General features: G+C 38.4%; 55 protein-coding genes and 3 tRNA genes (2 of these 58 running past the window's edge). 17 read left to right on the forward strand and 41 right to left on the reverse strand.

Annotated features, from left to right (window positions below; genetic code table 11):
• Window positions 1-862 carry the final stretch of a type I pullulanase gene (pulA, locus tag ACESR9_RS04765; protein ID WP_373105822.1) on the forward strand. 1,214 nt of this gene lie to the left of the window's left edge, so only the last 862 of its 2,076 coding nucleotides appear in the window; its start codon lies beyond the left edge, outside the window; it ends in the stop codon at window positions 860-862.
• Between the two features lie 27 nt (window positions 863-889).
• On the opposite strand, the gene ACESR9_RS04770 is transcribed toward pulA, so the two are convergent.
• From ACESR9_RS04770 to ACESR9_RS04820, 11 genes are all read right to left on the reverse strand, one after another.
• Window positions 890-1,831, reverse strand: coding sequence for a YitT family protein (locus tag ACESR9_RS04770; protein ID WP_003009152.1), 942 nt, complete (start codon window positions 1,829-1,831; stop codon window positions 890-892).
• A gap of 75 nt (window positions 1,832-1,906) precedes the next feature.
• Window positions 1,907-3,661, reverse strand: coding sequence for an aspartate--tRNA ligase (aspS, locus tag ACESR9_RS04775; RefSeq protein WP_373105823.1), 1,755 nt, complete (start codon window positions 3,659-3,661; stop codon window positions 1,907-1,909).
• Between the two features lie 97 nt (window positions 3,662-3,758).
• Window positions 3,759-3,983, reverse strand: coding sequence for a hypothetical protein (locus ACESR9_RS04780; protein ID WP_003012817.1), 225 nt, complete (start codon window positions 3,981-3,983; stop codon window positions 3,759-3,761).
• A 251-nt stretch (window positions 3,984-4,234) separates the two neighbouring features.
• Window positions 4,235-5,503: a D-alanyl-lipoteichoic acid biosynthesis protein DltD gene (gene dltD / locus ACESR9_RS04785; protein ID WP_049471789.1), complete on the reverse strand. Its 1,269-nt coding sequence runs from the start codon at window positions 5,501-5,503 to the stop codon at window positions 4,235-4,237.
• Window positions 5,496-5,735 carry a D-alanine--poly(phosphoribitol) ligase subunit DltC gene (gene dltC / locus ACESR9_RS04790; protein ID WP_003002265.1) on the reverse strand — a complete coding sequence of 80 codons (240 nt, stop codon included), beginning with the start codon at window positions 5,733-5,735 and terminating at the stop codon, window positions 5,496-5,498. Before dltC ends, dltD begins: the two co-directional genes overlap by 8 nt.
• A gap of 15 nt (window positions 5,736-5,750) precedes the next feature.
• Entirely contained in the window at window positions 5,751-7,004 is a 1,254-nt protein-coding gene (dltB, locus tag ACESR9_RS04795; protein WP_150906745.1) for a D-alanyl-lipoteichoic acid biosynthesis protein DltB, read from the reverse strand.
• A complete protein-coding gene (gene dltA, locus ACESR9_RS04800; protein ID WP_021154127.1) occupies window positions 7,001-8,551 on the reverse strand; it encodes a D-alanine--poly(phosphoribitol) ligase subunit DltA in 1,551 nt (516 codons plus the stop codon). Before dltA ends, dltB begins: the two co-directional genes overlap by 4 nt.
• An 18-nt stretch (window positions 8,552-8,569) precedes the next feature.
• On the reverse strand, window positions 8,570-8,698 hold the full coding sequence (locus ACESR9_RS04805) for a teichoic acid D-Ala incorporation-associated protein DltX (protein WP_003002102.1): 129 nt from the start codon (window positions 8,696-8,698) through the stop codon (window positions 8,570-8,572).
• Window positions 8,699-8,869: 171 nt separating this feature from the next.
• Window positions 8,870-10,129, reverse strand: a complete 1,260-nt coding sequence (locus ACESR9_RS04810; RefSeq protein ID WP_373105828.1) for a S41 family peptidase — start codon at window positions 10,127-10,129, stop codon at window positions 8,870-8,872.
• A 92-nt stretch (window positions 10,130-10,221) separates the two neighbouring features.
• Entirely contained in the window at window positions 10,222-10,905 is a 684-nt protein-coding gene (locus tag ACESR9_RS04815; protein WP_373105830.1) for a DUF4956 domain-containing protein, read from the reverse strand.
• A complete protein-coding gene (locus ACESR9_RS04820) occupies window positions 10,898-11,677 on the reverse strand; it encodes a polyphosphate polymerase domain-containing protein (protein WP_373105832.1) in 780 nt (259 codons plus the stop codon). Before ACESR9_RS04820 ends, ACESR9_RS04815 begins: the two co-directional genes overlap by 8 nt.
• A 217-nt stretch (window positions 11,678-11,894) precedes the next feature.
• Between ACESR9_RS04820 and ACESR9_RS04825 the strand changes: the two genes are divergently transcribed.
• Entirely contained in the window at window positions 11,895-13,142 is a 1,248-nt protein-coding gene (locus tag ACESR9_RS04825) for a carbohydrate-binding domain-containing protein (RefSeq protein WP_373105834.1), read from the forward strand.
• Window positions 13,143-13,231: 89 nt separating this feature from the next.
• Entirely contained in the window at window positions 13,232-13,915 is a 684-nt protein-coding gene (locus ACESR9_RS04830) for a DUF4947 domain-containing protein (RefSeq protein WP_049471783.1), read from the forward strand.
• Window positions 13,916-14,001: 86 nt separating this feature from the next.
• Here the strand turns inward: ACESR9_RS04830 and ACESR9_RS04835 are convergent, their stop codons facing one another.
• A complete protein-coding gene (locus ACESR9_RS04835; protein ID WP_049471782.1) occupies window positions 14,002-16,797 on the reverse strand; it encodes a YhgE/Pip domain-containing protein in 2,796 nt (931 codons plus the stop codon).
• 134 nt (window positions 16,798-16,931) lie between these two features.
• Between ACESR9_RS04835 and ACESR9_RS04840 the strand changes: the two genes are divergently transcribed.
• Window positions 16,932-17,465 (forward strand): TetR/AcrR family transcriptional regulator, encoded by a 534-nt coding sequence (locus tag ACESR9_RS04840; protein WP_003001962.1) that lies wholly within the window; start codon window positions 16,932-16,934, stop codon window positions 17,463-17,465.
• A gap of 151 nt (window positions 17,466-17,616) precedes the next feature.
• On the opposite strand, the gene rpsD is transcribed toward ACESR9_RS04840, so the two are convergent.
• The 12 genes from rpsD to apf all read right to left on the reverse strand — a co-directional run bounded on the left by rpsD (window position 17,617) and on the right by apf (window position 29,842).
• On the reverse strand, window positions 17,617-18,228 hold the full coding sequence (rpsD, locus tag ACESR9_RS04845; protein ID WP_003002210.1) for a 30S ribosomal protein S4: 612 nt from the start codon (window positions 18,226-18,228) through the stop codon (window positions 17,617-17,619).
• Between the two features lie 205 nt (window positions 18,229-18,433).
• Window positions 18,434-19,165 carry an ABC transporter ATP-binding protein gene (locus ACESR9_RS04850; RefSeq protein WP_003002172.1) on the reverse strand — a complete coding sequence of 244 codons (732 nt, stop codon included), beginning with the start codon at window positions 19,163-19,165 and terminating at the stop codon, window positions 18,434-18,436.
• Window positions 19,158-20,153: an ABC transporter substrate-binding protein gene (locus tag ACESR9_RS04855; protein WP_023919971.1), complete on the reverse strand. Its 996-nt coding sequence runs from the start codon at window positions 20,151-20,153 to the stop codon at window positions 19,158-19,160. Before ACESR9_RS04855 ends, ACESR9_RS04850 begins: the two co-directional genes overlap by 8 nt.
• 57 nt (window positions 20,154-20,210) lie before the next feature.
• Window positions 20,211-20,969: an ABC transporter permease gene (locus ACESR9_RS04860; RefSeq protein WP_155200082.1), complete on the reverse strand. Its 759-nt coding sequence runs from the start codon at window positions 20,967-20,969 to the stop codon at window positions 20,211-20,213.
• Between the two features lie 210 nt (window positions 20,970-21,179).
• Window positions 21,180-21,452 carry a Veg family protein gene (locus tag ACESR9_RS04865; RefSeq protein WP_003009183.1) on the reverse strand — a complete coding sequence of 91 codons (273 nt, stop codon included), beginning with the start codon at window positions 21,450-21,452 and terminating at the stop codon, window positions 21,180-21,182.
• A gap of 1 nt (window position 21,453) precedes the next feature.
• Window positions 21,454-22,812, reverse strand: a complete 1,359-nt coding sequence (gene dnaB, locus ACESR9_RS04870) for a replicative DNA helicase (RefSeq protein ID WP_070449606.1) — start codon at window positions 22,810-22,812, stop codon at window positions 21,454-21,456.
• Window positions 22,813-22,837: 25 nt separating this feature from the next.
• A complete protein-coding gene (rplI, locus tag ACESR9_RS04875) occupies window positions 22,838-23,290 on the reverse strand; it encodes a 50S ribosomal protein L9 (RefSeq protein ID WP_003002156.1) in 453 nt (150 codons plus the stop codon).
• The gene (locus ACESR9_RS04880; protein ID WP_473964355.1) at window positions 23,287-25,263 is read right to left on the reverse strand and encodes a GGDEF domain-containing protein; all 1,977 of its coding nucleotides are present in this window, start codon (window positions 25,261-25,263) and stop codon (window positions 23,287-23,289) included. The genes rplI and ACESR9_RS04880 overlap by 4 nt, the downstream gene beginning before the upstream one ends.
• Window positions 25,264-25,461: 198 nt before the next feature.
• Complete coding sequence (gene mnmG, locus ACESR9_RS04885) at window positions 25,462-27,372, reverse strand: tRNA uridine-5-carboxymethylaminomethyl(34) synthesis enzyme MnmG (RefSeq protein ID WP_061455868.1); 1,911 nt, start codon at window positions 27,370-27,372, stop codon at window positions 25,462-25,464.
• Window positions 27,373-27,380: 8 nt separating this feature from the next.
• Window positions 27,381-27,836, reverse strand: coding sequence for an NUDIX hydrolase (locus ACESR9_RS04890; protein WP_021154145.1), 456 nt, complete (start codon window positions 27,834-27,836; stop codon window positions 27,381-27,383).
• 137 nt (window positions 27,837-27,973) lie between these two features.
• On the reverse strand, window positions 27,974-29,095 hold the full coding sequence (mnmA, locus tag ACESR9_RS04895) for a tRNA 2-thiouridine(34) synthase MnmA (RefSeq protein WP_195327047.1): 1,122 nt from the start codon (window positions 29,093-29,095) through the stop codon (window positions 27,974-27,976).
• A 204-nt stretch (window positions 29,096-29,299) separates the two neighbouring features.
• Entirely contained in the window at window positions 29,300-29,842 is a 543-nt protein-coding gene (apf, locus tag ACESR9_RS04900) for an aggregation-promoting factor (RefSeq protein WP_070664944.1), read from the reverse strand.
• 228 nt (window positions 29,843-30,070) lie between these two features.
• Here apf and sdaAB point away from each other — a divergent pair, with 228 nt between their 5' ends.
• From sdaAB to ACESR9_RS04915, 3 genes are read left to right on the forward strand one after another with little or no spacing between them, the layout of a single operon-like run.
• Window positions 30,071-30,742, forward strand: coding sequence for an L-serine ammonia-lyase, iron-sulfur-dependent subunit beta (gene sdaAB / locus ACESR9_RS04905; protein WP_023919982.1), 672 nt, complete (start codon window positions 30,071-30,073; stop codon window positions 30,740-30,742).
• Between the two features lie 9 nt (window positions 30,743-30,751).
• Window positions 30,752-31,624, forward strand: coding sequence for an L-serine ammonia-lyase, iron-sulfur-dependent, subunit alpha (gene sdaAA, locus ACESR9_RS04910; RefSeq protein WP_373105841.1), 873 nt, complete (start codon window positions 30,752-30,754; stop codon window positions 31,622-31,624).
• Window position 31,625: 1 nt separating this feature from the next.
• Window positions 31,626-32,255 (forward strand): HAD hydrolase-like protein, encoded by a 630-nt coding sequence (locus tag ACESR9_RS04915; RefSeq protein WP_023919984.1) that lies wholly within the window; start codon window positions 31,626-31,628, stop codon window positions 32,253-32,255.
• Window positions 32,256-32,279: 24 nt separating this feature from the next.
• Here the strand turns inward: ACESR9_RS04915 and ACESR9_RS04920 are convergent, their stop codons facing one another.
• From ACESR9_RS04920 to yfmF, 8 genes are all read right to left on the reverse strand, one after another.
• Window positions 32,280-32,921: a LysM peptidoglycan-binding domain-containing protein gene (locus ACESR9_RS04920; RefSeq protein WP_023919985.1), complete on the reverse strand. Its 642-nt coding sequence runs from the start codon at window positions 32,919-32,921 to the stop codon at window positions 32,280-32,282.
• Window positions 32,922-33,078: 157 nt separating this feature from the next.
• Entirely contained in the window at window positions 33,079-33,876 is a 798-nt protein-coding gene (locus tag ACESR9_RS04925) for an energy-coupling factor transporter transmembrane component T family protein (RefSeq protein ID WP_195327049.1), read from the reverse strand.
• Complete coding sequence (locus ACESR9_RS04930; RefSeq protein ID WP_021154152.1) at window positions 33,869-34,711, reverse strand: energy-coupling factor transporter ATPase; 843 nt, start codon at window positions 34,709-34,711, stop codon at window positions 33,869-33,871. Before ACESR9_RS04930 ends, ACESR9_RS04925 begins: the two co-directional genes overlap by 8 nt.
• Window positions 34,696-35,520 carry an energy-coupling factor ABC transporter ATP-binding protein gene (locus ACESR9_RS04935; protein ID WP_195327050.1) on the reverse strand — a complete coding sequence of 275 codons (825 nt, stop codon included), beginning with the start codon at window positions 35,518-35,520 and terminating at the stop codon, window positions 34,696-34,698. The genes ACESR9_RS04930 and ACESR9_RS04935 overlap by 16 nt, the downstream gene beginning before the upstream one ends.
• Window positions 35,521-36,060 carry a CDP-diacylglycerol--glycerol-3-phosphate 3-phosphatidyltransferase gene (pgsA, locus tag ACESR9_RS04940; RefSeq protein ID WP_003009208.1) on the reverse strand — a complete coding sequence of 180 codons (540 nt, stop codon included), beginning with the start codon at window positions 36,058-36,060 and terminating at the stop codon, window positions 35,521-35,523. It abuts the gene before it with no gap.
• A gap of 31 nt (window positions 36,061-36,091) precedes the next feature.
• Window positions 36,092-36,499 (reverse strand): helix-turn-helix domain-containing protein, encoded by a 408-nt coding sequence (locus tag ACESR9_RS04945; RefSeq protein WP_195327051.1) that lies wholly within the window; start codon window positions 36,497-36,499, stop codon window positions 36,092-36,094.
• Between the two features lie 26 nt (window positions 36,500-36,525).
• The gene (gene yfmH, locus ACESR9_RS04950) at window positions 36,526-37,800 is read right to left on the reverse strand and encodes an EF-P 5-aminopentanol modification-associated protein YfmH (protein WP_373105846.1); all 1,275 of its coding nucleotides are present in this window, start codon (window positions 37,798-37,800) and stop codon (window positions 36,526-36,528) included.
• An 8-nt stretch (window positions 37,801-37,808) separates the two neighbouring features.
• Window positions 37,809-39,056: an EF-P 5-aminopentanol modification-associated protein YfmF gene (gene yfmF, locus ACESR9_RS04955; protein ID WP_195529273.1), complete on the reverse strand. Its 1,248-nt coding sequence runs from the start codon at window positions 39,054-39,056 to the stop codon at window positions 37,809-37,811.
• Between the two features lie 155 nt (window positions 39,057-39,211).
• Here yfmF and yaaA point away from each other — a divergent pair, with 155 nt between their 5' ends.
• Window positions 39,212-39,574 (forward strand): S4 domain-containing protein YaaA, encoded by a 363-nt coding sequence (gene yaaA, locus ACESR9_RS04960; RefSeq protein ID WP_024054765.1) that lies wholly within the window; start codon window positions 39,212-39,214, stop codon window positions 39,572-39,574.
• The gene (gene recF / locus ACESR9_RS04965) at window positions 39,574-40,668 is read left to right on the forward strand and encodes a DNA replication/repair protein RecF (RefSeq protein ID WP_023919997.1); all 1,095 of its coding nucleotides are present in this window, start codon (window positions 39,574-39,576) and stop codon (window positions 40,666-40,668) included. Before yaaA ends, recF begins: the two co-directional genes overlap by 1 nt.
• A 45-nt stretch (window positions 40,669-40,713) precedes the next feature.
• On the opposite strand, the gene guaB is transcribed toward recF, so the two are convergent.
• The gene (guaB, locus tag ACESR9_RS04970) at window positions 40,714-42,195 is read right to left on the reverse strand and encodes an IMP dehydrogenase (protein ID WP_023919998.1); all 1,482 of its coding nucleotides are present in this window, start codon (window positions 42,193-42,195) and stop codon (window positions 40,714-40,716) included.
• A gap of 142 nt (window positions 42,196-42,337) precedes the next feature.
• Complete coding sequence (trpS, locus tag ACESR9_RS04975) at window positions 42,338-43,366, reverse strand: tryptophan--tRNA ligase (protein ID WP_003002236.1); 1,029 nt, start codon at window positions 43,364-43,366, stop codon at window positions 42,338-42,340.
• Between the two features lie 205 nt (window positions 43,367-43,571).
• Here trpS and ACESR9_RS04980 point away from each other — a divergent pair, with 205 nt between their 5' ends.
• Complete coding sequence (locus ACESR9_RS04980; protein WP_049486042.1) at window positions 43,572-45,197, forward strand: ATP-binding cassette domain-containing protein; 1,626 nt, start codon at window positions 43,572-43,574, stop codon at window positions 45,195-45,197.
• Window positions 45,198-45,246: 49 nt separating this feature from the next.
• Window positions 45,247-47,814, forward strand: coding sequence for a YfhO family protein (locus tag ACESR9_RS04985; RefSeq protein WP_373105851.1), 2,568 nt, complete (start codon window positions 45,247-45,249; stop codon window positions 47,812-47,814).
• Between the two features lie 98 nt (window positions 47,815-47,912).
• On the opposite strand, the gene ACESR9_RS04990 is transcribed toward ACESR9_RS04985, so the two are convergent.
• The 6 genes from ACESR9_RS04990 to rlmH all read right to left on the reverse strand — a co-directional run bounded on the left by ACESR9_RS04990 (window position 47,913) and on the right by rlmH (window position 51,157).
• Window positions 47,913-47,986 (reverse strand) — tRNA-Asn (locus ACESR9_RS04990).
• An 8-nt stretch (window positions 47,987-47,994) separates the two neighbouring features.
• Window positions 47,995-48,066: transfer RNA gene (locus ACESR9_RS04995), tRNA-Glu, on the reverse strand.
• Between the two features lie 50 nt (window positions 48,067-48,116).
• On the reverse strand, window positions 48,117-48,875 hold the full coding sequence (locus ACESR9_RS05000) for a response regulator transcription factor (protein ID WP_003009229.1): 759 nt from the start codon (window positions 48,873-48,875) through the stop codon (window positions 48,117-48,119).
• On the reverse strand, window positions 48,872-50,212 hold the full coding sequence (locus tag ACESR9_RS05005) for a sensor histidine kinase (protein WP_049473259.1): 1,341 nt from the start codon (window positions 50,210-50,212) through the stop codon (window positions 48,872-48,874). Before ACESR9_RS05005 ends, ACESR9_RS05000 begins: the two co-directional genes overlap by 4 nt.
• A gap of 349 nt (window positions 50,213-50,561) precedes the next feature.
• Window positions 50,562-50,635 (reverse strand) — tRNA-Arg (locus tag ACESR9_RS05010).
• A 42-nt stretch (window positions 50,636-50,677) separates the two neighbouring features.
• On the reverse strand, window positions 50,678-51,157 hold the full coding sequence (rlmH, locus tag ACESR9_RS05015) for a 23S rRNA (pseudouridine(1915)-N(3))-methyltransferase RlmH (protein ID WP_373105853.1): 480 nt from the start codon (window positions 51,155-51,157) through the stop codon (window positions 50,678-50,680).
• 204 nt (window positions 51,158-51,361) lie between these two features.
• On the opposite strand from rlmH, the gene htrA reads away from it, so the two are divergent.
• From htrA to ACESR9_RS05040, 5 genes are all read left to right on the forward strand, one after another.
• Entirely contained in the window at window positions 51,362-52,543 is a 1,182-nt protein-coding gene (gene htrA, locus ACESR9_RS05020; RefSeq protein WP_254728708.1) for a serine protease HtrA, read from the forward strand.
• Between the two features lie 71 nt (window positions 52,544-52,614).
• Window positions 52,615-53,376 (forward strand): ParB/RepB/Spo0J family partition protein, encoded by a 762-nt coding sequence (locus tag ACESR9_RS05025; RefSeq protein WP_070464819.1) that lies wholly within the window; start codon window positions 52,615-52,617, stop codon window positions 53,374-53,376.
• A gap of 267 nt (window positions 53,377-53,643) precedes the next feature.
• Entirely contained in the window at window positions 53,644-55,002 is a 1,359-nt protein-coding gene (gene dnaA / locus ACESR9_RS05030; protein ID WP_031574821.1) for a chromosomal replication initiator protein DnaA, read from the forward strand.
• A 159-nt stretch (window positions 55,003-55,161) separates the two neighbouring features.
• Window positions 55,162-56,298, forward strand: coding sequence for a DNA polymerase III subunit beta (dnaN, locus tag ACESR9_RS05035; RefSeq protein ID WP_021154169.1), 1,137 nt, complete (start codon window positions 55,162-55,164; stop codon window positions 56,296-56,298).
• Window positions 56,299-56,310: 12 nt separating this feature from the next.
• Window positions 56,311-56,502 carry a DUF951 domain-containing protein gene (locus ACESR9_RS05040; RefSeq protein WP_003002008.1) on the forward strand — a complete coding sequence of 64 codons (192 nt, stop codon included), beginning with the start codon at window positions 56,311-56,313 and terminating at the stop codon, window positions 56,500-56,502.
• A gap of 35 nt (window positions 56,503-56,537) precedes the next feature.
• Here ACESR9_RS05040 and ACESR9_RS05045 read toward each other — a convergent pair whose 3' ends face one another.
• Window positions 56,538-57,035, reverse strand: coding sequence for a DUF1307 domain-containing protein (locus tag ACESR9_RS05045; protein ID WP_031574824.1), 498 nt, complete (start codon window positions 57,033-57,035; stop codon window positions 56,538-56,540).
• 178 nt (window positions 57,036-57,213) lie between these two features.
• On the opposite strand from ACESR9_RS05045, the gene ychF reads away from it, so the two are divergent.
• On the forward strand, window positions 57,214-57,671 hold the 5' portion of the coding sequence (ychF, locus tag ACESR9_RS05050; protein WP_373105857.1) for a redox-regulated ATPase YchF. It continues 658 nt past the right edge of the window; the window shows 458 of its 1,116 coding nt (coding positions 1-458); its start codon is at window positions 57,214-57,216; its stop codon lies off the right edge, out of view.

A 57,671-nucleotide genomic window follows, 5' to 3' on the forward strand; every position in this document is an offset into this window, starting at 1 on the left:
GATTGCAGAGGAGCTCCGTGAAATCTATCCTAACGTCTATCTCTATGGGGAAGGGTGGAAGATGGATACAGGCCTCTCTGAAGACCAGCTCGCTCACCAGTATAACGCTAAACGATTACCAGCCTTTGGCTTTTTCAGTGATAATTTCCGGGATACGGTCAAGAGAACACTCTTAGCCGGTCACCGTTGTGATAGTCAACATCCAGCCAATGATTTTTCTAATATCCTAACAGCAAATGTCGGGAAAGCAGGACCTGCTCATTTCATCCAACCTCAACAAGCCATTCAGTACGTCGAATGCCACGATAATGCAACTGTTTTTGATTATTTCCAACTTGAAAAAGAAGAGATTCGTCTAGAGGAGCGAAAAGCTCTCTCACGATTAGCTCTTCATTTAGTGTTACTAGCTCAAGGAGTGCCGTTTATCCATGCTGGTCAAGAATTTTATCGCACAAAAGGGCTCGAAGACAACACCTATAACTTACCAGATAGTCTCAACCAATTGGACTGGACATCCCTTCCAAAATGCCAAGAAGAAATTGCTTTTCTTGAAGAATTGATTGCTTATCGGAAATCACAGCCACTCCTTCGTTTGAAAAAAGGGCAAGAGATTCGCGACTACTGTGATGTCAAATGGTTGTCTGATCATCATTTGATCTACACGATTGAGAAAGATCGTGAAAAAATAACGATTCTTGTCAATATCGGTGATCAAGAACAGACCTATCAACATCCGAGTGATAGTCAGCTGTTATTTGCCTATCCTCATGCCAACCTAAAAACCCCTATTCCTAAAGGAAAGGAACTTTCTATTCCTGCCCATAGTTGGCTTCTTCTCCACGAAACGAAATCAGCAAAATAAGGTCACCACAATGTGGTGACCTTATTTTTATTCTTCTGTTTCCACAAAGCGTCCGATGATATGAACGTTTTCTGAAATGGTGATAAAAGCCTGAGGATCAGCTTTTTTCATAATATATTTGAATTCATTAAACTCTGCACGCGTAATAACTGTCAGCAGAACTGCTTTTTCCTGATGGTTATAGGTTCCTTCTGCATTGTGGATAATGGTCGCTCCACGATGCAATTTTTTATGAATCTTTTCAATAATGGCATCTGGCTGGCTCGTTACGATCATTGCCTGCATCCGTTTTTGCTTGGTAAAGACAGCATCCGTTACTCGACTCGATACAAAGATGGTAATCATAGAGTAAAGAGCATACTTCCAACCAAAAGTCAGACCAGCGATCAACATAATGGTCCCATTGACCAAAAAGGAGATACTGCCGACATTCTTTCCTGTCCGTTTTCGAATCGTCAAACTGACAATATCCGTTCCTCCACTGGAAATGTTGTTCCGAAGAGCAAAACCAATCCCTGTTCCCATGACAACCCCACCAAATAGGGCATTCATGATCGGATCGTTGGTCAACGTAATCACTGGCACGAACTGAATAAAGAGGGAACTCATCGAAACCGTAATAAAGGTAAAGATGGTAAATTTATGGCCAATTTGATACCAAGCCACAATCATCAAAGGGATATTGATGGCATAAAAGGTTAAGGAAACGGGAATCGTAAAGCCAATAAAGCGTTGGCTCAGAACAGATAAAATCTGAGCTAGACCTGTTGCACCGCTGGAGTATACATGTCCTGGTTGAAAGAAGAAGTTGACGGCAATCGCTGATAGAAAACCATACAGCAAGGAAGCTGACACTTTTTCATCGTATTTCTCACGGGAGATGCTCTTCAGCACGCGCAATAATTTAATGTTATAAGCTAGTCGCCGCACATGATAGCGAAATAGCTTATGAAAGCGAATTTTTTTCATTTTCAATCCATCGATTAGAAGAAAAGGAAAATCTTAGAGCAACTGATTCCTAGACTCTCCCTTTTCTCTCTTGTCCTATTCTTGCTCTGCTACTTCTACTTGAAGATTTAACTCATCCAATTGCTTTTCAGAAACGACAGAAGGAGCTTGTGTCATTGGATCTGTCGCCTTGTTATTCTTAGGAAAGGCAATGACTTCCCGAATATTATCTTCACCTGCAAGAAGCATCACGAAGCGGTCCAAACCAATCGCCAATCCTCCATGTGGTGGGAAACCATAATCCATTGCTTCCAACAAGAAACCAAATTGTTCATTGGCAGCTTCTTTTGTAAATCCAAGTGCCTTAAACATCCGTTCTTGTAAATCTTTATGATTAATCCGTAGGCTTCCTCCACCTAATTCATAGCCATTTAAGACGATATCATAGGCAATTGCTCGAACTTTTGAAAGATCTCCTTCCAATTCATGCTCTGTTTCAGCTTGTGGGAGTGTAAATGGATGGTGAGCAGACATATAACGGCCTTCTTCTTCAGACCATTCAAACATTGGCCAATCCACTACCCAAAGGAAGTTGTATTGATTGTTGTCAATCAAGTCAAGCTCTTTCGCAAGACGAACACGCAAAGCACCAAGCGTTGCATTGGCTACTTCAAGAGTATCTGCTACAAAGAGAACTAGATCCTTGTCTTCTAACTGTAAAGCAGCTGTCAAGTCACTTGTCAAGTCTGTCAAGAACTTCGCAACAGGACCATTCAAAGCACCCTCAGCATATTTCACCCAAGCAAGACCTTTTGCACCGTATTGCTTCGCAACTTCTGTCAATTTATCGATATCTTTACGAGAGTAATGATCCGCTGCACCTTTGACAACAATCGCCTTAACTGCTGGAGCTTCTGAGAAGACTTTGAAGTCTACACCCTTGACAAGCTCTGTCAAGTCTTGGAGCAACATTTCAAAACGTGTATCTGGTTTATCTGAACCGTACAAGGCCATAGCATCATCATAATTCATCCGTGGGAATGGGAGTGTTACTTCAATTCCCTTGGTTTCTTTCATGACACGTGCAATTAAGCCTTCTGTGATATCTTGGATTTCTTGATCACTCAAGAAAGAAGTTTCCAAGTCGACCTGTGTAAACTCAGGTTGACGGTCTCCCCGTAAATCCTCATCACGGAAACACTTCACGATTTGATAATAGCGATCAAATCCAGCATTCATCAACAATTGTTTTGTAATCTGAGGACTTTGTGGAAGGGCATAGAAATGCCCCTTATTGACACGGGAAGGAACCAAATAGTCACGCGCTCCTTCTGGAGTTGACTTAGAAAGAAACGGTGTTTCCACATCAATAAATTCTAATTCATCCAAGTAATTGCGGATTGAATGGGTTACTTTTGCACGAAGTTTGAGGTTTTCCAACATCTCAGGACGACGAAGGTCTAAGTAGCGGTAACGAAGACGAGTATCATCATTGGCTTCAATACCGTCCTTGATTTCAAATGGTGTTGTTTTTGCGGTATTGAGAACCGTAATAGTTTCTACCTTGAGTTCTACTGCTCCTGTAGGCAAGTTTGGATTAGCTTGTTCACGAGCTTCTACAAGACCTGTCACTTCTACAACATATTCACTACGGATGCTTTCGGCTGTAGCCATCACTTCTGCACTAACTGTTTCTGGATTGATCACCAATTGCATGATTCCTTCGCGGTCGCGTAGATCGATAAAGATCAAACCACCCAAGTCACGACGACGGCTAACCCATCCTTTCAAGGTAATACGAGTTCCAATGTGTTCTTCACGAACACGTCCAGCATACATTGAACGTTTCATTTCTAATTAATCTCCAAACTAATATTCTTCCTTCTATTTTACCATAAAGACCAGCAGAAAGTGGCCTTTAGCTCAACTTTTTCAGTCACCAACTTCTTTAGTTATCGTGGCTCTCTTCTTTCTTTTTGGGATCATCGTAGAGAGTGGGTGCTAGCACCTTCATTAAAGTCGCCGTCCCAAATCGCAAGACAGCTGCTGCTATTCCAAAAATAGGGGATAGGTAGCGGAAAAAGAAATCTCCCCTAAGCACATAGGTCATGCCACCCACAATAAAAAAGATCACAATTCCCTGAACGATTGCGTAAAACCAAATTTTTTTCACACTATTCTCCTTTTCACAAACCAGCTGACTTATCCACTGTTTTTTATCACTTATCCACAAAAATGTGGATAACTTTCACCTTTTGCCCCCTCAAAAGAGGAAGCGTCGTCAGCATCAGGACTTGCTTTCATCCATTTACAAGCAAGTTTCCCACAGCCTGTGGATAACTCTCTTGCTTATTTGTGACTTTCTCGTCACTTTCCTCACAAATCAAGGAGCCAGGATTTGATCCTGCCCCCTTTGATCAAGCATTATTTAAATTCGTCTGGTGTCCCTTTATATTGGGCCCAGTCTTTGCTGAAGAAGCGATCATTTAGATGGTAAGTTGGTGCTTTTTCAGCCTTTGTGACAAAGGGATTGACCGCTTTATCAAAGGCTAGCCAACCATTCCATCCCATATGAATCGTATCTTCCATAAAGTAGGGCTGATCACCATCTTTAGAAAAGTCTGCAATATTGGTGAATCCTTGACTTTCCAATTGGTAACGAATCTTTTGAACAGCCTGTTCATACTTTTCTTGGCTCAAGCCTGTGTATTTCATCCATTTGGCATTAACTGGAGGAATGACAAAGATAACATTGGTCCGAGATTTAGCAAACTGGTCTAGAACCAATTGCAAGTCATTGTACTCAGGAGATTGAACATAGGATTCGTTTTTTTGGAAACCTTTTAGTTTCTTCAACTTCATTTTTAAACGAGTATTGTAAAAATGATTGCTGATTCCAAGGTCGTTGTTATTAGTCTTGACTTTTGCTTCAGCCGTTGCAATTTCTTCCAATTTCTCATATGAGAATTGATCTGGTAAATCTTGTAGACGTTTTTTGACCTTCTTATCGTAATTCCCGTTTGTACGCGTTGCAAGATTACTAAACAAAGCATCTTCGCGTTGGACAAGGTGGGAAACAAACTGGTTCAAAGACTGATCAAATCTGGAAATTTTCTTTCCTTGAGAAATTTTCGTTACAACACTTTGAAAGGCGACATTTGGATACTGTTGTAACAGACGCTTTGCAGCATACTGGGATGCAGCATCCTGTTGGTGATTGGCAATAAAGCTATTCAACTGATCGCTATTAAAGAATTGTTGAAAGGCAGAGGAATCATAGCCCTTCTTGGTGAACCATTGCGGAGAAACCACATAAACAGCTGTATTGTCCTTGAGTTCTGGCAAAATCTGTTGCATCCCAAAATACTGGTTCAAAGAAGCCGCACCACGTTCTCCTAAAAAGTAGGGTCTGTAATTGCGGTCATATTTTTCAGCCAAAACTGCTGGATGCACCACATCAAAACGCAACCACTCACTGGAGCCGAAATAAGGAACAAAGCGATGCTGTGGATCAGAAAGTGCTTCTTGTTTCTTTGTACGACTCTTGAATCCTTCTGCATTCAAACTAACCGCAGCTTTTTTCTCTTCGGTATAGTTGTGCTTATGATTGATTGGATAAAAGAATAATAAAGCTGCTACCATGAGGAGCGCGCAAAATACGGGCCCTAAAATCAGCCACAAACGCTTAAGCATTCTGAAGCTCCGTTACACCTTCTACGATCTTGTTAGCAGTATTCCAATCATCGCGTCCAAATTCAGATACAGGAACACGGATGCCAAAGCGATTTTCCAATTCCACAATCAATTCGACTGTTCCCATACTATCAAGGACACCCGCATCAAAGAGATCCTCATCCATCATGTCTGAGACATCTTCCATAAACAATTCGTCAATAATTTCAATTACTTGTGATTTTACATCCATTTTTCTATTCTCCTTTTATTTCAATTTTGGAAACCATTGTTGATCCAAGAATCCTGAGAAAATCAGGAAGGACAGCATCACTGTGTTAAAGGTGATAAAGATCCCTAAAGCTTTGGTCCAACGATTGTCCGGTATAGGATCCAATCCTTTTGCTTTTCTTTCTTTATTGATGGTCTTTTTCTTGCGAATCCAAGCATCATTGATGACCAGTCCAAGCCCATGGAAGAGCCCATAAGCGATGTAGTACCAGGTCACCCCGTGCCAGAAGCCCATAACCAACATATTGATAATATAGGCAACATTTGAAGTGGTAATTCGGCTCTTGAATAATTTATTACGCATCAATACCATCACGAGACGCATAAAGACAAAATCACGGAACCAGAAAGATAAACTCATATGCCAACGATTCCAGAATTCCTTTAAGTCACGTGATTTAAAAGGACGATCAAAGTTGATGGGACTTTTAATCCCCATCAGATTAGAAGCTGCTAAAGCAAACATCGAATAACCCGCGAAGTCAAAGAAGAGGTCAAAGCCATAAACATACATGACTCCCAGCGTTCCGATATTGAAGAATCCACCTTGAGACAAGGCATAGGTCTGCACATGGCCTAACAATAAGTGGCCAAAAATATGAGCTAGGATAAATTTATAAAGGAAGCCATACATGATATACTTAACAGCTTGCTCCAACATATCCAATAATTCTTCACGCTCAGGAATGGTTTTATAATCCTCATTAAAACGCTTGAAACGATCAATCGGCCCACTTGAGAAGGTCGGCATAAAGAGCATAAAGCGTAAGAATTCCCAAAGTGTGAATTCTTTCAAGACACCATCTCGCATTTCGATGATCATTCCGACAGCTCGGAAGGTTAAATACGAAATCCCTAAAAAACCAAACAAGGATTGGTGCCCATTCTTGATTGCTGGCTCTACCTTAACAAAGATCAGGGGCAAGACAGACAAGAAGGAATGAAGATAGAAAATCCACTTGTTGTCCGCTTTCTGACGATAGATTTTGTAGGAATACACAATCAAGATTTGCCAGACTACGTAAAAGAGCAGGGCATAAATTTGCTTGAGATTCGAACCTGTCAGCATCAAAATGATAAAGATCAGACTCACAAGTCCTTCATATACCGGAAATCTCTTTTTGAAAAAGAGGCCCACAAAGATCGGCAAAAAAGCTAGAATGAGGTAGATAAAATAGATCGGTGTTCCATAGTGTTCTAAATGAGGGAGCTGTTTCAAAAACTCGATCATCGGTTATTAACCTCGCTAATCAACCCTTTGATGTCGATTTTCCCGTTTGGTGTTAATGGCAGGCTGTCACGATAGAGGAATTTTGAAGGCATCATATAAGACATCATGATGTTTTCTAAATCTTCCTTAATGGCTTTCGTGATATCAATTTCGCGCTCAAATTGTTCTTTGACGCCCTCTTTTAAGATGACATAGGCCAAGAGATTTTGAACTTTGTGATCTTTATTATAACGCGGTACCGCAACTGCTGAGTCAATATACTTCGATTTGTTCAAGTTTTGAGAGACATCCTCTAGCTCGATACGATAACCGTTAAACTTGATTTGGAAGTCCATCCGTCCACCGTAGAGAAGGAGGCCTTCATCCGTCATGGTTCCGACATCTCCCGTATGGTAGGCTGGAAGACCTTCAAATTCGAAGAAGGCTTCTGCTGTTTTCTCTGGATTATTCATATAACCTTTTGAAACAGCTGGGCCAGATACGATGATCTCCCCTTGCTCACCATTTGGCAATTTGTTTCCTGCCTCATCAATGATGAAGGTTGGAGAATCTTCTTTGGTGTAACCAATTGGCAGACGTTTCAAAGTAGCTAACATCTCATCTGTTACGGCTACAGCCGAAAGAGCTACAGTTGCTTCTGTTGGGCCGTAGGCATTGATGATGCGTGCATTTGGGAAACGCTCGCGCAATTTCTGAGCAGTCTTGACTGTCAACTCTTCCCCATCAAAGTAGAAATGGGTGATTCCTGGCATTTTTTCAGCATTGAAATCTTCAGACAACATAGCCATATCTGCGAAAGATGGTGTTGAAGTCCAGATAGCAATCGGAAGAGAAAAGATGGTCGCAAAGAGTTGTTTGAAGTCTTGAGTAATGGCTGATGGAAGAGCAAAAAGCGTTCCTCCAAGAGCCAAGGTCGGTGCCCAGTACATGACAGACAAGTCAAAGGAATAGGGCGGTTGCGCCAACATTTGCGGACGCTCTGGCGTTGCAAATTCCTTGTCCGTAATCATCCAGTTGGTAAAGCTGAGCAAGTTATCGTGCGAAATTTGCACCCCTTTTGGCTTCCCAGTTGTCCCTGAGGTAAAGATGATGTAGTAGTTATCATCCCCTTTGACCGGATGTTTCAAGTCATAGGCATGCTGAGCCGCATAAGCTTCACGCACTTGCTCCAAGGACATGATTGGAGCAGCTGGGTTTTCCAATGGAAATTCATTGATGGCAATAATCAAGCTTGGCTCTGCTACTTCAACAATGGCAGACACGCGCTCCAAGGCAGAGTGGCTATCAATTGGGATATAGGCATGGCCAGATTTTGTCAAGGCCACAAAGGTTGCTAACATTTCATATTCTTGACCACCAAAGACCACTACAGGTGACTTTTCAGGAAGTCCCATTTGGTCGATGTGGGCAGCCAAGCTATCTGAATCAGCCTTCAATTGGCCATAGGTATGCTCCTCACCAAGGACATTGTAGACAGGATAGTCTGGTTGTAGTTGCGCATAACGTTCAATTGTCTCGATCATATCAGTAATTGGTTGGTTTGACACGGCTAGGAGTCTCCTTTTCTAAAATTCGTTGTAGATAAAGCCACCCTGACCTTGACCAAGGTAACTAAAGAAATAAAGTAGGGCTAGGAAAATGGCGAAATACAAGACCGTCTGCCCGATAAATTTATAAAGTGTTTTATGTTTCATAAGTTTCACTCTTCATTTTAATTGTTACTCACTATTTTACCATTTTTTATACCAAGTAAGCAATTTTAAACATAGTGAGAATGTCGTAGAAAACGTTATCATTTCAGACATTTATCCCTTCTAACCAAAGGATTTTTTTCTTTAATCAATTTTTCTGATTGAAATCCTGTTTTATTTAACATTCCCCTGACGAATCAACTCCAGACACTTGTCCAGATCCACATCTCTCTCGAAATGGCTAGGTGTCCAAGGAATCTCTATATCGGGTAGAACACCCTGATCCGTCATCCCTTTCCCTTTATCCACGCTTAAACAGCGAGAGGTGGGAAACATTAAACAAAAATTGCCATAATCAACCGTACAACAATTAGAGTAGTCTAGAATCCCGAGAGTTGGTCGACCCACCACCGTTACCTTCTTAAACTGTTTCATCATCTGAACAAAGTTATCCCCAGATGAAGCACAATAGATATCTGATAAGATAAAGATCTGTTCAGGATAGTGACTTCCTCTGACCTCTGGGAAAAATTCCTCGCTTTCTCCCTTATATGCTACATAACCTTTTCCCCGATGGCGAAGCAACTCCTCTTTCATATCTTCAAGCAGCTTGACTGTTTCAGGACTAATTTCTTCCTGTTGCATCCAGTCCTCAAAGTCTTTCAAGCGCAGATCAACATTACGCTCCGTGTAGAGAATTTCCATGCCATCATCATCCCAATCAATGCCTTCATAGCCCTGATCCTTCTCTAAACCTAGATGTAATAGAGGGAAATATAAAGAATCTGTCCCTCCACTGTTGCGTCGGACATCAATGATAAGAAACTTGACTTCCGTCATCATCGGTAAACACTCTTGGTATAAACGACCCAAAGATCCTTCATCCATAAAGTTATCCAGACGAAGATAAAGAATCTCATCGTCTAATCGTTTCCAAAAAATCTGATCCTGGATCGGTTCTCGACTGGGTACTACTTTAATGGTCTTTTCTATCCCTTCTCGAAGCAGGGTGACACTCGTTGACTGAGAGACCAAATCTGCCCATTCTCGGTAGTGTCTTTCAGGGGTCTTGCTGATAAAATAGTCTTTATGAAGAGAAGCTATCTGATCCAAGTCACTTCCATCCAGAGCTAGGATCTGATCTCCTACTTGAAGACCAGTCTCTTCATTAGCTTCCTCAACATACAATTTCTGTCCATTTATTCTCAAAAGAAACCCTTTTTGACTGGCCTTTTTATCTCGAAAGGAAATATGCCCGATCACCCCAAAACTAGCTAGGTAAGTCTTAACTTGATAGAGAAAGGCATCATCTGTCATATCATCTGTAATGTTTTCTCGAAAAGGCTCTGGATCGCATCCTTTTCGATCCTTGATGGTAGATGAATCATGGGTCATAATAGAGACTACATCTTCAAAAATAGCAGTCTTTTTCATAAGGGATTCCTTCAATTTTTTAGAAACAGTATACCACTTTTTCTTAAAAAGTTCTTAAAACCCTAAAAAACTATCCTAAAGTAGGATAGCAGTTATAAATTCTTTCTTTTCTTCGCTTTCTTTGTCAGAGCAACATCACAATTTTCAATCTTGCTAATCAATAGATTGGCAAGAGCAAAATCATCGATGTTCGATTTCATATTTACCTCGTAGTTCAAGGTCAGTTGTTCTCCAGCTTGGGCCGTTGTGACAGAAATAAAGTCAATCTCTGAACAACTTTGGTCCAACAACTGGCTGATTTGTTCTGCAACAGAATCTTGTTTTGAGACGGTAATGGTCAAATGACGGCGCCGTTGATGATCTGCCTTACTCTGTTTGTTCTCTAATACCAGCCACACTCCTAGTAAAGAAAGGGTTGATAAAATGGCCAATAAAAGATAGCCTGAACCCGCCGCTAGTCCTATAATCATAGCTAAGAAAATGGCAATCAACTCTCTAGAACCACTCGTAGCTGACCGGAAACGGATCAAACTAAAGGTCCCTGCCACTGCAATCGAGGTTTCCAAACTTCCATTGACCAAAAAGATCACTAAGGTCATCATACAAGGAAGCAAGGTCAAACTAATGACAAACTCTCGAGTGTAAAGTGTTCGGTATTTATAGGTCCAAGATAGGGCCAGCCCTAGAAAGAGGCTGACCAAAAGGGCCAGCAGTAAGCGCAAGGGATCCACCGTTGCTGTGGCATTATTAAAAATAGAATCAAATAGATTAGACATAGGCAGCACCTACCGTTTCTTGAACTGGTCTTGGGGCATAATCCAAGCCTTGTGATTTATGATAAGCACAGCTATATTTTGAAAATTTCTGTTTGACCAGTCCGTACTTCTCTAAAATATCCTTTAGCCATTTAGGTTCTTGCCCAGGAGCCTTAATTTCCATGATCACGAAGTCATCCTCTAGTAGAGGTTCTCCTTTCTTCCCATCAAAAAGGCTAACAGCCTGATCTCGAAAGACTAAGTTTTGATCGATTGTCACGCAAATCTTCTGATAAGGATAACCCTGAATGGATTTCTTTTCTTTGAGAGACAAGCGATCATAGTAAATGAACATCCGTGGTTCCAATCGATGACCATAACGTTTGCGCAATCTCTGAATCTCTTGCACTAAGTCTGGATCTTGTATCTGATGATCTACTTTCCCATCTGTCATCAAGTTGATAATGGCTTGTGAAGTGGCGACTAGACGGAATTTATGGCCAATTCCTTCTTCATCTTTTGACTTCACCTCTAGAAACACTGGACTGTCTGCTTGAGGTGTTTCTAAATAAGTCCGCATCCGAATTTTTTCACGGCGGTGTTGTTTGGCAAGAGCATCTTGAATGACATCAAAATTTTCCGTATCAAAATAAATATTTGAAATGGTTGAGGTTGGGTAATCATCTTCTACGACATATTCTTTTAAGTCTTTGATCAAGTCCTTCACGTCATCTTTTGCGACGATATATTTTGTTTCGATTCGTTTGGAACTTGTCTCAATTGTTTTTTTCATGTTTCTTCTCCTTTAAGGGGGGGGATCTATTATTTCTAACCTTCAGTCAGTATGAATACGACTTACGTGCTTTCTAGTTTAATGGGACTTTCTTAACTGGTCATTAAGCCAAACTTAAAGAAAACTAAAGTTAAGGTTCCTTTCAGAAAAACTTTAGGAAACTTTCAGCTAGCAACTTTAGACTAGGAGCATATCAATTGAACGAGAGGAAAAGCTCATGAAATCAAACAAATGGACATTTTTATTAACGGGGGCCGCAACCCTCACCTTACTGACAGCTTGCACCCAGGCGTCATCACAATCAGCTACAAAAAGCAATACTGCACAAACAACCGCTACTTCTACTTCAAAAAATAAAACAAACAATTCCAACTATTTTACAGATAAGGACAAGGACAGCTCTTATGATGAAAGCAAAGCCTCTACTGTAAAACTGTCTGGTTCGTCTGCAAGTGTATCAGGTGACGGCGTTACTGTATCTGGATCCACCGTGACCATCTCAAAGGCTGGAACCTATGTCATCTCTGGTGAATCCGATGGAGTTCAAATCAAGGTCGAAGCAGGTGACTCAGATGATGTTCACATCGTCTTGAAAGGCGTTACCATGACCAACACCAACGCGCCAATTTCTGCTACGAAAGCAGGTCATGTCTACCTCACTCTAGCAGACGGCACGACCAATACCTTGTCTGATTCAAGTTCAAACAATGATGAAGATGCCGATGCGGTCATCTTCTCTAAAGGCGACCTCACCATCAATGGTTCAGGTACACTCAACATTGACGCCAAGAAGAACAACGGTATCAAGGCCAATGACACTCTCCATATCACAGGTGGAACCTATAAGATCACGGCTGTAGGAGATGCCTTCAACGTCAATGACGAACTCAATATCACTGGTACGACCATGACCATCGATGCAGATGAAGATGCAGTCAAGGTGGATAATGATGAAGATACTTCGGTCGGAACCATGTATCTTTCAGATAACAAAATGACCATCACCGCAGGAGACGACGGAATCCATGCTTCTGGAGATCTGATCATCGATAGCGGAACCTATGAGGTAACAGAGTCTGTCGAAGGTCTCGAAGGAAAATCGATCACCATCAACGGTGGTGATATCACCATCTACGCAACTGATGATGGTGTCAATGCAGCCAATGCTAATGCTAACCAAGATGAAATTTTCTTCACCATGAATGGTGGAACCCTCAACGTTGAAGTTGGCCAAGGCGATACCGATCCAATTGATTCGAATGGAAATATCACTGTTACCGGAGGAACCATTAAATTAACGGGACAATCTGGATTCGACTTTGATGGTACTGCTACCTACACTGGCGGAGATATCTATATCAACGGTGAAAAACAAACGGAAATTGTCAACTCCATGCCTGGAGGCGGTGGGGCTCCAGGCGGTGGCGGACCTCAAGGCGGTGGACCTGGAGGCGGGCATCAATAATAACAAACAAAGGCAGGATTTCTTCCTGACCTTTTTTTGTTGCCTTTTTTATGATAGAATAGAAATTCAATCAGCTTATCGAAAGGAACATGATGAAAAAACAGACACTACCTCTTTTGTTCACACTCTTGCTGTCTCTTCTTTTTCTATCAGCCTGTGTGCCGGACCTTAAGATCAACTTTAAAAAAGTACCCACTGCTACCAGCTCAAAAAAGAAAACCTTTAAAAAAAGTAGCTCGAGTCGTTCTAGCCTCCCGAGTCGCTCAACCAGTTCAAATAGCTCAAGCAACTCCTCTAGCTCTCCCTCAACTACTACGGAAACCTCTTCTGACATCGTCACGACCGAAGGACTCCCTAAAAATGCTCAAGAAGCTCCAAAAGATAAGATTTATGCGACAGGGAACCTAAAAGTAGCCTACTCTAGAAATGACGATAAAATTTTTGCACAGACGCCGGATTATGAAGGATATACCACCGCTCTTGTCCAAACAATTCTTGGGAATCCAGAGAAACAAATAACAGACCCTGCTTATATTGCCGAATCTTTTGAAAATACCGAATTAGAAAATATTAAAGGGCTCTACCACGAGGGAAAAATCACAGGGGAACAAGCTCACGCCTTTTTGATGGGAGCTGTTGATCTCAAACAAGCTTCTAAATTCGGAGTAAACTACACCATTTACACCTATAAAAACAACACTATCCAACTGGTCTTTGAAAACGACCAACTTCTCTATATTACTCCAAATCCTGATATCGTCTTCTTTAAATAATTTACATTCTCGCTTAGACAAGCGAGAATTTTTGTTTCACATGAAACAAAAAACTCCCAACACATTCTGTTGGGAGTTCCCGAAGATTAGTCCTCTTCATATTGTTTTGGATTATAGAACCACATTCCTAGCCCTGCAAAAAGAGCAATAGTCATCAGAAGGAAGGCCACTTGATTTCCAATTTCTCCTGTCATCGAAATCGTTTGACGAAGACCAGAAACGGTATAACTCATTGGCAAGAATGGATGAATGGCTTGGAAAAAGCCATTTGTCAAAGCAAGAGGATAGGTTCCTGCACTAGAAGCCAATTGCAAGAGCAAGAGGATCAAGGAAAGGAAAGCACCGATCTTTCTTTGCCATGTTGTCAAAGCAGTCACGATAGACATGAAGGCCACACTACCAATCACACAAAGGAAGAGAGTAGCCATCTCATGATTAGCTGATAAACCAATCAAGTGAACGGCACCATAGACCAAGACTCCTGCAATCACCGCAATCGTTCCGTTGACCTCAAAGCGAGATTTAAACCATGCCCAGCGACTTTCAGGATGACGACCGGATGGCAATTTTGCAAAGATCATATTGGTTGACAAGGCACAAACAAAGAGTGCTACAGAGATCATATAAGGAGCCATTCCGACACCATTCACCGGGACATTGTCACGGTCTGTTTTAGACAAAGTGACAGGATCTGCTAAGGTTTTAGCGTTTTCTTTTTCAGTTGTAGCCACATTCAATTGTCCCTTAGCATCGTTTAATCCTTGACTCAAGGTTTGGCTTCCTGTTGCTAATTCACCTAAACCATTTGTCAATGTTTGGCCACCTGCTGCTAATTTGCTGGACCCATCTGAGATTTGATTTGCACCGTCGGCTAGTTTATCAGCTCCGGTAACTAGTTGACCTGATTTTTCTGTCAACTGATTGACACCAGTGACAAGTTTATTGACACCACCTGCCAACTCTGGAGTCTTGCTGTTCAATTGTCCTACACCGTCAGCTAATTTTCCAGCACCAGCAACCAATTCACCCGACTTACCTGTTAATTGGGTCGCTCCTGAAGCCAGTTGATTCATGCCTGATGTCAAGGCAGGCATCTTCCCATTTAACTCACCTAGACCAGAAGCCAATTGATTGCTTCCTGCAAGTAATTCTGATGATTTACTATCTAGTTGACCAACACCTGCTGCTAACTGACTAGCCCCATTTGTTAAAGTACTGCTATTCGTCTGAAGTTGGGTTGCTCCATTAGCGATTTTATCGACACCAGCTGTATAAGCGCTGATCCCTTGACTGATGGTTTGACTAGCTGGCAACAATTGTCCACTAACTGCGGATTGGATCTTAGACAAGCCACTTGACAAGTCTGTCAAGGTAGAAGAAGCTGTCGGTAAAACTTGATTGGCTGCCGTTTGCAGTTGTGTCAAGCTATTTCCTGTATTCAAACTACCTTGGATCGTTTGAATCGTTGTCAAGATCCCTTGAGCCGCCGTTTCACTCGAGCTTGGGCTCGATGAGATTGCCGCATTGATTTCCGCTTGTTGGTCAGCTGTCATTGCTTGATAGGCTGCTGTCCCTTGCACACTTGCAAGGGCATTTGCACGATCCGCTTGGGCTGAAGCAAGGATTGATTGAGCTGAATTCGCAATACTCGTCAATCCAGACGAAAGTTGACTGGTATCTACCGTAGCATTTTGAATCGCTGCATTTAATTGGTTTAAACCTGCTGCCAATTGATCAATCTGAGCGGATTGACTTGTAGAAGCTTGTAGCTGGCTTGATAATGTTTGAATACCTGATTCTAATTGTGAAACCCCATTTCGAAGGGTAGCAGATTGACTACTTAATTGACCCGCTCCCTCTGATAAAGTAGCGACTCCATTTGTATAGGTTGCTAAACCATTTGAAAAGTTAGATAGGCCTGAATTCAATTGACGCACGCCATTGGTATAATTCCCAAGACCATCATTGAGGGTCCCCATACCGCTGGTTAATTGACCAACTCCTGAAGCCAACTGAGGGGTTTGACTCGCCATTTGATTGAGACCATTTCCTAATCGATCCACTCCGGTAGCATAAGCCATCAAGCCTGTATTAAAAGTACCAAACCCATTATTTAATTGATTGACGCCAGATACCAAGTTTGGAAGTTGACCAGCCATTTGATTGAGACCATTTCCTAATTGACCAACACCATCTGTATAAGCCGCTAGACCTGTACGAAGAGTAGTTGCACCATCTGAAAATGCTAAGCTTGAACGAGCCAATGTATTCAAATTAGTAGATAGTGTTTGACCACCATCTTCCAATTTACTTGCACCATCTGCTAATTTAGCACTTCCATCTGCCGCTGTCCCCATACCAGTTTTAAGCGATCCCATTTTGGAAAATAAAGCTGTTGTATACGTATTGGTCACTTTTTCAGCCACTGACTGCTTCATTTTTGTCATCGCAGTGTCGCTCATTTTCCCTGCGATAAAACTATGACCACTGGACGTTTGGTAATCAATGGTCATCTGTTCCGGATGATTGGTTAAGATGGAGCTAGCTTTTTTTGAAAGATCCTCAGGCAGGGTTACAATCATATAATAATCGCCATTTTTGAGACCATCTTTCGCAGCTTTCTCATCTACAAAATGAAAATCAAGTGAGTCATTGTCCTTCAAATTGGACACCATGTCTTTTCCGATTTCCATTTTTTGTCCATTATATGTAGCAGATTGATCCTTATTGACAACCGCTACAGGAAGATCCGAAACTTGGCCATATGGATCCCACATGGAAGATAGAAAAATAATATTATAAAGAGCTGGAATCAAAGCAACTCCAATCATGACAATGATAAATGTTGGCTTTTTAAGAATAGCCTTCCATTCTTTCATCATATTTTTTGTCTCCTTTTTATACACATTGTCTAAATTTCTGATATAATAGATTATACAGTTTCTAGAAATTTTCACAAGTAGGAAATCTTTATTTTTAGACACTGTGTATAATTTTGTGCAAAAAGGATTAACAGATGACTGAGAGCAATAAACGATTAAAAACAAAACGAAATATCGAGGAGGCGATGGTTCGACTACTAGAAAAGGAATCATTCGACCAAATCACAACGGTTGAGTTAGCACAAGAATCCGGCATTAGTCGCTCTAGCTTTTATACCCACTATCGAGACAAGTATGATATGATCGAGCGCTACCAACAAGCACTCTTTCACAAGCTTGAATATATCTTTGATAAACACCAAGATGACAAGCGCCAAGCGATTACAGAAGTGTTCGAATTTCTAACCAAGGAGCCACTCTTTGCGGTTCTTCTGACAGAGAATGGAACCAAAGAGATCCAAACCTTCTTACGACATAAATTACAGATTCTTCTGGTTGATAGTTTGCAAGAGCGCTATAGTCATAAATCATTAACAGATATTGAAAGAGTCTACAGTTCTGTCTATCTGACCAATGCCTTCTTCGGAGTCTGTCAGATGTGGGTTTCGCGCGGAAAAAAAGAAAGCCCTCAACAAATGGCTGAATTTTTAATGAAAATGTTACGGTAACAGTCTCTCCTGATCGATCTAGATCAGGAGTTTTTTTATTATCAGGTTTAGGTTTTAAGAAAACAAAAAGGAGAGCAAACCCAGAAATCAACCCTTTAAGACAAAACAAAAAGCCCACTGTAGTAGGCTTTCTGCAAAGTATATCTTAAAATTAAAGCATTTTGTTGTAGAATTCAACGACAAGTGCTTCGTTGATTTCTGGGTTGATTTCATCGCGTTCTGGAAGGCGAGTCAATGAACCTTCAAGTTTGTCAGCATCGAATGATACGAATGCTGGACGTCCAACTGTAGCTTCAACAGCTTCAAGGATAGCTGGAACTTTAGCTGATTTTTCGCGAACTGAGATCACTTGACCTGGAGTTACGCGGTATGAAGGGATATCAACGCGTTTTCCGTCAACAAGGATGTGACCGTGGTTAACGAATTGACGAGCTTGACGACGAGTAGTCGCAAGTCCAAGACGGTAAACAACGTTATCCAAACGACGTTCCAAAAGAAGCATGAAGTTGAAACCGACAGTTCCTTCTTTAACTTTAGTAGCTTGTACGAACAAGTTACGGAATTGTTTTTCACCAAGTCCGTAAGAGAAACGAAGTTTTTGTTTTTCAGCTAACTGCAAACCGTATTCTGACAATTTTGAACGGTTGTTTGGTCCGTGTTGACCTGGTACGTAGTTACGACGTGCCAATTCTTTACCTGTACCTGTAAGTGACAAGCCAAGACGGCGAGATTGTTTCCAAGATGGTCCTGTATAACGTGACATTTGAAATGTCCTCCTATAAAAATAATTTTTGTAGGAAATAACGTTTTAGACAAACCTGATTCGTTCAGAAAGCCTTCGCCCAAACAGCAAAGGTTACTTTTCTAGCTGACTTCCTGTTGACGAGCTTCATTTTGTCCTGCTGTCATTTCGCACAAATTCTATTCTATCACGGAATAGAAACTTTGTAAAGTCCTTCAAAACAATTTCAATGAAATTCAGACAATAATTCTATGATTCGTTTTTTATATTGCAATTGTTGCCAGTCTCTATCCGTTGCTGGATCCCATTTTAAAGGAAGATCTGCAATAATTTCACCGGGATTATGATTTAAGATATAGATCCGGTCACTCAATGTCAAAGCTTCTTCGATACTATGAGTGATCACTAGAGTGGTGAGACCAAGACGTTCCTTACTGTCTAGATACCAGTGATAAAGATCCTGCCTTGTCAATTCATCTAAGGCACTAAAAGCTTCATCTAATAGGAAGACAGAATGACCCAGAAGATAGGTTCTCAATAGCGCCACCCGTTGCCGCATCCCCCCACTCAGGGCATTGGGATAAAGGTTGGCAATACTTCCCAATTTAAATTCATCTAACAATTTTAGAGCTGTAGATGCCGCCTCTTCCTTAGGAATCTTTTTTAATTGAAGGGGAAGAATAATATTTCCCAATACTGTCTTATGTTCCAACAAAAGATCCTTTTGTAGCATATAGCTGACTTTCCCAAAGGAGATCGGAGCATTATCTACTTCTATGGTACCCTTTTGTAAGGGAAGGATCCCAGCAATTAAATTAAACAAGGTTGATTTCCCTACCCCACTCGGACCTAGAATAGAGACGATCTCTCCTTTTTGCACTTCTAGTGATACATTGTTTAAAACTGCTTTATCTCCAAAAGAGAAACTTACATCTTTTACGGTTAAAATATCAGTCACCTACCAATTCGTTTGTGAAACCTTTGTCTTCTAAGTCATTTGAAACCAATCCTTGCTCTTTTGCCCAAGCATAAAAAGCATTCCAACGCTTGGAGTCAAACTGCCCCCATTTATCCTTGTCTGAAGCATATTGACTGGAAAGATATTTTTGGGAAGCAAGTACAAAATCACGCTGGTTAGCTAAGGCAGGGGCCTGTTTGATCAAGATATCCGCAGCTTCTTCTGGATGCTCTATAGCATATTGGTAGCCTTTTTTCACCGCCTGAATGAATTTTTTTGCTTCCTCTTTATGAGACTTTAAATAGTCATTGTTAACAATAATAACAGGCGAATAGTAGTCAAATGCAGGAACAAAATCTTTCATATAGAAGAAATTTGTCTTCATTCCCTTTTGCTCAGCCAAAATTCCATCCCAACCATGATAAATCCAAGCAGCATCAAAGACCTTATTTTCAATCGGAGTAATAGAATTTGAATCACTATTTGGAACCAATTTTACTTGATTAAAATCAGCCCCCTCTTTTTTCATCATCGATTTGATCATTTCCAACTCAATTGGATCATTCCAGGTACCATACTTCTTACCAACCAAATCTTTTGGACTTGTGATCGCTGCATCTTTTCTTGAAATAATTCCTGACGTATTGTGTTCGACGATAGCTGCAACAGCGGTAATACCCGCACCTTTATCCAATTTCTTGGCCATAGAATCTTGGAAATAAATACCAAATGGAGCTTTCCCATTGATAATCAAATCAGAACTACTGTCTTCCGGAGGAAGTTTTATATCTACATCCAGTCCTGCTTCTTTAAAGTACCCTTTTTCCTTTGCTACATAGAGACCCGTATGATTGGTATTCGGGGTCCAATCTAGAATAAAATCAATCTTTTTCAAACCACTTGACGATTGCTTGACAGAATTTTGACAAGCACTCAAGAAAACAAATCCCAATATTATTGAGAAAAATAAACCTATTGACTTTTTCATTAGCTATACCTCTTTTACATTTTTGTCAATTTAATTTTTACACCATTTACAAGTTTGTCAATCCTTTTTCCATTTTAGAATGTTTTTTTCTAATTGGTCAACGAGAAACATACCGAGTAAACTAATAGCAGAAATCAATACAATGATCGCAAACATCGTATCATACTGAAATAACTTCTTCGATTGGATCATATAGACCCCCAATCCATCAAAACCTCCTAACCATTCTGAAACTACCGTACTGATAAAAGCATAGGAAACGCTCACACGTAAGCCTGCAAAAAAATAAGGAAGCGCTGCAGGAATTTTATAATGAACTAAGGTCTGAAAGCGATTGGCTTGCATAATCTGAAACAATCTCAGAATGTCTTGATCGCAATGCCGAAAACCATCTAAGAAACTAACTACGATGGGAAATACCACCGTAATAATGATCAAAACCAGTTTTGGAAGCATACCATAACCAAACCAAAGAACCAGGATAGGGGCCAAGGCAATCGTCGGAATGGTTTGAATAACAACCATAAAAGGATAGACCAGATCATTCACCCATTGAAAACTATCCATGAGAATCGCAAAGCCAGCAGCAAGAAGAACCCCTATAACAAGTCCGATCAAGGCCACTTGAAGGGTAGACAAACTGTGATGAATCAGGAGAGCTCGATCTCGTACAAAGGCATTCCCAATTTCAAGTGGCGTTGGTAATACAAATTTTGGGAGGACATTTAAAAATCCTGCTAACTGCCATAAGATAAGAAGGCTGCTAAAACCTGCAAATCCTATCAACTGTTTTGAATATCTTTTTACAAGAGACATCGTAACCTCCTTTCTCACAAATAAAAAACGCCTCCAAAATAGGAGACGTATTGCACAAGGTCACTCATAACGAAAAATACATTTCATTTGTTTCCTACGCTGGCATTACCCAGATCAGGTGCGGTCGAAGCTTACACTTCCTCTCAGACTGTACACAGACTCCCATATGTATTTATTATAATAACTGATTTTGACGATAAAAGCAAGAAATTAATCCAAATAACGAATTAAATTCTTCTCTGTCAAAATATCTGAATAGGTGTAAGACTCCACGTAGGTATTGGCCGGTTCACCTGGTAAGCTATTGTCGTTCGTATACTCGATAATAAATAAAGAAGGATAGACCTCAATCAAGCGTCCAAATTTATTTTTTTGACGTTTCCGTCCATTTTCAAGCGTCATTTCAACCACTTGTCCTTCATGGGCCTTAATTTCTTCCTTAATTTTTTTCATTTTTGCAACATCTGTAAATGCATCACTCATCTTATTGATCCTCTCTCTTTGAAATACTTGAGAATTTATTATATTCCTTTTGGAATATTAATTCGACTGTCCCACGCGCACCTGAACGGTTTTTCTCGATAATCACTTCAACCGTATTATTAGGCATTCCGTCTTCTTCCTCTTCACCAGCTCGATCATAATAATCATCACGGTACAAGAAAGCAACAATATCCGCATCCTGTTCAATCGATCCAGATTCACGAATATCAGAAAGAACCGGACGTTTATCTTGGCGCTGTTCCACACCACGTGATAGCTGACTCAAAGCAATGACGGGAACTTTTAGTTCCTTAGCCAAAATTTTTAACTGACGAGAAATTTCTGAAACTTCCTGTTGACGGTTTTCTCTTCCAGTCCCTGTAATCAGCTGCAGGTAGTCAATCAGAATAAGACCGAGATTCCCTGTTTCCTGCGCTAATTTTCTTGCTCTCGAACGAATCTCAGTGATCCGAATTCCCGGAGTATCATCAATGTAAATACTCGCATTGGCCAAATTCCCTTGAGCAATGGCATATTTTCGCCACTCTTCATCCGTCAATTGACCTGTACGAATCGAATGGGATTCAATCAAGCCTTCAGCAGCTAGCATCCGGTCTACCAAACTTTCAGCACCCATTTCTAATGAGAAAATAGCCACTGTCTTATCCAACTTTGTCCCGATATTTTGAGCAATATTTAGAGCAAAGGCTGTTTTCCCTACTGCGGGACGAGCTGCTAAAATAATCAACTCTTCCTCATGTAGCCCCGTCGTCATATGGTCCAAATCGCGATAGCCTGTCGCAATACCCGTAATATCAGTGGTTTGAAGCGAGCGGGCTTCTAAGCTACCAAAATTTATATTTAAGATGTCTCGAATATTTTTAAATCCACTACGATTTGCGTTTTCACTAACATCAATCAGAGCTTTTTCAGCACCCGCAATGATTTCATCTGAAGGACTTGCACCATCATAAGCTTGATTAATACTTTCCGTTAATCGAGAGATCAACCGACGTAAGACAGCTTTTTCGGCAACAATCTTCGCGTAATACTCTGCGTTAGCTGAAGTTGGTACCGAATTAATGACTTCAACCAAATAGGAGAGACCGCCAATATTTTGGAGATCCCCCTGACTATCTAAAATATTTCGAACAGTCGTTGCATCAATCGCATCCCCGCGGTCAGCTAGATCGATCATGGCTTTAAAAATCAAACGGTGCGAGTACTTAAAGAAATCGCCAGGCTCGATATATTCACGAACAAAGACCAATTTCCCCTCATCAATAAAAATGGCTCCCAACACTGATTGTTCCGCTTGGATATCTTGAGGTTGTGTTCGTAATTCCTCTATCTCAGCCATAAAAAAACCTTTCTATCGATCGTGTTTACCCTTCGTTTACACGAATATTAATCACACCTGTAACATCTTGATAAATTTTTACAGGGACGTCAATCAAACCTGTTGAACGAATTGGAGAGGAAACTTGGATATGACGTTTATCAATCTTAATGCCAAATTGTTTCTCAAGTTCTTCTGCAATCTTTTTATTGGTAATAGAGCCGAAAGTACGGCCATCTGGCCCAATTTTTTCCGTGAATTGAACAACAGTTGCTTCTTCTTCTAATTTCGCTTTAATCTTTTGCGCTTCTGCTAACAATTCAGCATGCGCTTTTTCTTCTGACTTTTGCTTTCCACGAAGTTCACCGATTGCTTGGGCATTGGCTTCTTTCGCAAGATTTTTCTTGATCAAAAAGTTTTGTGCATAACCAGTAGGCACTTCTTTAATTTCGCCTTTTTTACCTTTACCTTTTACATCCGCTAAGAAAATAACTTTCATTCTACATTCTCCTTTTCAATAGTTACTTCGTTCTCAATAGTCTCAATCAGTTGTTGACGAATACTCATCAAATCTTGACCCTCAATTTGAGAGGCTGCCGAGTTGAAATGACCTCCTCCGCCAAGCTGTTCCATGATACGCTGTACATTGACTTTGCTTCGACTTCGTGCAGAAATCGAGACAGTCCCACTTTGATTACAAGCAATGACAAAGGTTGCTTCCACCTCAGACATGGCCAGCATACTATCAGCTGCTTTACTAATAGTTACTGAATCATAGGCTTTAGTCGTATTGGCACAAGCTACGATGATATGTGGCAAAATCTTTTCACCAGTCAAGATCAGTTCGTTCACTTCGCGGTACTCATCAAACTGAATCGCAGAGATCTCCTGGATGGTTACACTATCACTACCTCTTGAACGAAGGTAACTCGCCACATCAAAGGTCCGACTCGTAACCCGTGCGGAGAAGTTCTTAGTATCCAGCATAATCCCAGCCATCAAGACACTAGCTTGAATCTTCGTTAACCGATTTTTCTTCGACTTCTGGAACTGAATCAGTTCACTAACCAATTCGCTCGCACTACTTGCTCCACTTTCAATATAGGTGATCAGAACATTTTCAGGGAAATCATCATCCCGACGGTGATGGTCAATGACAATAATCTGTTGAAATTCCTGATAAAACTGTTTTGAAAGAGTCAAGGCTGTCTTAGAATGGTCAACCATAATTAACAAAGAGCGATCCGTCACCATGTGCATGGCTTCCTCTAGGGGAAGGATTTTCGTCACCTGCTCTTCTTCTAGTTTCGCAATTGCTCTTGAAATATCACTAGCCATTGCATGCGGGTCATAGACCACATAAGAGGAAGCCAAAATATTGCTAGAGAAAAACTGCATTCCCACAGACGCTCCTAAAGCGTCCATATCCAAGTTTCTATGCCCAATAATGAAAACTTGATCAACGGATTTAATCTTATCCGAAATAGCTGTCATCATAGCGCGTGTGCGAGTCCGAGTCCGCTTCACAGCTGAAGCTGTTCCCCCACCAAAGAAAATAGGGTTTTTCTGTTCATCATTTTCCTTGACAACTGCTTGATCCCCACCACGAACTTCCGCAAGGTTTAGGTTCAAGAGAGCCACTTTACCAATCTCATCATGCTCCCCGTCACCGTACGAGAATCCCATACTTAAGGTAATAGGTAGCTCACGATTTTTGGCTTCTTCACGGAATTGATCGATGACTGAAAATTTTGATTCCATCAACTGTTCTAAGACCGTGTAGTCTGTAAACAAATAGAAACGATCCATCCCCACACGTCTGTAAAACATATGGTAATGAGCTGTAAACTCTTCTACAAAGTTGGCAATAAAACTATTGATATTGCTAATATCAGAGTCTGAAATGACATCTTCTAGATCATCATAGTTATCAACAGAAATAATACCGATAACGGGACGAGTTGTCACCAATCCCACAGTTGCTTCATACTCACTTGAAACATCAAAAAAGTAAACAACACTAGACGTCTGATCAAAGTAAACAGAATATTTCTTATCGGCTACAGTGACATAATGTCCTTTATCCTCAAACAAAGTATTGAGTAACTTTTTCAATGATTCAACATCAAAGTCCCCATCATCTGTTGAAAAAATCAATTCAGCATAAGGGTTGAACCACTCTACTTCATTTGACTCTTCATTAATTTTGATAACTCCAACAGGCATTTTATCAAGGAGGGATGCTAATCCGCTTTCTGCCTGATGGTTAACATATTGTATTTGTTCTAATTCATCTAACTCTGAAATTTGTAACTGGTATTCAAATAAAGCAATCAATCCAGCTAAGACTAAAAAAATTGCAATGAGAGTTACATAGCCTTTGCCAAAGATTCTTAAAAAAATTGCTAAAATTGCAAATGAAATAAAACCAATTAACACATAATGGATGAACGATAAACGAAATTTTTTCATCATAAACCTCTTCTCGGAATTATACCATAAATAGAGGTAAAAAGCGAGGTTTCTCTCTATATTACAGAGAAGATCGACCAGTAAAAAGCTCTTCCTCCGCTTCACTACTTTGTAAACAACGTTTACAACTATGTAAACAGTAACAACAAATTTCAATCCATAAAATTGAGGCTGAAACATCATCTCAGCCCCATTTTATTAGTGGTTTGCTTTGTTTTTGGAGATACTCCGAGATTTACCTTCCAAGTAAACCATTAAAATAGAGATATCCGCTGGATTGACACCTGAGATACGACTTGCTTGACCAATCGTTTCTGGATTAATTAATTTAAATTTTTGACGCGCTTCGGTTGCGATGGAGTCAATATCATCCCAGTCAATATTCGCAGGAATTCGTTTTTCTTCCATACGCTTCATTTTTTCGACTTGGTCCATTGCTTTTGAAATATAGCCTTCGTATTTAATTTCAGTTTCAATCAATTCAATGATTTTATCATCCAGTTCTTCAGCTGCAGGACCGATAAATTCTACCACATCTTGGTAAGAGACTTCTGGTCGTCGCAAGAATTCTTTAGCAGTGACAGCATCTGTCAATGGTTTAAAGCCCATTGCAGCAACCTTCTCATTGGTTTCCTTTACAGGCTTTAACTTAATGCTATCCAAACGCTTCATCTCGTTTTCAAACTGATACTTCTTAGTTTCGAAACGTTGCCAACGTTCATCATCTACCAATCCAATTGCTCGTCCCATTTCTGTCAAGCGCATATCGGCATTATCATGACGCAAAATCAGACGGTATTCTGCACGGCTTGTTAACAAGCGATACGGTTCGATCGTTCCCTTTGTTACCAAATCATCGATCATGACCCCAATATAACCATCACTGCGTTTCAAAATGAGTTCTGGTTTTCCTTGGATTTTTAGAGCCGCATTGATCCCTGCAATAATCCCTTGACCAGCGGCCTCCTCATAGCCAGACGTTCCATTGGTTTGGCCAGCTGTAAAGAGACCTGAAATTTTCTTAGTTTCCAAAGTTGCGCGCAATTGATGAGGCAAAACCATATCATACTCAATTGCATAACCCGTTCGCATCATTTCTGCCTTCTCAAGTCCCTTAATAGAATGGACGAGATCCCGTTGAACATCCTCTGGTAAACTCGTTGACAGCCCTTGAACATAGACTTCTTCTGTATTTCGTCCCTCAGGTTCTAAAAATAGTTGATGACGCTCTTTGTCAGCAAAACGGACAATTTTATCCTCAATGGACGGACAATAGCGAGGACCTACTCCCTTTACAACCCCTGTAAACATAGGTGCCCGGTGTAAATTATTTTGGATAATCTCATGGCTATGCCCATTCGTATAAGTTAACCAACAAGGAACCTGATCCTTTACATAATCTTCATCACGCGATGTATAAGAAAAATGATTTGGAGCTTCATCTCCGGGTTGAATTTCCGTTTCGTCATAATTAATTGACGACGCCTTTACACGAGGTGGCGTCCCTGTTTTGAAACGTCCAATTTCTAATCCTAGCTGTTTGAGATTATCGGCCAAATTGATAGAAGCTAGACTATGATTAGGTCCTGACGAATACTTGAGATCTCCAATGATAATTTCTCCGCGTAAAGCTGTCCCAGTAGTGACAATAACAGCCTTTGCTCCATATTCTTGGTGAGTTGCAGTCCTTACACCAACAACCTTACCATTCTCCACCAAAATCTCATCAATCATGGTCTGACGAAGGGTAAGGTTTTCTTGGTTTTCAACTGTTTTCCGCATTTCTTTTGAGTAAAGTTCTTTATCTGCTTGAGCCCGAAGTGCACGAACCGCAGGACCTTTACCAGTATTGAGCATTTTCATTTGGATGTAGGTCTTGTCGATATTTTTCGCCATTTCTCCACCGAGGGCATCGACTTCACGCACGACAATCCCCTTAGCAGAACCACCGATAGAGGGATTACAAGGCATAAAAGCCAGCATTTCAATGTTAATAGTCGCAAGTAAGACCTTACAACCCATACGGCTAGCAGCTAGAGAGGCTTCTACTCCCGCATGCCCCGCACCGATTACAATGATATCGTATTCTTCAATAAAATTATAAGTCATTTTTTCTCCTATTTTTCAAGATGGATGTGTCGTAATTTTCCGTCCCATTCTGGTAGGGCCGATTTTAAAAAGGCTGGTTTCAGGTCAACAGTATGTAAATCATCTAAAGCAATCCAACGGCAAGGTAATTGCTTTGTATCTTCCTGCATGACCAAAGGTGCATCTTCTAGCAAGTCCACCAAATAATGAAATTCAATGTTATGGTAGTGGATTCCAGCTTGTTCAAAGTGATTTTCAACCACGAAAGCTAACGGCCCTGCTGTAGATGTGACACCAAGTTCCTCTTTGACTTCCCGAACTACAGCATCTTCTGTAGTTTCATTGACTTGAATAGCACCTCCGATTGTATAACAGCCGTCCTCATCTTCTATGACGAACAAGCGATTATCTTTTACAATCAAAGCAGTCGCTCTCACGCCAAAAACAGTAGAACCTATTTTCGTCCGAAAATCCTGTTGCCTCATTTTACTTCCTTTCGAAATCACACAAAAATAGTCAAAACTCTGAGAAGTGCAGGACAAAAAAGCCTGCAACATCCATGAGCTTTGACCATCATTTCTATTGCTTTTATTATTGTAGCAAATTGAGAAAATTTGTCAATTTAAATATACTGACAAACTTTTCCATCCCGATAAGCATTGTCAATCAAGCCACCGCCTAGACACTCTTCACCGTCGTAAAAGACAACAGCTTGTCCTGGTGTAATGGCTCGTTGAGGTTCTGCGAAAATCACTTCTGCCTTGTCACCTTTAACGTGTACAGTCACCTTGGAGTCAGGCTGACGATAGCGGAACTTAGCTGTACACTCTAATGTAAACTCTTCTGGCATATCTCGTGTAAAGTGAACTTGACTAGCCTGTAAACTTGTTGACATCAATGCTTCATGATAGAAGCATTGACCGACATAAAGAATATTTTGACTGAGGTCTTTCCCAACTACAAACCATGGAGCATTGTCTCCACCTTGTTGGCCACCAATTCCAAGTCCACCCCGTTGACCGATTGTGTAATACATCAAACCAGCATGTTCACCCATATCTCGTCCATTGATAGTCATCATTCGACCTGGTTGGGCAGGAAGGTAGTTCCCTAGAAATTCTTTGAAATTCTTTTCTCCGATAAAGCAAATCCCAGTTGAGTCTTTCTTTTTAGCTGTTGCTAATCCAGCTTCTTCAGCTAGACGACGAACCTCTGGCTTTTCCAAATGTCCCAATGGGAACATGGTTTTTTGAAGTTGTTCTTGTGACAGCTGGCTTAAGAAATAAGTTTGGTCCTTCCCGTTGTCAACGCCACGTAACATATGGACAATGCCATCCTCATCGCGCACCACGCGCGCATAGTGCCCTGTCGCTACATAATCGGCACCGAGTGTCATAGCATAATCTAGAAAGGCCTTAAATTTGATTTCCTTATTACACATGACATCCGGATTTGGTGTGCGACCTGCACGGTATTCAGCAAGGAAATATTCAAAGACACGATCCCAGTATTCTTTCTCAAAGTTGACAGAATAGTAAGGAATGCCAATTTGGTCTGCAACCGCTGCTACATCTTTGTAATCTTCTGTAGCTGTACAGACGCCATTTTCGTCTGTATCATCCCAGTTTTTCATGAAGATGCCGATGACATCGTAACCCTGTTGCTTTAATAATAAAGCTGTTACAGATGAATCCACACCACCACTCATACCAACAACAACACGTGTTTTCGAGTTATCACTCATAGGTTTCTCCCATCTTTTCGTTTCTCACGATTGAAGGTCGTGGTTTGCTTCAACGATTGAAGGTCGTTTTGAGCAGTTACCATTTTAACACGCTTTATATTAGAAAACAAGCATCTTACTATTTTTTTTGTTGATCATTATCGATGGGTTTACAGGTCTGTAAATTAAAAAAGAGTCCTATTCAAGAACTCTTTTTAAACGAATTTAATACCAACCATTTGCTAACCAGAAATTTTTAGCTGCTGACCATGATCCATAACGGTTGACAACATATTGATTGGCCACTTTTTCTTGGTTTGCAGGTGATAAATCACCATTCAAATAAGTGATAGTCAATTGGTAACGACCATAATATTGGCCATTTTGTGCTGTATAACTACCACTTGACTCTTTTTGGGCAATCCATTCCTTAGCAGCTGCATCTTCCGCACTCAAGCCATCTGAAGCAGAGACAGTAGTTGTTGCTTGTGTAGTATCCGTTTTACTAGCAGGAGCTTGCTCCGTAGTTTTCTGCGTTGTATTTGCATCTTCAATCTCAAGAACTTGACCAACTGAGATGAGATTCACGTTACTAATCTTATTTTTCTTAGCAATTGCATCAACCGTTGTGTTCTTCTCTTTAGCAATAGCTGATAAAGTATCACCTGATTTTACAGTATAAGAATCTGCATTCGCTACAATTGGAAGGAAAAGTCCTGCAAGTAAACTAAGTCCAATCATTCGTTTCATCATTTGTTTTTTATTCATTATTATGTACTCCTTTATTGGTATACCTCTATACTACACAAGAAATATTTCATATTTATTGAAATAATGTGTCAAATATTTCAGTCAGATGTTAGAAATACTAAAAATCAAGGATAATATAAATGCTTTAAGTTCCCTTTAAGATTTCTCAGATATTTCGGGAAAAATAGAAGAAATCATCAGCCATATCTGATATAATGAAGTAAAGTGATCACAAAGGAGCAGAGCATGAACTCTTTAAAATTCCAATCAGTTTTTGATATTATTGGACCTGTGATGATCGGCCCATCCAGTAGTCACACTGCAGGTGCTGTTCGAATTGGTAAAATTGTTTCTTCTATCTTTGGAGAGGAACCAAAAGAAGTTGAGTTCCAATTATTTAATTCCTTCGCCAAAACCTATCGTGGTCATGGAACAGATTTAGCCTTAGTAGCGGGCATCTTAGGAATGGACACGGATGATCCTAGAATCCCAGATAGTCTAAAAATTGCACATGAACGAGGCATTCGGATTGTTTGGTCTATTCAAAAAGAAAGCAATGCTCCTCACCCAAACACAACGACTATTACTGTTAAAAATGATCATAAAACGATTTCTGTCACTGGAATCTCAATTGGTGGTGGGAACATACAGGTTACTGAGTTAAATGGCTTTGCTATCTCGCTAAATATGAATACTCCAACCATTATCATTGTTCACCAGGACGTCCCTGGAATGATCGCTCATGTGACAGAAGCTCTTTCTCGCTATGATATTAACATTGCACAAATGAATGTGACGCGGGAAAAAGCTGGAGAAAAAGCGATTATGATTATAGAAGTTGACTCAAGGAGTTGTGAAGCAGCGATCGACGATATCCGTAAAATTCCTCATCTTCATAATGTCAACTTTTTCAAATAAGGAGTTCATATGTTTTATTCAATTGTAGACCTCGTAGAACAAGCAAGCACGCAATACCAAGGAAACGTCGCAGAGTTAATGATTGCGACTGAATTTGAACTAACTGGTCGTGAACGAGAAGAAGTCCTACGATTAATGACCCGTAATTTAGAAGTGATGATTGATTCTGTAAGGTTAGGGTTAAATGAAAACCACTCTCGTAGTGGGTTAACCGGTGGGGATGCCGCAAAATTAGATCGCTATATCAAATCAGGAAAAACGTTATCTGACTTGACCGTCCTAACCGCAGCGAAGAATGCTATTGCTGTCAACGAACACAATGCTAAGATGGGACTGGTCTGCGCAACACCCACTGCAGGATCTGCTGGCTGCCTTCCCGCAGTTCTCACTGCAGCAACTCAAAAATTAGGGTTAAACCGTCAGCAACAACTAGATTTTCTACTGACAGCTGGAGCTTTTGGTTTAGTCATCGCCAATAATGCTTCTATTTCAGGTGCAGAAGGTGGTTGTCAAGCAGAAGTTGGTTCTGCTTCAGCTATGAGTGCGGCTGCATTGACACTTGCTGCTGGAGGAACTCCTTATCAAGCGAGTCAAGCAGTCTGTTTTGTCATCAAAAACATGCTTGGGCTCATTTGTGATCCAGTAGCAGGACTCGTGGAAATTCCATGTGTCAAACGAAACGCAATGGGAGCCAGCTATGCCTTCATTGCTGCTGACATGGCCTTAGCAGGTATTGAATCAAAAATACCTGTTGATGAAGTGATTGACGCCATGTACCAAGTTGGTTCTAGTCTTCCGACTGCCTTTAGAGAAACAGCTGAAGGAGGATTGGCAGCAACACCAACCGGACGTAGATTACAAAAAGAGATATTTGGAGAATAACATGCAAGCCTTATTTTTTGATTTAGATGGAACATTAGTTGACAGTTCCAAGGGAATTACAGAGAGCTTTCAACATACATTCGATACTTTGAAGGTTCCTCAACCCGATCTCAAAACCATCCGTAGTTTTATGGGACCACCTTTGATTTCTAGTTTTGAAGCTACCCTTCCTGAAACTTTGGTAGATCAAGCAGTGACGATCTATCGCCAGTATTATCATGAAAAAGGTCAATACAAATCAACTCTGTTTCCTCAGATAGTAGAAGCTTTGAAAGCATTACAAGACGAAAACATTCCTCTTTATGTAACTACTTCAAAACATGAACCGGTTGCTTTACAGATGTGTCAAGATTTAGGTATCGCTAAATACTTTAAAGGAATTTATGGATCAAATTCAGATCGTATCCACAAAGCCGATGTCATTCGATACGCCTTGTCAATCAATGACCTTCCAAAAGAGGAGACAGTGATTATTGGAGACACAAAATTTGACCTCATTGGAGGTCAAACAGTTGGCATAAAAACCATGGCAGTCACTTGGGGATTTGGAGATCTTGAAGAGCTACTTTTTTACTCACCAGATTTTATTTGTCACTCTCCACTTGACATTCTTGAGACATTAAAAAAATAGGTTTACAAATTGTAAACCTATTTTTTAATAACCCCAAGCTGATAAACCTTGTGAACTATATGCATTGTATGCAGCCTGGATTTGATCATCAACTGTTGCAGTTGAACCCCAACCTGGCATTGTTTGGAACAAACCACTGGCACCAGAAGCATTTGCTGCATTTACTTGACCATTTGATTCACGGGCAATAATTGCTTCCCAAGTAGAAGCAGGTACACCAGTCATTTCAGCCATACGAGCAGCTGCATAAGATCCTTGTTCTCCAGCAGTATTCCCATTTGATAGAACAATTCCACCATTTGTTGATTGTGCAGAAGTCACTGCAGCATTTGCTGCATAAGTTGTTTGTTTTTGAGCAGTTTGTGCTGCTGCAGGTGCACTTTCAGCAGGTTTTGCTTGCTCTTGTGGAGCAACTTTATCAATCATAGATTTTGAACGCTCACCTAACTCAATAATTTGTCCTGCATAGATCAAATCTTCATTAGTCAGATTGTTAGATGCAATAATATTTTCTACTGAAGTGTTATTTTCTAGTGCAATTTTTGATAGAGTATCTCCAGACTTCACTTCGTAAGTTTCAGCATTCACTGTAGCAATACCAGAAATGAAAAGTGATGCTGCTGAAAGTAGGGAAGTGACTGTCCATTGGAACTTTTTACTGTTCATGAATTCTATTCTCCTTTCGAACATAATTCTATCATACACACAAAATGTTACAGTTTATTGTAGAATATATTACAAATGTTACAAGAATATGTGAATTTAATGTAAAAAGCGCTTTGTATAGCGCTTTTTCCTTATTTTTGAACCAATTCAACTAGCTCTATCCATTTTTTAGATAAAAAACTATCAACATGAGGCACAGAATAACGAGCAATGCCAGGGTATCTTTTACTCCCCACTGCAGAGTCCGATAGCGTGTTCGTCCCTCACCGCCTTTGTACCCTCTCGCTTCCATCGCAATTGCTAATGCATCTGCGCGTTTAAAACTTGAGGCAAACAAAGGAATGAGGATTGGAATAAAGGAACGGATCCTTTTTAATAGATTTCCTTCACCAAAATCAACACCACGCGCCCTTTGCGCATTCATGATTCGATTCGTATCATCTACTAAGGTTGGAACAAAGCGCAAACTCATAGATAACATTAACCCAATCTCATGAGCCGGAACCTTAATAATTTTTAGTGGTGTAAGGAGCTTTTCAACAGCATCTGCTAAACTCAATGGTGTCGTCGTCACTGTTAAAATCGTCGAATAAAAAATGATTAAAATAAATCTACAAAATATGATGGCAGCTTGCATCAATCCTTGGTCGGTTAATTTAAAAAACCACCATTGATACAAAATAGTTCCTTGAGAGGTCGCAAATAATTGAAAAATAGTTGTAAAAGCAATGATAAAAATCATTGATTTTAAGCCTTTAATATAAAAACTAACCGAAATCCTCGTTAGATACATTAATACAAAAATAAAACCAAAGAGAAGAACATTTGTCTGGATATTATTTGCCCAAAACAGAAGAAATATGAATAAAAACATTGAGAGCAACTTCCCACGAGGATCTAGTTGGTGGATAATGGAGTTTCCAGGAATATACCTTCCTAAAATCATATTATTCATGAAGTAACAGCTCCTTTAGTTCCTCAATTTTGATTGGTAGTCTGTCTAGAGGAAGTCCTCTTCGTTTCAATTGAAGAGCAAAATTCGTAATTTGTGGGACTCCTAATTGAAGTTTTTGTAAATACTCAACCTGTTGAAACACTTCCCTTGGGGATCCGTTTAGGACAAGTTTTCCCGCTTCTAAAGCAAATACGGTATCAGCAAAATTTGCTACATCATCCATCGTATGAGTTACCAGAACTAGGGTCATCCCATTTTTATGTAATGTCTCAAACAGCGCCATCAATTCCTTTCTTCCAGCAGGATCTAGCCCTGCTGTTGGCTCGTCCAATACTAAAATCTCTGGTTCGATAGCTAAAATACCCGCGATCGCAACCCGTCTCATCTGTCCACCAGATAGTTCAAATGGACTTTTATCATAGATAGACTCTTCTAAACCAACGATCGCTAATTTTTCTTTGGCTATTTCCTCCGCTTTATCCTTAGGTACTCCAAAATTTTGTGGTCCAAAGGCTACATCAGCTAGAACGGTTTCTGCAAACAGCTGACTTTCTGGAAATTGAAAAACCAAACCGACTTTTTTTCTCAGGTACTTCATTTCTTTTGGCTCAGAATGATTATCTAAAACAAAATCTTCAAATTGAATCGTTCCTTTAGTCGGACGCAGTAAACCATTTAGTAATTGCAACAAAGTAGACTTGCCACTACCAGTATGCCCGATGATGGCTGTATAAGATCCATCTTTTATTTCCAAACTAATATCAGAAAGCGCCTGCCCTTCAAAAGGACTTCCCTCTTGATAAGTATAATAGACATTCTTTAAAGAAATTCCCATAGTTGGTCTAATAACTCACTTTCTGTTAGATAATCCTGTTTTAGCGGAAAATGCGAGCTGAGAGATTCTTGGACCTGCTTACTAAAAGGCTTATCTAGTCCAATCTCATTAAGGTCATTTCTTGAAAACAATTCCCGCGGCGTCATAGAAGACTCTAGTTTTCCTTTTTGAAAGACGAGTGTTCGATCACTTAAGGCAATTTCGGATAAATCATGGGTAATGGAGATAATTGTTAATTGAAATTTTTTCTGAAGTTCTCTCATTACCGCCATTAGATCCTCTCTGCCTTCTGGATCTAACATACTAGTTGCTTCATCAAGGATAATAATAGTTGGTCTCAAGGCGATAATACCTGCTATGGCCACCCGTTGCTTTTGACCACCTGACAAACGAGATGGTTCGCGATCTTTAAATTCCAGCATACCGACTTGCTCAATAGCCTTCTCCACACGTTGAAGCATTTCTTCCCGTGGAATTCCTTGATTTTCTAAACCAAAGGCAACATCATCTTCTACTGTCGCACCAACAAATTGGTTGTCAGGGTTCTGAAATACAATCCCAATTTTACTACGGATTTCCCATATAGTTTCACGAGTCAGTTGTTTTCCATCAATGTAAATCTCACCAGACTCAGCTTCCAAAAGACCATCAATCAGGCGTACAACTGTAGATTTCCCACTACCATTGTGTCCAACAATCGAAAGCCACTCTCCTTGTTTCACGTGAAACGAAACCGTGTCAATTTGATACTCTTCTACTGTTTTATCGTATCGAAAGGATACATTTTTTAGCTCAATCATCTGTTTCATTTATTTAAATGTGTCTTTAAAGAGATAGCTACTTCCCTTAAAGTAGTCGTAACCAGAATAAATTGTGAAAATCAATGCAATATAAAGCAACACTTGCCCTGGAAGTGTCCAATGGCAAAGCAAAAAGATAATGGCAAACATTTGGCTAAAGGTTTTAATTTTTCCTGGCATGGCTGCAGCAAGAACTGTACCACCTGTCTCAACAAGTAGAAGACGCAAACCAGTAACAGCTAACTCACGACAAATGATAACGGCTGCAATCCAAGCAGGAACCATTTTTAATTCAATCATCATGATAAAGGCTGACATGACCAATAATTTATCTGCCATTGGATCGGCAAATTTACCAAAATTACTAACTACATTCCATTTTCGTGCAAGAAAGCCATCTAAATAATCTGTAATACTAGCAATTGCAAAAATAACTGCCGCTACAATATGTCCTAAGTAAGAGTGACTTAAACTTAAAATGGCAATAAAAATAGGAATCATCACAACCCGAATTAATGTCAATGCATTAGGAATATTTTCTTTTTTCATACTTCCTCCAAAAAATAAACTATCTTTACATCTATTTTACAGATGCTGTAAACTCATAAAAATATACGATATAAATCACAAAGCCAAGGATGACAAAACTAACTAGTAGATAATACAGGATTGGTAACCAGCTCGCTTTCTGTCTTAATTTTCTTGAATGAAGCTCTTCGTCATCTATAAGTATTTCTTCATCAAATAACAATTCTTTTCCTTCACGAAAAGCTGTCAATAGGATGGACTCATCTAATCCCAAAGCCCATGCTAACTTTTTAAGATAGATCTGAGCGTAAAAGGGACTCGGTAATAGATCAAACTCATCGTTTTCCAACGCTTCTATATAAGGAATTTCAATGGCTGTCTTATTTGACACATCCTGTAAACTTAAGTGTAAATTTACTCTTGACAGTCTTAACACTTGACCAATCGTTCTCTTCTTCATATTTTCCCTTCTTGATACATTGTTTACTACTTTTGAAAAATCATATAGTCAACCATCTCAGCCTGGTCGATGAACTGACGCCCTAATTTGATGATATCTTGTAAACTAATACCTTGTAAAATCTTTGGAAGATCATAAGAAGTGCTACCGTCTGAAAAATATTCAAACTGAGTGGCACTATACTCAAGCGAATTTAAACCTTGTAAGAAATCACCAAACATTTCGCTTTTAATCGTATCCAAATGTTCTTGATTCACATCTGGATCCTTCTCAAATTGTTTGATCGCTGATCTAAATTGATGAGATAAGGACACCGGTTCTTGAGTATCCATTGTCAAAATAACGAAATGAAATAATTCCTCAACCTCGACTTCAAGTGTCAATGAGTTGTCAATCTTCCCAGCTTCATATAAACTTTGAAACCGTTGCGAAGTCCAACCAAACATCATCGAAAACAGTAATTTCAACATCAATTTATAACGAAATTTTTCCTCTTCCTTAATGATATCATTTCCTCGAATTCCAATTGCCAACTTAGGAGTAGCAACTTCCATTCTACAAGATTGATTCAATCTTACTTCATTTTTTTCTACAGGAAAACGTTCTAACTCCACAGATGGATGAGGAGGAACTAGATCATATTCCTTTACTACTTGAAATACTTCATCAACATCAAAGTTTCCGATCACTAATAAATGCATTTGAGAGGGATGATAGAATAGATCAAAGTTTTCACGGAGATTATCTATTGTAATGTCAGAAATAGACTTCCTAGTTCCAGCAATATCATCTGCTAACGGTGTTCCAGGATATAAATTTTCTAAAGCACCAAAAAATAATCGATAGTCTGGACTATCTTGGTACATTCCAATTTCTTGTTGAATGATTTCTCTTTCCTTAGATACAGATTTTTCTGTAAAGGAAACCTTTGAAACCATCTCCAATAACAATTGAATATTTTCAGGGACTTTTGAAGTTGTTGAGAAAAGATAACTTGTCTTTGTAAAGCTTGTAAAGGCATTACTTTCCGATCCTAAATGAACGAATTTTTTTAAATAATCTTGACCATTTTCATCTTCAAATACTTTGTGTTCTAGGAAATGAGCAATTCCTGCAGGATATTGCCTTTCATCACCATTCACTAGAATTCGTGTATCCACTGAGCCAAACTTAGTTGTGATTATTCCATAGGTTTCATAATAATCTTCTTTGGGAATTAAATGAATAGTCAACCCATTTGACAAGCGTGTAAAGTAAACTTGCTCACCAACTGATTCATAATATTTTTCTTTAATTTTCAATCTTTACACTACTTTCCTTCCATAAAATAAACAGACTGTAAATTAATTGTTTTTGCTACTTCAATAATTTCTTCTCTACTAACCTTATCGATAGATTCTAACCACTCTTCTAGAGAAAGAACTTTCGTTCCTAGGATCGTTTTCAAATATTCCCTTTCAATCAAGGTATTTTGCCGATCCTGTGCTAATAAGGTCGTATTCACCAACATTTCTTTTGTCAATTGAAGCTCTGACTCTGTAAACTTGCCTCGTTTTAAATCATTCAACTGTCTCATAATCAAGGTCATTACTTTCGTACGAGATTCCTTATCAATGCCTGCAAAAACTCTCATAAAGCCTGTAAAAATATCAAAATGGCTAGAGATTGTATAAGCAAGTCCTTCTTTCTCACGAATTATTTGAAAAAGTCTCGAATGCGAGAAAGCTCCCAGCATCCCATTTAATACAACTAGTGGGATATGGAGAGATTCTCCATACTGGGTAGAAAAATGGTAACCTAATTCTAGAATAGATTGTTGGTTTTGTTTTTGCTCTAACTTTTCTCTAACAACATTTGTAAAAGGTTGTTGATAGGTGACAGACAAATTGTTATCACGTGGCTTGAATTCAAACTGGTTCACTCGATCCACAATAGCGACCTCATTAAAATCGCCTATGAAAAAGAAGTCAATATTATCTAATTGGAGCATCTGGTGAAACTGTGAAAGAGAACTTTGAGCTGTCTCTTGTCTCACTAAATCAACTTTCCCCAATCTTGACATCCCGATTGTTTCGTCTTCAAAAAATAGTTGATTCAATTGCCCATGTGCATAATAATAAGGCTCTTCAATTTCTGACTCCAAATCGGAAATTGTATTTTTCTTTTCAACGTCAAATGTATCACTGTCAAAGTGATCTTCTACTACCAAAGGTGAAAAGAAGATAGTTTCTATAATGTCCAAAACTTCATCAGTAAGAACATTTTTCTTGCTCAAAAAGTCATCGCGCACAAAGGAAATATTCAAATCAACATAATGAACACGTCCCCTCTTAGAGACTGAGGTTGACAATTCTACCCCGTAGAGACTCGCTAATTTTTCACGGAATAATTGTGAAGTTGGATATTTTTGATTTGCAGTTTCCATCATACAGGCTACTAAAACACGCGCAGCCACGGTATTTTCATCTAATGGCGATGAAAAACGGACCTTAATTTTATTGGTTTTAAATTTTTTTGATTGAAGAAAGTGAAGATTCACGCCCTTTACTAATTCCATTTTCATCCTCGTTCTACTCAATAGTAACTTTCATTATAACACGAAATCACACTAAAATCCTAATTCAAACTGTGAAAAAGCTCCTCAAATCACTCAACATTCTCTACCCTAGAAAAACTAAAAATATGGTATAATAACACGCAAAGAGGTGAACTATGAATTACAAATTATTTGATGACTTTATTACATTACAAGCAATCTTAAAAGAACTCGGTATTATACAGAGTGGTGGTGCAATCAAAGCCTTTCTTCAAGAAAAAGAAGTCTTTGTGAATGGTGAATTAGAACAACGGAGAGGCCGTAAACTTCGTGTCAATGATCAAATTGACATTCCTGAACTGAGCATGACTATCACCATTCTTGAACCTTCTCAAGAAGAAATAGAAGAACATCTTAAAGAGAAGGAAGAAAAGGAACGTGTTGCTAAACTTGTCAAGCAACTCAATCAACAACAAAAGAAACAACCGACAAAGACTAACAAAAAAGAAAAAGCAATTCGCTTTCCTGGTATCTCGTAATGTGGTTAAAACAGTTATCCATTCAACATTTTCGTAATTATCAAGAACTAGAAGTCGAGTTTCATCCTGGATTAAATATTTTCCTAGGTCAAAATGCTCAAGGAAAGACCAATATTCTCGAATCAATTTATTTTCTAGCTTTAACCAGAAGTCATCGAACACGAAATGATAGAGATCTCATCTATTTTGAATCCACCGATTTTAAAGTTTCTGGTCAATTGCAAAGAGAAACTGGTCCCCTTCCATTAGAAATTTCATTGACACCAAAAGGTCGGATAACTAAGGTAAATCATTTGAAACAAGCCAAATTATCAAACTATATTGGCCATATGAATGTTGTCCTTTTCGCACCCGAAGATTTGCAACTGATCAAAGGATCACCTGCAGGGCGTCGAAAGTTTATTGACATCGAATTAGGTCAGATGAAACCTCTCTACTTATCTGACTTATCTCAATACAACCATGTACTGAAACAAAGAAATAGTTATCTAAAAAATTCGGAAAAAATTGATGCTACATTTTTGGAGGTCTTAGATTCACAACTAGCTAGTTTTGGAAGTCGCGTCATCCATCATCGGCTTGAGTTTATTAAGAAATTAGAAGCTAAAGCAAAAGAAAAACACACTCGACTTTCTGACAACAAAGAAGACCTATCGATTCAATATCAGTCAACTGTTTTTTCTGAAGAAGGAAATGATATAGAAGAGCAGTTTCTCTCTATGTTGGAAAAAAACCGTCAGAAGGATATTTTTAGGAAAACAACAAGTATTGGGCCTCACAGGGATGATTTGGCATTTTTTATCAATAATATGAATGCTACCTTTGGTAGTCAAGGCCAGCATCGAAGTGTTGTTCTCTCTCTAAAATTAGCAGAAATCGAATTGATGGAAGAAATCACAAGAGAAAAGCCTATTTTATTACTTGACGATGTCATGAGCGAACTTGACAATTATCGTCAACTTCAACTACTTGAAACTATCTCTAATAATATTCAAACATTTATTACAACGACCACTCTCGATCATTTAAAAGACCTGCCTGAAGAGTTGAAAATTTTCACTGTTCAAGCCGGTCATATCAAAACAGCATCTTGACAATACTGTCAAGATGCTGTTATTTTTATTTACAAATGTGTAAATTTATTGTGCTGAGTAGTTAGGAGCCTCGTTTGTGATTTGCACATCATGAGGATGGCTTTCTTTCAATCCGGCACCACTCATTTCAACAAATTGTGCATGATCATGTAAATCTTGAATGGTTGCTGCACCAACATAACCCATACCTGAACGAATACCACCGATCATTTGGAAGACCATATCTGCTACAGAACCTTTATAAGCAACGCGTCCTTCAATTCCTTCAGGGACCAATTTATTGGCTTCATTAACAGATCCTTGGAAGTAACGGTCGCTAGAACCTTTCTTCATTGCTGCAATAGATCCCATACCACGGTATGTTTTAAATTTACGACCTTGGAAGATTTCTGTTTCACCTGGTGCTTCATCTGTACCTGCAAGCATTGAGCCAAGCATAACTGCATTTCCACCAGCTGCGAGTGCTTTGACAATATCTCCTGAATACTTGATACCACCATCAGCAATGATCGTTTTTCCATATTCACGAGCTACAGCGGCTGCGTCATAAATAGCAGTCACTTGAGGAACACCAACCCCTGCAACAACACGAGTTGTACAGATTGATCCTGGACCAATTCCGACCTTAACTACGTCTACCCCTGCATCAAATAATGCACGAGCACCTTCAGCAGTTGCAATATTTCCTGCAATCAAGGTACGATCTGGGAAGTGAGCACGAATTTCTGCAATCTTACGAAGAACACCCGCAGAATGTCCATGAGCAGTATCAATGACAATTGCGTCTGCACCAGCTTCAAAAAGAGCTTCTGCACGTTCAAAAGTATCTGAAGTAACCCCTACGGCACCAGCCACAAGCAAACGACCAAATTCATCCTTAGCCGCATTTGGGAACTCAATAACTTTTTCAATATCTTTGATTGTAATCAAGCCAGAAAGACGACCATTTTCATCTACCAATGGTAATTTTTCAATACGATGCTCTTGTAGAATGCGTTCAGCTGTTTCCAAATCAGTTCCAACCGGTGCAGTCACCAAATTTTCACTTGTCATATGATTTGAAATGGGTTGATTGTAATCAGAAATAAAACGCAAATCCCGGTTTGTAAGGATACCAACTAATTTACGATTTTCAAGTGTTTCAACAACAGGGACACCACTGATTCGGTATCGTCCCATCAACTCATCTGCTTCTGCAATTGTATGAGACGGAGTCAAATAGAACGGATCAATAATAACCCCATTTTCAGAACGTTTTACTTTGCGTACTTCATCTGCCTGTTGCTCAATTGACATGTTTTTATGGATCACACCAAGTCCACCAGCACGTGCCATAGCAATTGCCATTTGACTTTCAGTCACTGTATCCATAGCAGCAGTAATGATTGGGATATTCAAGCGTAAACTACTTGCTAATTGTGTACTTAAATCTGCATCATTAGGCAATACGTGACTTTCCGCTGGAATCAAAAGCACGTCATCGAATGTAAACCCTTTTTTTAAAAACTTTGTGTCCCAATTAGACATTAGCTGGATCCTCTTTTCTTTTTATTTGAGCAAGGCTCGAATTTTTATTGTTAATATCATACCATTCTATCGCAATTTGTCAATCATTTATTGGTAAATTATCAATGAACAGTAAGAAATGTTCGCTATTAATGAAGTCGTTTTATTTTTTAAAATAGGTAATTCCCATCGCAGATTTTACTTCATCTAGTGTTTGAGCTGCTACATTTCGAGCGCGCTCACTTCCTTTTTCAAGAATAGAGTAGACCTCACCCATATCCTTTGCAAACTCAAGTCGTCTTTCACGAATCGGTCTTAATTCACGATCTAAAATTTCTAAAAGATATCGTTTGGTCTTTACATCACCAAGTCCACCACGTTGATAATGTTCTTTCATTTCTGCAATTTCAGCTGCATCTTCTGGACGGCCAAATACATCCAGGTAATGAAATACCATATTGCCTTCGATTTTTCCTGGATCCTCTACTTTAATATGATCAGGATCAGTATACATACTCATCACTTTTTTCTTTAAAGTATCTGCATCATCAGCTAGGTAAATGCCATTATTCAACGATTTAGACATTTTAGCATTTCCATCTAAACCAGGTAAGCGACCAGCTGCTTCATTTTCAGGATAAATCCCTTCCGGTTCCACCAAAGTATCTGTATTATAAGCATGATTAAAGGAACGAACAATCTCACGAGTTTGTTCAATCATTGGCTTTTGATCATTTCCTACTGGAACAAAATTCGCTTTAAATGCTGTGATATCGGCTGCTTGTGAAATAGGGTATACCAAAAATCCTGTTGGAATACTCTCACCAAAACCTTTTTGAGAAATCTCGGTTTTTACAGTTGGGTTTCTTTCAAGTCGCGCCAAAGATACTAGATTCATGTAATACATTGTCAATTCCGCTAATTCAGGAATCTGACTTTGAATGAAAATCGTAACTTTTTCAGGATCTAGTCCAGCTGCCAGATAATCCAAAGCAACATTTCCAATAGACTCCACAATCGTTTTTGGATCTTTTGCATGATCCGTCAAAGCTTGCTGGTCTGCCAAAAAAACAAACATATTATATTCGTCTTTATTCTGTAGCAAGACGCGATTTTTTAAAGAACCAACATAGTGGCCAATGTGGAGTTTTCCTGTTGGTCTATCTCCTGTCAAAATGATGGGTTTTGTCATACTCTTCTCCTTAATCGTTATCCCTATCATTATAGCACTTTCTAGTTGAAAATGTTAGTCTATCCTCTATGTTTGTAAGGAATTAACACTTTACTAAACTGTCAATTTCGTTTACATCATTGTAAAAACAAATTGACAGTAAAAAAGTTGAATTTTCCCCTATTTTCTAGTAAAATGAAGACATTATAGAAAGAGGAGAAAATCATTGCTTACAGTATCAGACGTCTCACTACGTTTTAGTGATCGAAAATTGTTTGACGATGTCAATATCAACTTTACAGAAGGAAATACATACGGTCTCATCGGTGCCAACGGTGCTGGAAAGTCAACCTTTTTAAAAATTTTAGCTGGAGATATTGAACCAACAACTGGTCATATTTCTCTTGGCCCTGATGAACGTTTGTCTGTTTTGCGTCAAAATCACTTTGACTACGAAGACGAGCGGGTCATCGATGTTGTCATTATGGGAAATGAAAAGCTCTACAACATTATGAAAGAAAAAGATGCTATCTACATGAAAGAAGATTTCTCTGATGAAGATGGTGTCCGTGCAGCTGAACTTGAAGGTGAATTTGCCGAACTTGGTGGATGGGAAGCAGAAAGTGAAGCATCTCAATTGCTTCAAAATCTAAATATTTCAGAAGACCTTCATTATCAAACTATGAGCGAGTTAGCCAATGGGGATAAAGTGAAAGTTCTCTTAGCTAAAGCCCTTTTTGGTAAACCAGATGTCCTTCTTTTGGACGAGCCGACCAATGGATTGGATATTCAATCCATTACCTGGTTAGAAGATTTTTTGATTGATTTTGAAAATACGGTTATCGTTGTATCCCATGACCGCCACTTTTTGAATAAAGTCTGCACCCATATGGCGGATCTCGACTTTGGAAAAATCAAACTTTACGTCGGGAACTATGATTTCTGGAAAGAATCTTCTGAACTTGCAGCAAAATTACAAGCAGATAGAAATGCAAAAGCTGAAGAAAAAATTAAACAATTACAAGAGTTTGTCGCACGTTTCTCAGCCAACGCTTCAAAATCAAAACAAGCAACTTCGCGTAAAAAAATGCTTGACAAGATTGAACTTGAAGAAATTGTTCCATCTAGTCGGAAGTACCCATTCATCAACTTTAAGGCAGAACGAGAAATTGGTAACGATCTCTTGACAGTTGAAAATCTTTCTGTCAAGATTGATGGAGAAACCATCCTTGACAATATCAGCTTTATCTTACGTCCTGGTGACAAAACCGCCCTTATCGGACAGAACGATATTCAAACAACCGCTTTGATCCGTGCATTGATGGATGATATTGAATATGAAGGAACTGTCAAGTGGGGAGTTACAACTAGTCGATCATATCTACCAAAAGACAACAGTCGTGATTTTGCAGGTGGTGAAAGTATTCTCGATTGGCTTCGTCAATTTGCAAGTAAAGAAGAAGATGACAATACTTTCCTTCGTGGTTTCTTAGGACGTATGCTCTTTTCGGGTGACGAAGTTAACAAGTCTGTCAACGTCTTGTCAGGGGGAGAAAAAGTTCGTGTCATGTTGTCTAAATTGATGCTCCTCAAGTCAAATGTTCTTGTACTGGATGATCCAACCAATCACTTGGATTTGGAGTCTATCTCAAGTTTGAATGATGGATTGAAGAATTTTAAAGAATCGATTATCTTTGCCAGCCATGACCACGAATTCATTCAAACACTCGCCAACCATATTATCGTTCTTTCAAAAAACGGCGTAATCGATCGTATTGATGAAACCTATGATGAGTTTCTTGAAAATGAAGAAGTTCAAGCAAAAGTGAAAGAACTTTGGAGCCAATCATAAAAATAAAGAGCCCTGAAATCATTATTTCAGGCTCTTTCAGTAGAAATATATGAATAAAACAAAGCTAAAAACATCCCTTTTTATAGTATCTTCTTTCCTGATTCCGGCTATCATGATGTTCTTTATTTACCTCTCACAAGGAATCTACTGGAACAGTGATACATCCCCCTTATTAGGAGATGGTTATCATCAGTATGTCATTTTTGATACCACACTTCGAAATATTTTACACGGGACAGATAGCCTATTTTACAGTTTTCAAAGTGGATTAGGCATTAATTTCTATGCACTCAGTAGTTATTATCTAGGAAGTTTCTTTTCTCCTCTTGTCTACTTCTTTAATGCACAATCCATGCCAGATGCTGTTTACCTCATCACTCTTCTTAAATTTGGAGCTATTGGCTTAAGCACTTATATTAGTTTACATGGAATGTTTTCTAAAATTCCTAGATCCCTGGTTCTTACCCTTTCAACATCATTTGCTCTTATGAGCTTTGCTATCAGCCAAATTGAAATCAAAACTTGGCTAGATGTTTTTATCCTAGCACCATTAATTCTTTATGGATTTAAAAAACTCATTTACAATGAGGGAGAGATTCTCTACTTTATCAGCTTAACCAGCTTGTTTATCCAAAATTATTATTTTGGGTTTATGATGTCTATTTTTCTTATTTTATGGTACTTGACACAACTGTCATGGGACATCAAAGGAATTGGAAAACGCTTCTTTCATTTTGTGATTGTATCTCTTTTATCAGTTATAACAAGCCTTGTGATGTTATTTCCAACCTTCTTAGATTTACGCACTCATGGAGAAAGTTTTTCAAAGGTTGACAGTATCTTTACAGAAAAAAGTTGGTATCTTGACGTATTTGCAAAAAATTTCATTGGAAGTTTTGACACTACTAAATATGGATCAATTCCAATGATCTACGTGGGATTATTTCCACTTCTTTTAGCGATTACCTTTTTCTTTGTAAAGTCGATCAAGTTTCACGTGAAACTTTCTTACTTTATACTCTTGACCATTCTTATTTTGAGTTTTCGTTTTCAATTATTAGATCTCCTTTGGCAAGGTATGCACGCGCCGAATATGTTTCTTCATCGATACTCTTGGATCTTTTCTTTGACGATTATTCTGATGGCAGGAGAAGTACTAAATCGAATAGAGGAGATCACTTGGATTCGTTTTAGTCTTGCTAATTTCCTCCTTATTCTAGGATTTGGAGCAACTGTCCTTTACAGCAGTCACTATAAATTTTTAGATGCTGTCAATTTTATTGTTACTTTTGAATTTTTAATTGCTTTCTATTTGGTCTGTTTAGGTTTTATCTTAAAAAAGATACCGCCTAGACTTTTCTATCTTTCGATCCTGTTTTTCTCCATCTTTGAATTATCGGTGAATAGTTATTATCAAATGGAAGGAATTGCGAATGAATGGGTATTTGCTTCTCGGTCATCCTACGAACGAGACTTAAAAGCCATCCAATCCTTAGTAAAAGAGAAGACAGACTCTAATTATCGGACTGAGATTTTACAGCCACAAACGGGCAATGATAGCATGAAGTATGGTTATAATGGAATTTCTCAATTTTCATCTGTACGAAATACGGATGCTAGCTCGACATTGGACAAACTAGGATTTAAATCTGAAGGAACCAACCTCAATCTTCGATACCAAAACAATTCTATTTTAATGGATAGTCTATTTGGTGTTCGCTATAATTTAAGCCAACAACCTGTTCAAAAATTTGGATTTAAAGAGATTGCAACCAAAAATGGAGTCTCACTTTCAGAAAACGAATATGCCTTACCAATCGCCTTTCTGTCAGCAAAACCTTATAAAAATACTTCCTTTACGAATTTGACACTGGATAATCAGACACGATTCATCCATCAAATCACAGATGAAAAATATAAATTTTATAAGAAATTAAATATTCTCTCGCCTACTTCACAAAATACTACATCTTCGTTGCAAACTGCAAAAATTGAAGAAGATAGTCATCTTTCCTACGCAAGTATTCAATATGAAGTAACGGTTCCTGCCCATAGCCAACTATATGTCAATGTTCCAAATTTACAATTTTCAAACGATGATCGAAAAGATATTGAAATCAGCTACAATGGACAGACTCAACGCTATACCATTGATAATGCCTTTCCATTCTTTTCGATTGGCCATTTTGACACAGAGGAAACAGTTACTATTCGTATGAGTTTTCCAGAAAATTCGACAGTCTCTTTTGATACACCAGAATTTTTTGCTCTGGATCTTGACCAATACACACAAGCTATCGCTAGCATTCGTCAGCAAGAAGTTGCTATTCACAAAAAGAAAAACAAATTGGTAGCAGCCTATAACGCAAATAGAGACACTACCCTTATTTTTACACTCCCTTATGATAAAGGCTGGTCAGCTAAACAAAATGGAAAACCTATACAAATTCATCGCATCCAGAAAGGATTGATGGGAGTTCGTGTTTCAAAAGGATCAGGAACGCTCACCTTAACATTTGTTCCCCAAGGCTTCATTGAAGGACTCATTGCCTTTTTCGTTGGAATCATTCTCTTCTTCCTCTACGAATGGAGACAAATAAAAAGACGAAAAAGCTAAGGAATCTAACCATCGTTCACTTATAAATAAAAGGCTAGGATAGTCATTATCCTAGCCTTTTTCAAAACAAAAAAACACCCAAATGGGTGCTATACTAGCTCCGCCAGTAGGACTCGAACCTACGACATCATGATTAACAGTCATGCGCTACTACCAACTGAGCTATGGCGGAATGAGATATAGTCCGTACGGGATTCGAACCCGTGTTACCGCCGTGAAAAGGCGGTGTCTTAACCCCTTGACCAACGGACCATATATTCATTAACAGAACATATCCCATTATATCAAAATTTAACTAATTGTCAAGCACTAAATTCTAAATTTTGCTCTTCAATTAATTTTTTGGCACGTTTGATATTGCTTCTTGAGATTGGACAAGAATAGCCTTCTTTCAACAGTAGCTGTTTCTTTTTCTTATCCATTCCAATGATCATACTTCTATTCACGATAAAAGATTGATGGGGACTGAAATATCTCTCCTCCACATCTTTCTCCAAGACATCTGATAAACTTCCCGCAATTTCTTTTTGAAAATTTTTCCCAACTAAGTTTAATTTATAAGCCGAACCAACAGTTTCAATATAAAGAATATCCTTAAATGGAATTTTTATCTTTTTATCCTTAAAGTCATACTCAAAATAATCTGTCAAATCATCATTTCCAATTTGAATAGTCGTTAGGTACTCAATACACTCCTTAATTTTTAATCTAAATAAATCTTCATTCAAATTTTTATCAATAAAATCTAAGGCAGATACTTTATAACGATAGGTAATCGAAGCGAATTCTGATTTTGTAGTAATAAAAACAATAATGGCATAAGGATTTGCTTCTCGTATTTTTTGAGCAATTTCCAGCCCACAATACTCATTGTCTTGGATATGAATATCTAGAAAATATAATTGGTGGATATCCGAATGCTGGATATAATTTTCAAATTCCGAAATTTTACCGGTAGAAATCACTTCAAGTTTAATTTCTAATTCCTTAGCAATTTCTGCAATATGTTTTTCTACCCGTATCTGTTGAGAGAGCTCATCTTCTAATAAAAAAATCTTCATTCTTGTTCGTATCCTCCAATCTTCAAAACTTGTAAAAAACGATTTCCTTGCAATTCCGTTTCTAAAAACATCGTTCCATAATTTGCTAAGATTTTTCTCACATTATTTAATCCTAGTCCTCTATTTTCTCCTTTTGTTGAATAGCCTTCTTCATATATTTTTCTAATATCAAAAGTGATTTCATTTGTTGTATTATGAATCACTAAGTAAACAATTTTTGAAATAGAGAAAATAGCAATATGAACTTTCTTTTCTTCTGCTTCTTTTGAAGCTTCCAAAGCGTTTGTCACTAGAATCCCAACGATTCTCACGATATCTAATAAATCAACTGGTAGTTGCTCGATTGGTTCACTCGTTTCAAAGGTCATTTCTACCCCAGCATCTCTTGCATCCAACCAGCCTCGAATCAAAATACTTCGTAAAGCAGAATCTTTGATATTGACCAAGTTGAATCCTGATAATGCTTCTGTATTGATCTCTTTATAACCTTTTTCCAATACTTCTCTATGGATTCTCTGTATTTCTGGAATATTTTCTTCCTCAATGGCTAACGACATAGAAATAACTAAATTTCCCAAATCATGACGAAATCCCCTGACAATAGAATAGAGACTTTGAATTTCAGCCATATACCGACTCATTTGTTGCTCAGAAAATTCTTTATACTCCAGTTCTAAATTTTTACGATACTGATCTCGCTCGATTTTCATATGGAATAAGCTGACTACAAAAGAGAAAAAACAAATCGTCGCCAACATACTCCCAAAATTTTTATATTGCGCTTGTTCACTAATCCATAAAGCAAAATTAATCACTACAAATATAGCAAAATAGACACAGATGAGTCTCTTTAAATATTTTTCAAATTCTTTCTCATAAAAAGGAGTGAAATCAAATTCAAATAGGTCAATTAACTTCAAAATGATTCCTAAAGAAAGCAAACGAATACACATATTGTAGACAATCGAGTAAGCTGCTACAACAGCATCCCCCAATACTGAAGAGACAATTATCGTCAGAAAAGTTGCTGTTCCTTCAACCGCTAAATAAGTAAAAAAAGAATAAAAAATGGCGCACAAGCGATTCGTCCGATTGGCATAATGATAATAAGGATATAAATAAACCGGCCATAAGAGCATATTTAAATCAGAGAGTCGAATATTTGAAAATAAAGTCACATCTAAAAATACTAAGAGACTTTCAAAAAGAAGAACAAAGGTGCTCAGCAGAAAGATAAATGCAAATTGATGTTCCTGATAGATTTTTTCGTCCACTAATGCAAACGTCAGAACAATGATCCCTCCCAAGAGAAAAGACAAGATTAATGACTGAATCACACAAACTCTCCCACTTTGTTTTTTCTATTTTATTATACTCTAGTATTATTATAAAAAAATAAAATTTTATATACAAAAAATTATAATATAAAATAGCCTAAAATTAAAGGGAAACGATAAAATTGTAATCTTTTTAATGTTTTTGTTACATGAATGAAAACTATTTTACACAATTTATATAATCTACACTTTGCACTATATAGGGATTGTTAGTTCTTTTTTTAAATATTCCTAATAAATCATTTCATTACTATTTGTCTATAGTGAAGTATACAAAAATTAATAGATAATGAAAATTTATACATTTTTACATAAAAGAAAAGATGCAGCAAAAGCTGCATCTTTCATTTGATCCCAGCAGGATTCGAACCTGCGACCGTTCGCTTAGAAGGCGAATGCTCTATCCAGCTGAGCTATGAGACCGAACTTACTTCATTTTAGCAGAAAAAGGAAGGAGCGTCAAGGTTATTTATGGTAAGGACTCCCCTGTTGAATCATGAAAGCACGATAGATTTGTTCCACCAACACTAATTTCATCAACTGATGAGGAAGAGTTAATTGACCAAAGCTCATTAATAGATTTCCTCTTTTTTTCACTTCAGGAGACAGACCAAGACTGCCTCCAATAACAAAAGTAAGGTTTGAATAACCAGATGTCATAATCTGGTCAATCGTTTGACTAAATTTCTCTGAAGGAAATTGTTTTCCTTCGATGGCTAATACAATCACATATTCCTTATCTGAAATCTTAGAGAGAATTCGTTCCCCCTCTTTTTCAAGGATTTGTTGATTTTCGAGTTGACTGGCACGATCTGGAGTTTTTTCATCAACTAACTCAACCTGTTCTACTTTTGCAAATCGAGCAAGCCTTTTAATATACTCCGCGATCCCATCTTTTAAGTATTTTTCTTTTAATTTTCCAACGGTTATCAATTTAATTTTCATTCCCCTATTGTAGCATAATTCTTCAATTCCACAAATAATCCACAGCTATAGAAAGGAAATCTATTCTATAAAGTCCTTTTTAAAGCCATTTCTCAACTAAATTCTACAAGTTATCCACAATTTGTGGATAACTTTAGTTATTTAAGATATAATTAAGAAAGTTTTTCTATACTTTAGACAATTTGATATCCTTAGGAGGAAAATATGAAATCTTCATCTAATTTACTGAAAAAACTCGGAAACATAACCCTCATTTTCGTTGTAGGTTTTCTAGGTGGGATTCTTGGAACCTTTTTAACCTTACAAACCTCTCATTCTTCTACTTCAAATACTGAAAGTAAGCAAGTACACTCAACCACTGTTAAAACAGCTTATAAAAATACAACCTCAACTAGTGAGGCCGTAGACAAGGTGAAAAATGCTGTGGTTTCTGTGATTACTTATTCTGATTCTTCGAATCAAGGGCTATTTGAAAAAGAAGAAAACTCTGACTCACAAATTTCTAGTGAAGGTTCTGGGGTCATTTATAAAAAAGAAGGAAAATATGCCTACCTTGTTACCAATACCCATGTGATCAATGGTGCTAAAAAAGTAGATATTCTTTTAGCAGATGGGAATAAAGTCCCCGGAGAAGTAGTTGGGTCAGATGTCTATTCTGATATTGCAGTCGTTCGCATTAGTGCAGATAAAGCAAAGGCAGTAGCTGAATTCGGAGATTCAAACCAATTAACGGTCGGTGAGACTGCAATTGCAATTGGTAGCCCTCTTGGAACAGATTATGCTAATTCTGTTACCCAAGGGATTATTTCCAGCCAAGGCCGCAATGTGAAATTGAAAGCCGATAATGGACAAAATATCTCTACACGCGCCTTACAAACAGACGCAGCCATCAACCCAGGAAACTCTGGAGGTCCATTAATCAATATTCAAGGACAAGTCATCGGGATTACCTCAAGTAAAATTTCAAATAACGGACAAACTTCAGTAGAAGGAATGGGATTTGCAATTCCTGCAAATGATGTTGTCAATATTATCAAGCAGCTAGAAGAAAAAGGAAAAGTAGTTCGACCAGCTCTTGGAATCCAAATGATGGATTTATCCAACCTTTCAACTTCTGATTTAAGCCAATTAAAACTTCCTGAAAAAATCTCTGGAGGAGTACTGGTTCGTTCAACACTTGAAAATATGCCTGCTTCAGATAAATTGCAACGTTATGATGTCATCACAAAGATCGATGATACAACTATCGAGTCAACGGCAGATTTACAATCCGCCCTCTATTCTCACCAAATCAATGATACGATCAAGGTCACATTCTATCGTGATGGAAAACAACAAACAACTTCTATCAAGTTGACAAAATCAACTGAGGATCTGAGCGATTAACTTTCACTTTCTTGACATACTTGTAAACACACCTTTACGAATTTGTAAAGGTGTGTTATTCTATTCATAAGATGGAAAAATTAGAAAAAATAGCGGTAAAGGACATTCGAACCAATCCTTTCCAACCAAGAAAAGTATTTGATCAAGAAAAATTAGAAGAACTGGCTCAGTCAATCAAAGAAAATGGCTTAATTCAACCCATTATTGTCAGAAAATCTCCAATAATTGGTTTTGAATTGCTTGCAGGTGAAAGACGTTTTAGAGCTTCAAAAATTGCTGGATTAGAGCTTGTTCCTGCGATTATTAAAGAGTTAACGGATCAAGAAATGATGCGACAAGCCATTATTGAAAATCTTCAACGAGAAGATCTCAATCCAATTGAAGAAGCTATCTCCTACCAGAAGCTCGTTGATCATGGCTATAAGCACGACCAAATCGCTCAATTTATGGGGAAATCTAGACCCTATATCAGCAATATGCTTCGCTTGTTACATCTAGCCCCCTCTGTTCAAGAAGCAGTCATTCAAAATGATATTTCTTCGGCTCACGCGCGTGTTCTTGTTCCTCTTGATGAAGAAGAGCAGCGCTTTTGGTTGGAGCGAATCAAACAGGATCATTTAAATGTTCGAACATTAGAAAACAAGATTAGTTCAAAAAGAAAACAGAAAAAACAAAAAGCAAAAGAGAGCTTCCTACTAGAAGAGGAACAACGATTGAAAAAAATATTAGGAACAGATGTGACGATACACTCCTCTTCTCAAAATAAAGGAACTATCCAAATTTCTTTTTCCAGTCTTGATGAATACCAACGAATTATCAACAGCCTTAAATAAGGCTGTTATTTTTATTTTTTGTATTGACAAGCTTTTCCACCATAAAAATCTTTTGTAAATAGCAGAAAAATAAGGATATTCTCTAGTTATCCCCACTTTGTGGATAACTTTTAAAAACAATGTGAATTTAAATCCACAACTTGTGGAAAAGTTTAAAACTATAATTTAATTTCATGAAATTTAGCCTGTGGAAAACTATTTTTGTTTGTGGTAGAATAGGAGTACGTATGATTTGATACAATTCAAGAAAAGGAGGGAAGTCTGATAGTGTCACAAGAAGAGCAATTTTGGTCTCGTTTTTTAGAATTAGCCCAATTACAACTAAAAGATAGTGCCTATGATTTTTTTGTTGCCGATTCAAAATTAGTCAAAATCGATGGAGAGACGGCAACCATTTATCTTGATGGAAATTATAAAGAATTATTTTGGGAAACAAATCTAAAAAATGCTTTGATCACAGCCAGCTTTGAAGTCTACAATACAGATTTGAAGTTTCATTTCGTTTTTGAAGATACCGAAGAAATTCCTAGTAGTCATAGCGGTGAGAATAGGAGATTATCTTCAGGTAGCTTAACAACCGAACCGTTGCCTAAAATTGATACAGGTCTGAAATCAAAGTACACCTTTGATAATTTTGTGCAAGGGGATGGAAATATTTGGGCGAAAGCAGCAGCGCTTGCAGTTTCTGAAAATCTTGCAACAACTTACAACCCTCTCTTTATCTATGGTGGACCAGGGCTTGGAAAGACTCACCTATTGAACGCAATTGGAAATCAAATCCTAGAAAATATTCCAAATGCACGGGTTAAGTATGTTCCAGCAGAAACCTTTATTAATGAATTTTTAGAACACCTTCGATTAGGAGAAATGAAGACGTTCAAGAATACCTATCGAAGTCTTGATCTCTTACTGATCGATGATATCCAGTCACTCGGCGGGAAAAAAGTCACGACTCAAGAGGAATTCTTTAATACCTTTAATGCCCTCCATAGCGACAACAAACAGATTGTTCTAACAAGCGATCGAAGTCCGGATCATTTAGATAGTCTTGAAGAGCGGCTGGTTACTCGTTTCAAATGGGGACTAACGCAAAATATAACACCACCTGATTTTGAAACTCGGATTGCCATCTTACGGAATAAAATTGAAGATCTAGACTATATTTTTCCTAATGACACACTGGAATATCTAGCAGGTCAGTTTGATTCAAATGTCCGAGACTTAGAAGGTGCCTTAAATGATATTTCTTTAATGGCGAAGGTGAAAAAACTAAAAGAAATTACGATCGATGTTGCAGCTGAAGCTATTCGAGCTCGTAAAAACGATAATAGCAAGACGCTTGTCATCCCCATTGAAAAAATTCAGGAAGCAGTTGGAGCCTTTTATGGAGTCAGTGTAAAAGAAATCAAAGGTTCTCGAAGAGTTCAGAATATTGTCCTAGCACGACAAGTGGCCATGTATCTTTCAAGAGAGATGACGGACAACTCACTTCCTCGAATCGGAAAAGAATTCGGTGGAAAAGACCACACGACTGTCATTCATGCTTATGAAAAAATTAAAAGTATGGTCGACACAGATGATAATCTACGACTCGAAATTCAAAGTATCAAGAAAAAGTTAAATTAATCTGTGGATAACTTCCTCTAAACTTCTAAGGGTTATGCACAATTTTTAAACAAGTAACTTTTTAAGTCATAGATAGGATTCTGAGACTTTTCCACAACTTCCACACAACCTACTATTACTATTAACTTACTAATCATAAAATAAATAAAAGGAATGACCATGATAAATTTTTCTATTAACAAAACTTTATTTTTACAAGCACTAAATACTACCAAAAGAGCGATCAGTTCAAAAAATGCTATTCCAATCCTTTCCACGATTAAAATTGATGTCACTCCAGAAGGAGTTGCCTTATCAGGATCGAATGGCCAAATTTCAATCGAAAACTTTATTTCTATCAAAGACGAAAATGCTGGTTTACTAGTGACCTCTCCAGGTTCTATTTTATTGGAAGCAACTTTCTTTATTAATGTGGTTTCAAGTTTACCAGATGTTACTTTAGATTTTAAAGAGATTGAACAAAAACAGGTTCTTTTAACAAGTGGAAAATCAGAAATTACACTTAAAGGAAAAGATGCAGATCAATATCCACGTATTCAAGAAATTGCTGCAAGTAATCCATTAGTTTTGGAAACAAAATTATTAAAACAATTAATTAATGAAACAGCATTTGCAGCAAGTGTACAAGAAAGTCGGCCAATTTTGACAGGTGTTCACTTTGTTCTATCGGATAATAAAGAGCTAAAAACAGTAGCAACAGACTCTCACCGTATGAGTCAAAAAGTGATTACACTGGAGAAAAATGGAGACAACTTTGATGTTGTCATCCCAAGTCGCTCTCTTCGTGAATTCACCTCTGTCTTTTCTGATGATATTGAAACAGTTGAAGTTTTCTTTGCTAACAATCAAATCCTATTTAGAAGTGAACACATTAGTTTTTATACCCGTTTGCTAGAAGGAAATTATCCTGATACAGACCGTCTCATTCCAACAGAATTCAATACAGAGGCAACCTTCAATGTGGCCAACCTTCGATTTGCAATGGAGCGTGCTCGTCTTCTTTCAAATGCGACTCAAAACGGAACGGTTAAATTAGAGTTCAAAAATGGAGTGGTTTCTTCTCACGTTCATTCACCAGAAGTTGGGCGAGTAAATGAAGAGATCGATACGAGCGCCGTTTCAGGAGAGGATTTGTCTATTAGCTTTAATCCAACTTATTTGATTGAAGCGCTCAAAGCTATTGACAGTGAACAAGTTGTGATTCGTTTTATTTCTTCTGTTAGACCGTTTACATTGGTTCCAGAAGGAAATGAACAAGGGTTCATTCAATTGATTACGCCAGTTCGCACAAATTAACAAAGGTGAATCATGTATACGTTAGGTGATTTTGTAGAAATGAAAAAGCCTCACGCTTGTGTGATTAAAGAAACAGGCAAGAAGGCAAATCGTTGGGAAATTACGCGACTTGGTGCAGACATAAAAATCAAGTGTAGCAATTGTGATCATGTGGTCATGATGAGTCGCCATGATTTTGAACAGAAAATGAAGAAAGTACTATAAAAGGTTCAGTCACTTATGTGACCGAACCTTTTCGATTATTTTAATTCTTCAAATTTTCCATTTTTAACTTCTTTGAAACCACCCTGTTTCATCATATCAAAAGTTGATTTGAAGCTGATATAGTCGACTTTTTTATCTTTTTGTGTCGTTACTAATTTCTTTTCAATTAGCTGATCTAAGTCTGCCTTTTCATAATTTAGTGTTGTTTTTTCAACCATATAATCATCTTTATATTCAGCAGAATGTGTGAATCCTTTGACATCTTTGTATTCTTCATCATATTTATCGATCATTTCCTTTAATTGATCTTTCGTAACTCCCGCCTCTTTGTAATAAATAGTAGTGGTGGTTTGGTTACTGATCGCTTTATCACCTTTATGTTCTAGTGTAATACGAACATCTGTTTTCTTTTCTTGGTTGATTGCCTGAAGATAGGATTTTTGAACAGATTGTTGTCCACAAGCTCCAAGAAGAAAGAGAGTAAAGATAGCGATTAAAGAAAGAAAAATAGATTTCCATGTTTGTTTTTTCATCTGAAAAACTCCTTTGTTCATTGTTAAATATAGTATACCATTTTTATCTTTTTAGAACGTTACAGTTTGATGAAAAAATCTAGTTTCAAAGGTCATGAAATATTTTATTTTTCATTACTTGTCTTTTGAATTATGTTATAATAAAAGAGATTGAAATTTGAACGGAGAAAAAAGAAAAATGGCATTAACAGCAGGTATCGTTGGCTTACCAAACGTTGGTAAATCAACCCTATTTAACGCAATTACAAAAGCAGGAGCAGAGGCCGCAAACTATCCCTTTGCAACCATTGATCCAAACGTCGGGATGGTAGAAGTTCCAGATGAACGCCTCCAAAAATTGACGGAAATGATTACTCCTAAGAAGACAGTTCCGACTACTTTTGAATTTACAGATATTGCTGGGATTGTGAAAGGAGCTTCTAAAGGGGAAGGACTTGGTAATAAATTCTTGGCCAATATCCGTGAAGTAGATGCTATTGTCCATGTGGTGCGTGCTTTTGATGATGAAAATGTCATGCGGGAGCAAGGTCGTGAAGATGCCTTTGTTGATCCACTGGCAGATATTGATACTATCAATTTAGAATTAATTTTAGCCGACCTAGAGTCTGTCAATAAACGCTATGCGCGTGTAGAAAA

Source organism: Streptococcus parasanguinis (genome assembly GCF_964238605.1).
In the GTDB taxonomy this organism is placed as follows: Bacteria; Bacillota; Bacilli; order Lactobacillales; family Streptococcaceae; genus Streptococcus; species Streptococcus parasanguinis_AJ.

Excerpts from the sequence above, each read along its gene's own strand:
- ACESR9_RS04770 (WP_003009152.1), bottom strand. The coding sequence starts at position 1,831 with ATGAAAAAAATTCGCTTTCATAAGCTATTTCGCTATCATGTGCGGCGA.
- aspS (WP_373105823.1), bottom strand. The coding sequence starts at position 3,661 with ATGAAACGTTCAATGTATGCTGGACGTGTTCGTGAAGAACACATTGGA.
- dltD (WP_049471789.1), bottom strand. The coding sequence starts at position 5,503 with ATGCTTAAGCGTTTGTGGCTGATTTTAGGGCCCGTATTTTGCGCGCTC.
- dltC (WP_003002265.1), bottom strand. The coding sequence starts at position 5,735 with ATGGATGTAAAATCACAAGTAATTGAAATTATTGACGAATTGTTTATG.
- dltB (WP_150906745.1), bottom strand. The coding sequence starts at position 7,004 with ATGATCGAGTTTTTGAAACAGCTCCCTCATTTAGAACACTATGGAACA.
- ACESR9_RS04805 (WP_003002102.1), bottom strand. The coding sequence starts at position 8,698 with ATGAAACATAAAACACTTTATAAATTTATCGGGCAGACGGTCTTGTAT.
- ACESR9_RS04810 (WP_373105828.1), bottom strand. The coding sequence starts at position 10,129 with ATGAAAAAGACTGCTATTTTTGAAGATGTAGTCTCTATTATGACCCAT.
- ACESR9_RS04815 (WP_373105830.1), bottom strand. The coding sequence starts at position 10,905 with ATGTCTAATCTATTTGATTCTATTTTTAATAATGCCACAGCAACGGTG.
- ACESR9_RS04820 (WP_373105832.1), bottom strand. The coding sequence starts at position 11,677 with ATGAAAAAAACAATTGAGACAAGTTCCAAACGAATCGAAACAAAATAT.
- ACESR9_RS04825 (WP_373105834.1), top strand. The coding sequence starts at position 11,895 with ATGAAATCAAACAAATGGACATTTTTATTAACGGGGGCCGCAACCCTC.
- ACESR9_RS04830 (WP_049471783.1), top strand. The coding sequence starts at position 13,232 with ATGATGAAAAAACAGACACTACCTCTTTTGTTCACACTCTTGCTGTCT.
- ACESR9_RS04835 (WP_049471782.1), bottom strand. The coding sequence starts at position 16,797 with ATGATGAAAGAATGGAAGGCTATTCTTAAAAAGCCAACATTTATCATT.
- ACESR9_RS04840 (WP_003001962.1), top strand. The coding sequence starts at position 16,932 with ATGACTGAGAGCAATAAACGATTAAAAACAAAACGAAATATCGAGGAG.
- rpsD (WP_003002210.1), bottom strand. The coding sequence starts at position 18,228 with ATGTCACGTTATACAGGACCATCTTGGAAACAATCTCGCCGTCTTGGC.
- ACESR9_RS04855 (WP_023919971.1), bottom strand. The coding sequence starts at position 20,153 with ATGAAAAAGTCAATAGGTTTATTTTTCTCAATAATATTGGGATTTGTT.
- ACESR9_RS04860 (WP_155200082.1), bottom strand. The coding sequence starts at position 20,969 with ATGTCTCTTGTAAAAAGATATTCAAAACAGTTGATAGGATTTGCAGGT.
- ACESR9_RS04865 (WP_003009183.1), bottom strand. The coding sequence starts at position 21,452 with ATGAGTGATGCATTTACAGATGTTGCAAAAATGAAAAAAATTAAGGAA.
- dnaB (WP_070449606.1), bottom strand. The coding sequence starts at position 22,812 with ATGGCTGAGATAGAGGAATTACGAACACAACCTCAAGATATCCAAGCG.
- rplI (WP_003002156.1), bottom strand. The coding sequence starts at position 23,290 with ATGAAAGTTATTTTCTTAGCGGATGTAAAAGGTAAAGGTAAAAAAGGC.
- ACESR9_RS04880 (WP_473964355.1), bottom strand. The coding sequence starts at position 25,263 with ATGAAAAAATTTCGTTTATCGTTCATCCATTATGTGTTAATTGGTTTT.
- mnmG (WP_061455868.1), bottom strand. The coding sequence starts at position 27,372 with ATGACTTATAATTTTATTGAAGAATACGATATCATTGTAATCGGTGCG.
- ACESR9_RS04890 (WP_021154145.1), bottom strand. The coding sequence starts at position 27,836 with ATGAGGCAACAGGATTTTCGGACGAAAATAGGTTCTACTGTTTTTGGC.
- mnmA (WP_195327047.1), bottom strand. The coding sequence starts at position 29,095 with ATGAGTGATAACTCGAAAACACGTGTTGTTGTTGGTATGAGTGGTGGT.
- apf (WP_070664944.1), bottom strand. The coding sequence starts at position 29,842 with ATGAATAAAAAACAAATGATGAAACGAATGATTGGACTTAGTTTACTT.
- sdaAB (WP_023919982.1), top strand. The coding sequence starts at position 30,071 with ATGAACTCTTTAAAATTCCAATCAGTTTTTGATATTATTGGACCTGTG.
- sdaAA (WP_373105841.1), top strand. The coding sequence starts at position 30,752 with ATGTTTTATTCAATTGTAGACCTCGTAGAACAAGCAAGCACGCAATAC.
- ACESR9_RS04915 (WP_023919984.1), top strand. The coding sequence starts at position 31,626 with ATGCAAGCCTTATTTTTTGATTTAGATGGAACATTAGTTGACAGTTCC.
- ACESR9_RS04920 (WP_023919985.1), bottom strand. The coding sequence starts at position 32,921 with ATGAACAGTAAAAAGTTCCAATGGACAGTCACTTCCCTACTTTCAGCA.
- ACESR9_RS04925 (WP_195327049.1), bottom strand. The coding sequence starts at position 33,876 with ATGAATAATATGATTTTAGGAAGGTATATTCCTGGAAACTCCATTATC.
- ACESR9_RS04930 (WP_021154152.1), bottom strand. The coding sequence starts at position 34,711 with ATGGGAATTTCTTTAAAGAATGTCTATTATACTTATCAAGAGGGAAGT.
- ACESR9_RS04935 (WP_195327050.1), bottom strand. The coding sequence starts at position 35,520 with ATGAAACAGATGATTGAGCTAAAAAATGTATCCTTTCGATACGATAAA.
- pgsA (WP_003009208.1), bottom strand. The coding sequence starts at position 36,060 with ATGAAAAAAGAAAATATTCCTAATGCATTGACATTAATTCGGGTTGTG.
- ACESR9_RS04945 (WP_195327051.1), bottom strand. The coding sequence starts at position 36,499 with ATGAAGAAGAGAACGATTGGTCAAGTGTTAAGACTGTCAAGAGTAAAT.
- yfmF (WP_195529273.1), bottom strand. The coding sequence starts at position 39,056 with ATGGAATTAGTAAAGGGCGTGAATCTTCACTTTCTTCAATCAAAAAAA.
- yaaA (WP_024054765.1), top strand. The coding sequence starts at position 39,212 with ATGAATTACAAATTATTTGATGACTTTATTACATTACAAGCAATCTTA.
- recF (WP_023919997.1), top strand. The coding sequence starts at position 39,574 with ATGTGGTTAAAACAGTTATCCATTCAACATTTTCGTAATTATCAAGAA.
- guaB (WP_023919998.1), bottom strand. The coding sequence starts at position 42,195 with ATGTCTAATTGGGACACAAAGTTTTTAAAAAAAGGGTTTACATTCGAT.
- trpS (WP_003002236.1), bottom strand. The coding sequence starts at position 43,366 with ATGACAAAACCCATCATTTTGACAGGAGATAGACCAACAGGAAAACTC.
- ACESR9_RS04985 (WP_373105851.1), top strand. The coding sequence starts at position 45,247 with ATGAATAAAACAAAGCTAAAAACATCCCTTTTTATAGTATCTTCTTTC.
- ACESR9_RS05000 (WP_003009229.1), bottom strand. The coding sequence starts at position 48,875 with ATGAAGATTTTTTTATTAGAAGATGAGCTCTCTCAACAGATACGGGTA.
- rlmH (WP_373105853.1), bottom strand. The coding sequence starts at position 51,157 with ATGAAAATTAAATTGATAACCGTTGGAAAATTAAAAGAAAAATACTTA.
- htrA (WP_254728708.1), top strand. The coding sequence starts at position 51,362 with ATGAAATCTTCATCTAATTTACTGAAAAAACTCGGAAACATAACCCTC.
- ACESR9_RS05025 (WP_070464819.1), top strand. The coding sequence starts at position 52,615 with ATGGAAAAATTAGAAAAAATAGCGGTAAAGGACATTCGAACCAATCCT.
- dnaN (WP_021154169.1), top strand. The coding sequence starts at position 55,162 with ATGATAAATTTTTCTATTAACAAAACTTTATTTTTACAAGCACTAAAT.
- ACESR9_RS05040 (WP_003002008.1), top strand. The coding sequence starts at position 56,311 with ATGTATACGTTAGGTGATTTTGTAGAAATGAAAAAGCCTCACGCTTGT.
- ACESR9_RS05045 (WP_031574824.1), bottom strand. The coding sequence starts at position 57,035 with ATGAAAAAACAAACATGGAAATCTATTTTTCTTTCTTTAATCGCTATC.